This window comes from Sphaerisporangium sp. NPDC049003 (assembly GCF_043197795.1).
Lineage (GTDB): Bacteria > Actinomycetota > Actinomycetes > Streptosporangiales > Streptosporangiaceae > Sphaerisporangium.
In genome coordinates, this window is sequence record NZ_JBICTU010000048.1 from 1 (window position 1) to 42,423 (window position 42,423).

The 42,423-nt window shown below is 69.9% G+C and carries 42 protein-coding genes and 1 pseudogene; 24 read left to right on the top strand and 19 right to left on the bottom strand.

What is annotated here, in order from left to right; genetic code table 11:
* Positions 1-790: 790 nt before the first annotated feature.
* The 5 genes from ACGFIV_RS33765 to ACGFIV_RS33785 all read right to left on the bottom strand — a co-directional run bounded on the left by ACGFIV_RS33765 (position 791) and on the right by ACGFIV_RS33785 (position 4,789).
* Entirely contained in the window at positions 791-1,087 is a 297-nt protein-coding gene (locus ACGFIV_RS33765; RefSeq protein ID WP_392839075.1) for a hypothetical protein, read from the bottom strand.
* Between the two features lie 563 nt (positions 1,088-1,650).
* A complete protein-coding gene (locus tag ACGFIV_RS33770) occupies positions 1,651-2,391 on the bottom strand; it encodes a sugar nucleotide-binding protein (protein ID WP_392839077.1) in 741 nt (246 codons plus the stop codon).
* On the bottom strand, positions 2,373-2,807 hold the full coding sequence (locus ACGFIV_RS33775; protein WP_358562076.1) for a transposase family protein: 435 nt from the start codon (positions 2,805-2,807) through the stop codon (positions 2,373-2,375). Before ACGFIV_RS33775 ends, ACGFIV_RS33770 begins: the two co-directional genes overlap by 19 nt.
* Positions 2,808-3,038: 231 nt before the next feature.
* Positions 3,039-3,992 (bottom strand): methyltransferase domain-containing protein, encoded by a 954-nt coding sequence (locus ACGFIV_RS33780; protein ID WP_392839080.1) that lies wholly within the window; start codon positions 3,990-3,992, stop codon positions 3,039-3,041.
* A gap of 221 nt (positions 3,993-4,213) precedes the next feature.
* Positions 4,214-4,789 (bottom strand): TetR/AcrR family transcriptional regulator, encoded by a 576-nt coding sequence (locus tag ACGFIV_RS33785; protein ID WP_392839082.1) that lies wholly within the window; start codon positions 4,787-4,789, stop codon positions 4,214-4,216.
* A 107-nt stretch (positions 4,790-4,896) separates the two neighbouring features.
* Here ACGFIV_RS33785 and ACGFIV_RS33790 point away from each other — a divergent pair, with 107 nt between their 5' ends.
* A complete protein-coding gene (locus tag ACGFIV_RS33790) occupies positions 4,897-5,826 on the top strand; it encodes a zinc-binding dehydrogenase (RefSeq protein WP_392839084.1) in 930 nt (309 codons plus the stop codon).
* A 102-nt stretch (positions 5,827-5,928) separates the two neighbouring features.
* Here the strand turns inward: ACGFIV_RS33790 and ACGFIV_RS33795 are convergent, their stop codons facing one another.
* A complete protein-coding gene (locus tag ACGFIV_RS33795; protein ID WP_358561103.1) occupies positions 5,929-6,762 on the bottom strand; it encodes a HAMP domain-containing sensor histidine kinase in 834 nt (277 codons plus the stop codon).
* 153 nt (positions 6,763-6,915) lie between these two features.
* Entirely contained in the window at positions 6,916-7,638 is a 723-nt protein-coding gene (locus ACGFIV_RS33800; RefSeq protein ID WP_392839086.1) for a response regulator, read from the bottom strand.
* Positions 7,639-7,825: 187 nt separating this feature from the next.
* Here ACGFIV_RS33800 and ACGFIV_RS33805 point away from each other — a divergent pair, with 187 nt between their 5' ends.
* The 3 genes from ACGFIV_RS33805 to ACGFIV_RS33815 are packed head-to-tail and all read left to right on the top strand — an operon-like array spanning position 7,826 to position 10,701.
* Positions 7,826-8,131, top strand: coding sequence for a circadian clock KaiB family protein (locus tag ACGFIV_RS33805; RefSeq protein ID WP_358561097.1), 306 nt, complete (start codon positions 7,826-7,828; stop codon positions 8,129-8,131).
* Positions 8,128-9,642 carry a circadian clock protein KaiC gene (kaiC, locus tag ACGFIV_RS33810; RefSeq protein WP_358561094.1) on the top strand — a complete coding sequence of 505 codons (1,515 nt, stop codon included), beginning with the start codon at positions 8,128-8,130 and terminating at the stop codon, positions 9,640-9,642. The genes ACGFIV_RS33805 and kaiC overlap by 4 nt, the downstream gene beginning before the upstream one ends.
* A gap of 6 nt (positions 9,643-9,648) precedes the next feature.
* Positions 9,649-10,701: an ATP-binding protein gene (locus ACGFIV_RS33815; protein WP_358561091.1), complete on the top strand. Its 1,053-nt coding sequence runs from the start codon at positions 9,649-9,651 to the stop codon at positions 10,699-10,701.
* A 45-nt stretch (positions 10,702-10,746) separates the two neighbouring features.
* On the opposite strand, the gene ACGFIV_RS33820 is transcribed toward ACGFIV_RS33815, so the two are convergent.
* Positions 10,747-11,433 (bottom strand): formylglycine-generating enzyme family protein, encoded by a 687-nt coding sequence (locus tag ACGFIV_RS33820; RefSeq protein ID WP_392839131.1) that lies wholly within the window; start codon positions 11,431-11,433, stop codon positions 10,747-10,749.
* A 554-nt stretch (positions 11,434-11,987) separates the two neighbouring features.
* Here ACGFIV_RS33820 and ACGFIV_RS33825 point away from each other — a divergent pair.
* Together ACGFIV_RS33825 and ACGFIV_RS33830 are read left to right on the top strand one after the other, a co-directional pair.
* Positions 11,988-12,659: a HEAT repeat domain-containing protein gene (locus ACGFIV_RS33825; RefSeq protein WP_392839089.1), complete on the top strand. Its 672-nt coding sequence runs from the start codon at positions 11,988-11,990 to the stop codon at positions 12,657-12,659.
* Positions 12,660-12,662: 3 nt separating this feature from the next.
* Positions 12,663-13,667 carry a HEAT repeat domain-containing protein gene (locus ACGFIV_RS33830; RefSeq protein WP_392839091.1) on the top strand — a complete coding sequence of 335 codons (1,005 nt, stop codon included), beginning with the start codon at positions 12,663-12,665 and terminating at the stop codon, positions 13,665-13,667.
* A 78-nt stretch (positions 13,668-13,745) separates the two neighbouring features.
* On the opposite strand, the gene helR is transcribed toward ACGFIV_RS33830, so the two are convergent.
* From helR to ACGFIV_RS33845, 3 genes are all read right to left on the bottom strand, one after another.
* On the bottom strand, positions 13,746-15,893 hold the full coding sequence (helR, locus tag ACGFIV_RS33835) for an RNA polymerase recycling motor ATPase HelR (RefSeq protein ID WP_392839093.1): 2,148 nt from the start codon (positions 15,891-15,893) through the stop codon (positions 13,746-13,748).
* 59 nt (positions 15,894-15,952) lie between these two features.
* Positions 15,953-17,179 (bottom strand): glycosyltransferase, encoded by a 1,227-nt coding sequence (locus tag ACGFIV_RS33840; protein WP_392839095.1) that lies wholly within the window; start codon positions 17,177-17,179, stop codon positions 15,953-15,955.
* Positions 17,180-17,462: 283 nt separating this feature from the next.
* Positions 17,463-18,524, bottom strand: a complete 1,062-nt coding sequence (locus ACGFIV_RS33845; RefSeq protein ID WP_392839097.1) for a helix-turn-helix transcriptional regulator — start codon at positions 18,522-18,524, stop codon at positions 17,463-17,465.
* 152 nt (positions 18,525-18,676) lie between these two features.
* Here ACGFIV_RS33845 and ACGFIV_RS33850 point away from each other — a divergent pair, with 152 nt between their 5' ends.
* Together ACGFIV_RS33850 and ACGFIV_RS33855 are read left to right on the top strand one after the other, a co-directional pair.
* Positions 18,677-19,810 carry an epoxide hydrolase family protein gene (locus tag ACGFIV_RS33850; protein ID WP_392839100.1) on the top strand — a complete coding sequence of 378 codons (1,134 nt, stop codon included), beginning with the start codon at positions 18,677-18,679 and terminating at the stop codon, positions 19,808-19,810.
* A gap of 248 nt (positions 19,811-20,058) precedes the next feature.
* Positions 20,059-20,868, top strand: a complete 810-nt coding sequence (locus ACGFIV_RS33855; RefSeq protein WP_358558932.1) for an SAM-dependent methyltransferase — start codon at positions 20,059-20,061, stop codon at positions 20,866-20,868.
* Positions 20,869-20,940: 72 nt separating this feature from the next.
* Here the strand turns inward: ACGFIV_RS33855 and ACGFIV_RS33860 are convergent, their stop codons facing one another.
* A complete protein-coding gene (locus ACGFIV_RS33860) occupies positions 20,941-21,144 on the bottom strand; it encodes a hypothetical protein (RefSeq protein ID WP_358558918.1) in 204 nt (67 codons plus the stop codon).
* Between the two features lie 23 nt (positions 21,145-21,167).
* Between ACGFIV_RS33860 and ACGFIV_RS33865 the strand changes: the two genes are divergently transcribed.
* Positions 21,168-21,524: a hypothetical protein gene (locus ACGFIV_RS33865; RefSeq protein ID WP_392839102.1), complete on the top strand. Its 357-nt coding sequence runs from the start codon at positions 21,168-21,170 to the stop codon at positions 21,522-21,524.
* On the opposite strand, the gene ACGFIV_RS33870 is transcribed toward ACGFIV_RS33865, so the two are convergent.
* Together ACGFIV_RS33870 and ACGFIV_RS33875 are read right to left on the bottom strand one after the other, a co-directional pair.
* Entirely contained in the window at positions 21,458-21,808 is a 351-nt protein-coding gene (locus tag ACGFIV_RS33870) for a metalloregulator ArsR/SmtB family transcription factor (protein ID WP_358558914.1), read from the bottom strand. The genes ACGFIV_RS33865 and ACGFIV_RS33870 overlap by 67 nt on opposite strands.
* 135 nt (positions 21,809-21,943) lie before the next feature.
* A complete protein-coding gene (locus ACGFIV_RS33875) occupies positions 21,944-22,369 on the bottom strand; it encodes a VOC family protein (RefSeq protein ID WP_358558912.1) in 426 nt (141 codons plus the stop codon).
* A gap of 260 nt (positions 22,370-22,629) precedes the next feature.
* On the opposite strand from ACGFIV_RS33875, the gene ACGFIV_RS33880 reads away from it, so the two are divergent.
* The 4 genes from ACGFIV_RS33880 to ACGFIV_RS33895 all read left to right on the top strand — a co-directional run bounded on the left by ACGFIV_RS33880 (position 22,630) and on the right by ACGFIV_RS33895 (position 27,347).
* Positions 22,630-23,460 (top strand): MurR/RpiR family transcriptional regulator, encoded by an 831-nt coding sequence (locus ACGFIV_RS33880; RefSeq protein ID WP_358558911.1) that lies wholly within the window; start codon positions 22,630-22,632, stop codon positions 23,458-23,460.
* Positions 23,461-23,469: 9 nt separating this feature from the next.
* Positions 23,470-25,578: a PQQ-binding-like beta-propeller repeat protein gene (locus ACGFIV_RS33885; RefSeq protein ID WP_392839105.1), complete on the top strand. Its 2,109-nt coding sequence runs from the start codon at positions 23,470-23,472 to the stop codon at positions 25,576-25,578.
* A 212-nt stretch (positions 25,579-25,790) separates the two neighbouring features.
* Positions 25,791-26,471, top strand: coding sequence for an HAD family hydrolase (locus ACGFIV_RS33890; protein ID WP_392839107.1), 681 nt, complete (start codon positions 25,791-25,793; stop codon positions 26,469-26,471).
* Positions 26,472-26,504: 33 nt separating this feature from the next.
* Positions 26,505-27,347: an MBL fold metallo-hydrolase gene (locus ACGFIV_RS33895; RefSeq protein ID WP_358558905.1), complete on the top strand. Its 843-nt coding sequence runs from the start codon at positions 26,505-26,507 to the stop codon at positions 27,345-27,347.
* Positions 27,348-27,553: 206 nt separating this feature from the next.
* Here ACGFIV_RS33895 and ACGFIV_RS33900 read toward each other — a convergent pair whose 3' ends face one another.
* Positions 27,554-28,786, bottom strand: coding sequence for a hypothetical protein (locus ACGFIV_RS33900; RefSeq protein ID WP_392839109.1), 1,233 nt, complete (start codon positions 28,784-28,786; stop codon positions 27,554-27,556).
* A 310-nt stretch (positions 28,787-29,096) separates the two neighbouring features.
* Here ACGFIV_RS33900 and ACGFIV_RS33905 point away from each other — a divergent pair, with 310 nt between their 5' ends.
* Positions 29,097-29,858 (top strand): hypothetical protein, encoded by a 762-nt coding sequence (locus ACGFIV_RS33905; protein WP_358556496.1) that lies wholly within the window; start codon positions 29,097-29,099, stop codon positions 29,856-29,858.
* A 219-nt stretch (positions 29,859-30,077) separates the two neighbouring features.
* Here the strand turns inward: ACGFIV_RS33905 and ACGFIV_RS33910 are convergent, their stop codons facing one another.
* A complete protein-coding gene (locus ACGFIV_RS33910; protein WP_358556493.1) occupies positions 30,078-30,542 on the bottom strand; it encodes a hypothetical protein in 465 nt (154 codons plus the stop codon).
* Positions 30,543-30,782: 240 nt separating this feature from the next.
* On the opposite strand from ACGFIV_RS33910, the gene ACGFIV_RS33915 reads away from it, so the two are divergent.
* From ACGFIV_RS33915 to ACGFIV_RS33925, 3 genes and pseudogenes are all read left to right on the top strand, one after another.
* The gene (locus ACGFIV_RS33915) at positions 30,783-31,613 is read left to right on the top strand and encodes a helix-turn-helix domain-containing protein (RefSeq protein WP_392839112.1); all 831 of its coding nucleotides are present in this window, start codon (positions 30,783-30,785) and stop codon (positions 31,611-31,613) included.
* A 643-nt stretch (positions 31,614-32,256) separates the two neighbouring features.
* Positions 32,257-33,030: a tetratricopeptide repeat protein gene (locus ACGFIV_RS33920; RefSeq protein ID WP_392839133.1), complete on the top strand. Its 774-nt coding sequence runs from the start codon at positions 32,257-32,259 to the stop codon at positions 33,028-33,030.
* Between the two features lie 84 nt (positions 33,031-33,114).
* Positions 33,115-33,480, top strand: a pseudogene (locus ACGFIV_RS33925) (VOC family protein); the annotation flags it as partial.
* 114 nt (positions 33,481-33,594) lie between these two features.
* Here ACGFIV_RS33925 and ACGFIV_RS33930 read toward each other — a convergent pair.
* Entirely contained in the window at positions 33,595-34,011 is a 417-nt protein-coding gene (locus ACGFIV_RS33930; protein WP_392839114.1) for a nuclear transport factor 2 family protein, read from the bottom strand.
* 259 nt (positions 34,012-34,270) lie between these two features.
* Complete coding sequence (locus ACGFIV_RS33935) at positions 34,271-35,206, bottom strand: SDR family oxidoreductase (protein ID WP_392839116.1); 936 nt, start codon at positions 35,204-35,206, stop codon at positions 34,271-34,273.
* A 122-nt stretch (positions 35,207-35,328) separates the two neighbouring features.
* Here ACGFIV_RS33935 and ACGFIV_RS33940 point away from each other — a divergent pair, with 122 nt between their 5' ends.
* From ACGFIV_RS33940 to ACGFIV_RS33965, 6 genes are all read left to right on the top strand, one after another.
* Positions 35,329-35,892, top strand: coding sequence for a TetR family transcriptional regulator (locus ACGFIV_RS33940; protein WP_392839118.1), 564 nt, complete (start codon positions 35,329-35,331; stop codon positions 35,890-35,892).
* A 191-nt stretch (positions 35,893-36,083) separates the two neighbouring features.
* Positions 36,084-36,602, top strand: a complete 519-nt coding sequence (locus ACGFIV_RS33945) for a toxin-antitoxin system HicB family antitoxin (RefSeq protein WP_392839120.1) — start codon at positions 36,084-36,086, stop codon at positions 36,600-36,602.
* Positions 36,603-36,685: 83 nt separating this feature from the next.
* Positions 36,686-37,534, top strand: coding sequence for a DUF4097 domain-containing protein (locus ACGFIV_RS33950; RefSeq protein WP_392839122.1), 849 nt, complete (start codon positions 36,686-36,688; stop codon positions 37,532-37,534).
* A gap of 20 nt (positions 37,535-37,554) precedes the next feature.
* A complete protein-coding gene (locus tag ACGFIV_RS33955; RefSeq protein WP_392839124.1) occupies positions 37,555-38,505 on the top strand; it encodes an ATP-binding cassette domain-containing protein in 951 nt (316 codons plus the stop codon).
* On the top strand, positions 38,502-39,293 hold the full coding sequence (locus ACGFIV_RS33960; RefSeq protein WP_358556463.1) for an ABC transporter permease: 792 nt from the start codon (positions 38,502-38,504) through the stop codon (positions 39,291-39,293). The genes ACGFIV_RS33955 and ACGFIV_RS33960 overlap by 4 nt, the downstream gene beginning before the upstream one ends.
* Positions 39,294-39,397: 104 nt before the next feature.
* Positions 39,398-40,600: a cytochrome P450 gene (locus ACGFIV_RS33965; RefSeq protein ID WP_392839126.1), complete on the top strand. Its 1,203-nt coding sequence runs from the start codon at positions 39,398-39,400 to the stop codon at positions 40,598-40,600.
* Between the two features lie 55 nt (positions 40,601-40,655).
* Here ACGFIV_RS33965 and ACGFIV_RS33970 read toward each other — a convergent pair whose 3' ends face one another.
* Positions 40,656-41,594 (bottom strand): LysR family transcriptional regulator, encoded by a 939-nt coding sequence (locus ACGFIV_RS33970; RefSeq protein WP_358556457.1) that lies wholly within the window; start codon positions 41,592-41,594, stop codon positions 40,656-40,658.
* 68 nt (positions 41,595-41,662) lie between these two features.
* Here ACGFIV_RS33970 and ACGFIV_RS33975 point away from each other — a divergent pair.
* Positions 41,663-42,423: MFS transporter (locus ACGFIV_RS33975; protein ID WP_392839129.1), on the top strand; the 761-nt coding region annotated here is incomplete at its 3' end.

Below are 42,423 nucleotides of genomic sequence, written 5' to 3' on the forward strand. Positions count from 1 at the left end.
CCTTTCCATCTGTGGCGGCTTGGCATTTCCTTACCTGCGTAGCCGTATGTTTATGAACGAACCCCATCAAAACCTCAACTCGCCGGGGCCCTGACGTCCGGCACGGTGGTCCCGCCCGCTGACGCCGGGGTCACGGCCACTGAGGTTGTGGCAACACGGCCTGCCGAGTCGTAGGAGTAGGTGGTGGTCCGTAGGGCCGTCCCCGTGTCCTCGGCAATGGTGGAGTTGCTGCCGAAGTAGCCATCTGGAGCTGGTGGAGCAGGCCCTCACCAGCCGGTAAGGAGCGGCTGGTCGACCGCCCGGAGATCTCACCGAGCGGCGCGCCGGCGTTACGCCATCACCGGGGACCGACACTGCCTGCAGGACGTCCCACAACTCCCAGGGGAACCTCACGTCGCCTCATGGGTCTTGAAATGTCACGGCTGTCCGGTGGCGGCCCCCGCTGCCAGTCGCGTGCGACTGGAGGCTGAGTGCCGCGCTGCTGGTCGGCCTACTCAATGCGGGTTCGGTCGTGCTCGGCTTCCGACCGCTGCTGGCCACGCTGGTAGCGATGGGCATCGCGCAGAGTCTCGATCTGCTCGTTCGAACAACGAGCAGATCCTGGTCAGCCGTCCGTTCTTCGTGCGGGTGCGCGACGGTTCCGTTCAGGAGGTCGCGCCGTTTAGCAAAGGCTTGCGGGTAGCGGCGTGTCCGGCACGGCGCTCTTTCGAGGAGGGGCGGAGGGTCTGATATCGCGGCGGTAATGTTCCCTGCACCAGTGGGCAATCCGCGTGGAGCGCCCTCAAATCCATCAGATCACAAGAGTTAGGACGGAGTATGCCGTGACGGTCAGATCTAGCACTAAAGCCGTTATTGCGGCCAGGATTAATGCCGCGTTCCGGTTTTTCGTCCTCCGGTAGATGATGCACCCGGAAAATACGCTAACTGCGACCGGGGTAACGGCGACCGCTAGCACAAGAATACCTCGGCCAAGGTTTGCTTCTCCAGCCAGATATGCGCCGCAAAACAAAGGAAGGATCATTGCGACAGGCGTCGCGAGGACGGCAATTCCGAGAAGCAGGAAAACGCCGGCGTCTCTGAGCTTCATTCTTTCTCCGATCGGCATTGCGCCTGGTGATGTGACCAGGGGGCCGCAGGCGCCTGCGGCCCCCTGGTCACTCATCTACGACGGTTCGTGGATATCGAGGTAGGCTGACAGATTTGAGGCCAACAGGGTCCACAGGCCGTAGGCTGCGACATTGTTGGCTCGCGAGCAGGCCCAGTTCTTATTACACCATGTATTATCGGTCCCCCATGCCCTCACGTTGAGATACATCACATTCCCTCGCTTGCTCAGCGAGAACACGATGTGCTTATTGGGGCCTTCTGCGTGGCCGGGAAGTGACAGGACCCCGAACCAGGTAGAGCTAACGGATTCGACGACGCGCAATGCCGGGCCACCTCCGGGACCTGGCTGGTTGAGGGCTGCTGGTATCTCACCGAGTTCGTCCCAGGCCACGTCAGCCACCCCAACTTCCTCGCCCCGAGCGACCCGAATATTACGAAGCCGCAGTCCAACGGCTTCAGGACCTGCAGAACCGGTTCGTCAGCGGACGATCGCCCTACCTGGCCCGCTATACCTGGCCGGACCTATGAACCCCCTGGTGAACCTCACCCCAGAAACTGCCGCGCGCCACGCAGCCTGGTCCGAAGCCGCCGCTGAGTCATGCCGCACTCCAAGCGCACATCTATCGGGCCGGGCACGTTGGTGTCTGCTCGCCGGCCTGAAGGCAATTGGTCCGCGTCGAGTCCATCACGTCGGGCGATGAGCAGCCCCGGCTCGTATCGGCTTACCGCATCGGCTCCAGCGACATGGTGGACGCCGTGATACTCGGATGCGGCAAGTTCGAGGAGCGCCGCAGCGAGATCGACGACATGCACGGGACATCGCACGTCGTCGGTGAACAGCATTCCTCTCGCCCTGGCGGTGGCCAGTGAATGCACCAGCGCCTCGTGCGGCGAATCACCGTCACCGATGATCAGGGATGTCCGGGCTATCACCGCGGTTGCCGCGATCGCGTTCACTGCTGTCTCGGCAGCGGCTTTGGCCGCACCATACGGGGTGATCGGGTCAGGGACGCACGTCTCGTCATAGCGAATCGCGGCACCCGAGAAGACCGCGTCGCTGGACACATGTACCAGGCGCCCACCCGCCGCAGAGACAGCGAGAGCCACGTTCACGGCTCCCATCGCCGTGCTCGCCCAATCTGTCTGCCGGAACGCAGCGTTAATGACCGCCTCTGGCCGAAATACGCCGATCAGCGCGTCAACGTCCTCTCGTCGGCGCACATCGAGCGGCAACCACTCAACACCTGCGGTCTCTCCTGATCGGGTCAGGTAGGTCGCAGCCACATCATGCTTGGCCCGGCCGCCAGACGGTGGGTGAGCCGGGCACCGGCCCTGCCACCCAGTGCCAGGGCAATCGTCTGCAGCATCTGGCGAAGTTGGACGCTGTGACGTCCGTAGCGGATGGTCAGCCCGGGCACCTGCTCGGCGAAGGTCTTCTTGCCGCAGTGGTCGTTATCACACCAAAACCGCAGCACTCGCAGGTGAAGCACCGTCTCCTGACCGCTGACCGCGGTGTCGCCCACTCGCCGCTCATAGCTGCTGTGCACGCGGCGGGAAACCCGCCCACACTGCGAGCATGCTGCTTGTGACGTGCGGGTTCTGGCGCGAATCCTTACCGATCTCCCCGACCGGCCCACCTGATCGATCTGCAGGCAGGCCAGGTGAGGGAAGAGAACCGCCAGCAACTCCGGGATCGTCACCCAGCATGATCAGCAAGTCAGACAGCCGACCACCGGAAGATCACGAAATTAGTGCCAGAGCCACAGTTCGACCGGTGTTGACACCCGACCGGTGTGTCGGCACCGGGGTTGCGGGACGTTCCGAGACGATGATCGGCATGACGACCGCCCCCGCAAGGGGCTACTCCTGCGGCCCGAAAATCTCCTCGACGAACTGCGCTGTGGGCAGTCGGACAACGCCTGGATCCGCACCTAACCGAGTGCCGGCGGGTACTCGGCTGGACGGCGTCCCCAGGCCGAGATCAGCGGCGCGAGTGTCAGGTCGAGTTCGCCCGCGTGGATGGCGGCCAAGTGCGCGTTGATCTCGGCGTCGTCGGCCAGGCCGGCCGCGAGCAGCTCGCCGCGCACGTGCCGGATGGTCGCCGCCTCCAGCCGGTCGCAGGCTAGCCCGCCGACCGGGAAAGAGCCCGCCGCGGCGACATCTACCAAGCCGGCCTCACGCAATGCCCGCGGCAGCGTCCGGCCGTAGCGCAGGTCCGCGCCGCGGCGCGTCAGCAGCTCCCGGACCGCGTCGCGCAGCCGGTTGGCCCGCCGCTGCGCCGGGCCGCTGTCGTCCAGGCATGCCAGTGGCTGCAGAGCGGTATCGGCGTCCTCGATCAGCAGCCAGCCGCCGGGCCGCAGCGCCGCCGCCATCGTGGCCAACGCCCGAGCCCGGTCGGGTACATGGACCAGCACGAGCCGGGCGTGCACCAGATCGAACGTCCCCGGCTCCGGGGGCGGATCAGCGGCGACGTCGTGCCGGCGCACCTCGTACCCGCCGCCTGCCTTCAGCCACGACGGGTCGATGTCCGTGGCCAGCACGTGCCCGGTCGGACCGACGGCCGCCGCGAGCGCCTCCGGGATACTGCGGCCACCGGCCCCCACCTCCCAGCAGCGCGAGCCAACCCTGACCCCTAGTCGATCGAAGTGCCTCCGCGTCACACCGTCGAACAGCTCGGCCAGCCAAACGAATCGCTCGCCCGCCTCGGCGCGCGCGTTGTCCAGTAGGTACCCGCGGGCGGGAGCGGGCTCTCCACCGAGCGCGGTAGTCCCGCCTATCGGATCCGGTCGGCCACCGACGTGCGGCGGGCGGGGCGAGGAGGTCATCACCACATGGTCACCTCCCCAGACCACCAGCGCCACGACGACGGGAGAGTGATATCTCACACAGCCAGCGAACCCCCGCACGTCCTACAGCACGGTTCTGCACCGTGACGCAGCGACTCGCCCTTGTGAGGCGCTCTTCGAGCGATGGCCGGCCGGCAGGCGCCGCGAGGCGAAGCTGGAGTGGCTGTGGGGCGCCGCGCCACGGACCGAATCCCTCACCGAGGCCATGCGGGAGCCGAGCCCCTCGGGGGCATGAGGGCCCGCGGCTCAGGAGACCGGAGTCAGTCACGGTCGAGCAGCGCCGTCGCCATCCGCTGGACGGAACGGGTGAAGCGGCGGGGGTCGCCGGGCGGTGTCAGGTGGCGGATCAGTCCGCCGTCGAAGACCGCGAGCAGGCCGTGGGCCAGGAACTCGGCGTCGAGGTCGGGACGCTCGCCGGCGATCAGGCCGCTCAGGTGGCGGTGCCAGAACCGGTAGCTCGGGTCGGCGTACTTGTCGTCGGCGCAGGCCTGCTCGTGCGCGGAGAACAGGACGGCGTTGCGCTCGGCGATCAGGCCGAGCCCGTCGAGGAAGGCCAGCAGCCGCTGCCGGGTGGGCGCGCCGGGGCCGAGCGGCGGGGGGCCGTTCGTGACCGCCTCGCGCAGGTCGGCGGACCGCTCCTCCAGAAGGGCCCGCAGCAGCCCGGCGCGGTTGCCGAAGCGGCGGAACACGGTGCCCTTCCCGACGTCGGCGAGGGCGGCGACGCGGTCGAGCGACACGTGGTCGCCGCCTCCCTCGGCCAGGAGCTGCTCGGTGGCGCGCAGCACCGCGCGGCGGTTGCGCGCCGCGTCGGCGCGTTCCGCGCGCTGTTCGGCCATCGTGGAAGCCTTTCCTTGCAAACGGTCTGCCGGTCCGGTTATGTTACCCGTGAATCAAACGGACCGTTGGTCCGGAATGGGTCTGTCCCTGACCGGAGGAGACTTCCATGGACATGCGCGCGCTCATCGTCGACCCCGGCGTGCCCGGGGCACTGCGTCTCGGCGGGGCCCCGGAGCCCCGGCCGGCGCCGCACCAGCTCGTGCTCGACGTGCGGCACATCTCGCTCAACCGCGGCGAGGTGGCGTTCGCGGGCGGGCGGCCGCCGGGGACCGTGCACGGGTACGACGCCGCCGGTGTCGTCGTGCGCGCGGCGGCGGACGGCACCGGGCCGTCCGAGGGCACCAGGGTCGCGGCGTTCGGCGCAGGCGCGTGGGCGCAGCGGATGGCTGTGGACACCACCGCGGTCGCCGAGGTCCCCGGCCAGGTCGACCTCGCCCACGCCGCGGCGCTGCCGATGGCCGGCATCACCGCGCTGCGCACGTTGCGCTCCCGTCCCATCCTGGGCCGGCGGGTGCTGATCACCGGCGCCGCCGGCGGCGTCGGCCGTTACGCGGTGCAGCTCGCGGCGCTGGGCGGCGCCCATGTCATCGCGTCGGTGGGGTCGGCGGGCCGTACGGGCGGCCTGGCCGAGCTGGGCGCCCACGAGGTGGTGGTCGGCCTGGACGGCGTCGACCGGCCGGTCGACCTCATCCTGGACACCGTGGGCGGGAGGCAGCTGGCCGCCGCCTGGGCGCTCCTGGCCCCCGGCGGGGACGTGCAGTGCGTCGGCTGGGCGTCGGACGAGCCGGCGGTGTTCGCGCCGCACTCGCTGTTCTCCCTCGGCCCCTCCAGGACGATGAGCACGTTCGGCGACGTCACCGAGGTCGGGCCGGACCTCGCCACCCTGCTGGAGTTCCTCGCGGCGGGCCGCCTCTCACCGGAGGTCGGCTGGCGGGGACCCTGGGACCGCGTCACCGAGGCCGCCGGGGCCCTGCTCGGCCGTCGCGTCGCCGGCAAGGCGGTCCTGGACGTCGACCGGACCCCCGCTCTGGCGTGAGGGCGGACCACCTGCCCTGGGCGGTGAGGGGCAGCCGAGGTCTCGCGCCCTCACGCGAGGCTCGACCGCGGGTGACGGGCGGTTCCCGAGGTGGGATCACATTCACGGCGCTGGGGCCGGGTCGGTGAGAGGAAGGCGTAGCGCGAAGCACGCACCGCCGTCAGGTGAGCCGGCGGCGACGAGCACGCCGTGGTGGGCCTGGACGATCTCACGAGCGATCGCCAGGCCGAGCCCGGTGCCGCTGTGGTCGCGGGCGCGGGCCGCCGCCAGGCGGGTGAACCGCTGGAAGATCCGTTCCCGGTCGCTCTCGGCGATCCCCTCGCCGTCGTCGGAGACGATCACGTCCCCGGTGCGCGCGCTGCGGACGACGTCGACTCGCACAATCCGCTCGGCGTGACGCTGGGCGTTGTCCAGCAGGTTGGTGAGCACCCGGCTGATCTGGACCGGGACGACGTCGACGCAGACGCCCTCGTCGAGCCGCATCCGCACCCCGATCGGATCCGCGCGCCGCGTCACCTCAGCCCGGACCAGCGCCGCCAGGTCCACTCGCTCCCACGCGGATCGCGCCTTCGCCTCGAACCGGGACAGCAGGAGCAGGTCCCCGACGATCGCCTCCAGACGGTCGATATCGGCCAGGGCACGCCGGATCACCTCCGGAAGATCGTCTTCGCCGGGATGAAGCCGGGCCTCCTCCAGTTGCGCCCGCAACCCGGCGATGGGGCCGCGCAGCTCGTGTGAGGCGTCGGAGGCGAACTGCCGCTGCCGCTGTAGCGCCCGGTCCAGCTTGCCGAGCGCCCGGGAGGCCGTCCTTTTGGCCTGGGCGATCTCATCCTCGTTGGAGGGCTCGGGAGGCGCGTGGCACGCACTGCCGAAATCCGGCGGAAGGTCGAGCCCGTCTATGTACTCCCACAGGTAGGTCAAGCGCGACCTGTCCATCTGAGTCCTCTCTCCCTCACGAGCCGTCGGCCGTGTCCGGTGCGATGCGTGGACGTGCGACCGCGATGACGAGGCGGGAGTTTGGGGCCGGAACGCGGAATGGCGTTCCTCATGCTCAAGACGCTAGATGGGCCTCACCGGCGTTCGCGACCCTCAGGTGGGCCGATGAACACCCCCATATGGGCTGTTTCGGGGTTTTTGGCCAGGAATTTGGGGGCCGGAGAGGAGCCCCGACCGCGTGGCCACGATGACCGCCTCCAACTGGCTGTGGGCGCCCAGCTTCGTCATGATGTTCTTGACGTGGCCGCGGGCGGTGTGCGGGCTCACGATCAGGTGTTCGGCGATCGCCCGGGGGTCGAGCCCCTCGCCCATCAGTCCCAGGACCTCCAGTTCGCGCACGGTGAGCCTCGGCCGGATAGCGCCGCCGGGAAGCCGGTTCCCTCCGGCGGAGACCGGGACGGGCCGGAAGGCCGCGAAGAGCACCTTGAGGGTTTCGCCCTCGACGATCACCTTGTCATCCATGGGGGATCGGATCGCGTCGAGGATGTCGGGGAACGAACTGTCCTTGGCGAGGAACCCCGCCGCGCCCGCGCCGGAGGCGGCGGCGAGGAAATCGGGGGTCGCGTCCCCGGTCAGGATGAGGACGCGGGCGTCGGGCCGAAGGGCCTTCACGCGCCGGGTTCCCTCGATCCCGTCGGCGCCGGGCAGGTGGATGTCCATGAGCACGACGTCGGGGCGGTGAGCCTCCGCCATCGGGATGGCGGCCTCGACCGTCCCCACGGCTCCCACGCAGTCCAGGTCCGGCTGTGCGCCGATCGCGATCTCCAGCGCGTCGGCGAGCGCCTGCTGATCCTCGACCACGAGTACGCGGATCATCGGAGGTCCCGGTTCCGGTACGGGCGTGAACGGTGTCCGCTGCGTCATAGCTGTCTCGACCTGCACTTTTCGGCCATTGGCTCCTGATTGTGACGTTACTCGTGGGGAACAGTCAGGAACAAAACGGGGGCCGGAACGGACCTGGCGTCCATGACGGGACGCTGTCGCCGAAAGGACGGGAGCCGGCGTGACCACCTACACGTTCAGGCTCTACGTGACCGGACATACGGAACGGTCCAAAGCCGCAGAGGTGAACCTGCGGTTCTTGTGCGACTCCTTCGTCTCCGGCGCGTACGAGATCGAGATCGTCGACGTCGCCGAACGGCCCTGCCTGGCCGAGGAGGGCCGGGTTCTGGCCACTCCGACCGTGGACAGGCTCGCGCCGCTCCCGCCGCGGCGGGTGATCGGGGATCTGTCCGATCACGACCGCGCCGCCTTCGCGCTCGGCTTCCCCGGCACGGACGAGGTTTCGCCGGAAAGGTGGGGACGATGACCGGGAGCGACGCGATCGAGCGGATGCCCACGGGGATCAACGGCTTCGACCAGGTCGCCCTGGGCGGCCTTCCCGCGCGCAGGTCCACGCTCGTGAGCGGCACGACCGGTAGCGGCAAGACGCTTTTCGCCGTCGAGTTCCTCGCGCACGGGATCATGCTCTTCGACCAGCCCGGGGTGTTCGTCACCTTCGAGGAGACCTCTGCCCACATCCGCCGCAACTCGGCCTCGCTGGGGTTCTCCATCGAGCAGTGGGAGAGCCAGGGGAAATGGGCCTTCGTCGACGCGTCGGCGGGGACGGGCGAGGACGCCCCGGCCGTCGGGTCCTACGACTTCGGCGGGCTGGTGTCGCGGATCAAGCACGCCGTCCGCCAGACCGGGGCCCGCCGTGTCGCCCTCGACTCGCTCGGCGCGATCTTCACCCGCTTCTCCGACTTCCGTACCATCCGCCACGAGCTCTTCCAGATCGCCTTCGCCCTGGAGACCCTGGGCGTCACCTCGGTGCTCACCGCCGAGCGGCCCGAGGAGTACGACGGCGTGACCCGCTACGGCGTCGAGGAGTTCGTGTTCGACAACGTCATCATCCTTCGCAACGTCCTGCGGCAGGAGCGGCGCAGCCGGACCGTCGAGATCGTCAAGTTCCGCGGTGCCGCGCACCGCACCGGGGAATGGCTCTTCACCATCGCCCCGGAGGAGGGGATCGTGGTCGTCCCCATGGCGTTCCTCCTGTCCCCGGCGGGCGCGTCACTGGTCCGCGTCTCCTCGGGCAGCGCCGAGCTGGACACGATGTGCGGGGGCGGCTTCTACCAGGACGCGACCGTGCTGATCACTGGGCCCACCGGCACGGGCAAGACGCTGGCGGGCCTACGGTTCGTGGCCTCCGGGGTCGAGGCGGGGGAGCGCTGCGTGCTCCGCACCTTCGACGAGAGCCGCGAGCAGCTCTTCCGCGACGCCGCCGGCTGGGGCATGGACCTGCGGGCCATGGAAGGCTCGGGCCTGCTCCGGATCATGTCCGACTACCCGGAGGTCGCGTCGCTGGAGGACCACTTCCTCCAGCTCAGGCGGACCATCGACGAGTTCGCCCCCGGGCGGCTTGTCGTCGACACGCTGTCCGCGCTCGAACGCGTCGTCTCTCCCAGGTCGCTGCTGGACTTCGTCCTCGCGCTGGGAGCGATCGTCCGCCGCAAGGAGATCACGACGCTCTTCACCTCGACACCCACCGGGCGGCTCACACCGTCGGGCGCGCAGGCGATCGTCATGGAGATCGCCGACTTCGCCGACGTCTCGATCCTGCTCCAGTACCTGGAACACGAGGGCGAGATCCAGCGGGCCATCGCGGTCCTCCGGGCACGGGGCTCCACCCACGACCACAGCATCCGCCGGGTCACCGTCGACGGCACCGGAATGCACATCGGCGAGCGGTTGCGCGGCAGCACCCACATCCTGACGGCGCGTCCCACACCGGTGAGCATGTGGGGGCCGGTCGAGTCCGAGGAAGGGACGCAGGGGTGAGGGACGATGAGGAATCCTCACCACGAAAAGGACTCCACGGCCGACGTACGGGCGCGGAGCACCATTGATGCCGGCTCCAGCAACGACATCACCGACGCGATCGTGTCGGCGTCGGCGGACGGGATCGTCGCGGTCGACGAGAGCGGCATCATCCGCCTGTGCAACCCGGCGGCCGCGGACCTTTTCGCCCGCGACGCGGGGGAGCTCATCGAAACCCCGTTCGGCTTCCCGATCGTCGCGGGCGAGGCGGCCGAGATCGACCTGATGCTGCCCGGCGGAGGAAGACGGGTGGTCGAGATGCGGGTCACGGCCACGACCCTGGAAGGTGAGAACCTGTACGTGGCGGCGCTCCGCGACATCACGCGCCAGCGCCACCTCGAAAGGGAGCTCGAAGCGGCACTGGAGCGTCAGAACGTCGTGGTCGCCATCGCGGCCCACGAGCTGCACAACCCGCTGGCCGCGATCAGCGTGCTGGTCGACGTGCTGCGCGACCGCCTGGCCGCGCTTGCCGAGGAACAGCGGGCCGACATCATCGACCGCATCGCCGAACGCACGGCCCGGCTGCAGGTGCTCGTCCGCAAGCTCCTCACCGCGTCCACGATCGACGCGCAGGGCGCGTCCGCCGCGCTGGAACGCGTCCCGGTGCTCGAATTCCTCCTGGAGCGGCTCGGCGAGCTGGACACAAGGGCCCGGGACGTGCGCCTGTCGTGCCGCCCCGACCTGGTGGCCCTGGTCGACCGCAAGGAGTTCGCCGCGATGATGGAGAACTATCTGGACAACGCCTTCGCCTACGGGCGCCCGCCGGTCGAGGTGCCCGTCTCGGGGGACGCCGTCTCGATCGAGATCCGCGTGTGCGACCACGGGGCAGGTGTGCCGGAGCCGTTCATCCCCCGGTTGTTCGAGCGGTTCAGCCGTGGGCCGAGCGCCGAGCCGGAGACGGAGGGGACGGGTCTCGGGCTGTGGATCGTCCGCAGCCTCGCGCGGGCGAACGGCGGCGACGCCTGGTACGACCGCGAGGCCGGCTGCTTCTGCCTTCGCCTGCGACGGGCCCCTCGCTGACGGCGCCGCCTCCCCGCTCCGGCCTCAGTGAGGGGGCGCTCACGCTCACAGCGAGCGGGCGAGCCGGAATCCGAGGTCGTCGATGCGGAAGGCCGGGTGACTCTTACGGCGGCACGACGCCCGGCATCCCCGGGGGCGGTCATGACTCCCGCCGCCCCGGAACACGCGGTAAGGGCCGTAGACCGTGGGGTCATAGAGATCCCAGCACCACTCCCACACGTTGCCGATCATGTCGTACAGGCCCCAGGCGTTCGGCGCCCTGGTCGCGACGTCGTGAACCTCGCCGCCGGAGTTCCCGCGGTGCCAGGCGATCTCGTCCAGCTCTCCGTAGCGGACGCCGGAGGTGCCGGCCCTGCACGCGTACTCCCACTCGGCCTCGGACGGGAGGCGAAAGCCGCCGGCCTCCCGATCGCGTACCACGTCCAGCCCGTCGGGGTCCTCGCCCATCGAGTAACAGGGGAGGAGCCCCGTCGCCCGCGACAGCCGGTTGCAGAACCGGACGGCCTCCAGCCAGGACACCTCGGTCACCGGCGCCCGCGCGGAGGTCACGGGCGCCTCCCCTCGGACGGCGTCATACAGCTCGCGGGTCACGGGATACGGCGCCAGCCGGAAGGCCCCGATCTCGACCTTCCAGCTCGTCTCGCTGCCCTCGTCCCGCAGGACGATCTCCCCGGCGGGGATCGTGATCGTATGCTCGGCGATCACCTGGAGCGGTGTGGGTTCAGAACTCATCATGGAGCCGGGAATTCCGTGCTCGTACGACGAATTCGGTGTACAGAGAAGGGGCTTTCTGGCGTGATTTCAGACATGGCCGATTTACTCTTTCGGAAAGTGAGCGAAAGCGATGGTGATGCGCGGAGCTCACATGGTGGCGTCGAGAGGAATCGCCTGGAGAGCGGTATCGCGAGAAGAGTCGCGCGTCAGTCGCGACAACAGGACGAAGCAGCCGGATCACAGGCGGAGCGGACCCTCGTGGTCGCCTTCCTGTCCATTGCCCGGCTCCTGACCGCCTCGTCTTCAGGCGGTCGTTGAATTCCCGCCTGATCATCGATTTCCGCGATGACGGTAACAGTGGATATCTGTGACGTCAATCGAGGGGTTCGGTGATCGGACCGGGATCCGGCGCATGTCCGGCCGTCGCCCGGAACGTGGGATCCAGCGGGGCGTCGACGACCTTGGCCATGTGCTCGCGCTCGGCGGCGATGGAGGCGTCATGCCGACGCCTGCGCCCCGCTTGACCTTGACACAGTGACAAGGGCTTCACTGTAGCCAAGGAGGTGGTCCCGATGACCATGTCGGAACAGGACACGGATCCGATTCCAGCTCTCCGGGGGCTGGAGGACGGCCGTTCGTCAGTGCGGCTGCGGGCGGCGCTAGCGGTCGGCACGACCCCTGACCCGCTGCTCATCGGCAAGCTCATCGAACGGTGCGCTGTCGAACCCGACTTCTACGTGCGCGACATGCTCACGTGGGCACTCACCCGCCACTCGGCGTCGATGACGGTCCCGGTACTACTCGACGAAGTCCGCTCGGAGCGTGCGCAGGCACGTAGCCAGGCGTTGCACACCCTGTCCAAGATCGGGGATCGGCGGGCGTGGCCGGCGATCACACGGGAACTGCTGTCCGACGCCGACGATGAGGTGGCGCGGAGCGCTTGGCGGGCAGCGGTCGTGCTCGTGCCCGAAGGTGAGGAGCCCGAGTTGGCCGCGGTGTTGTCGACACAGTTCGGGCGCGGCGAACGTGAGACGCACCTGAGCCTCAGCCGGGCGCTGATCGCGCTCGGTGAGGTGATCTTGCCAAATCTGCGCGCCGCGATGACGGATCTCGACCCTGGCGTGCGCGCGCACGCGATCGCCACGGAACGGCTGTTGCGCGACCCGGATGCCGGATTCGAGTTCGCGATCGAGGAGGCGAAGCGCGTCGTGGCCCTCGGCGGGACCGGCCAGGAGGGGGGATAGGCGGTGTTGATCGGTGAGGTGGCACGGCGGTCCGGGGTCAGCGCCCGCATGCTCAGGCATTACGACTCGCTCGGCCTGGTGCGGCCGACGGGTCGTAGCGACGCCGGCTATCGGGAGTACTCCAGCGAGGACATCCGGCGGATCTTCCATATCGAGAGCCTGCGGTCATTGGGGCTGTCGCTGCGTGAGGTCGGGCGGGCGCTCGATGATCCGGGCTTCACGCCCTCAGAGCTCGTCGACGACCTCATCCGCCAGACGCGAGAACGCATCGCCAGTGAGACGGAGCTGCTCACGCGACTCCGACGGATCGGTGCCGCGAAACCCGCCGGCTGGGAGGACGTCCTCCAGACCGTCGCACTCCTCCAGGCGTTGGGGTCGAAGAGCGCCGGGAAACGCCAGCGCGCGGCCCTGTCCTCGGTCGAGGAGGTTCCGGTGCCGGCGGAAGCACTGGTCGAGGCGGTGCTGAGCGAGAAGGACCCGAACGTCGCCGGAGCCCTTCGATGGGCCTTGGCGCAATCGGGTGATGCCGGATTGGCGCTGCTGGCGGAGGGCCTCGGCTCACCGGTGGCCGAGGTGCGCAAACGTGCCGTCCAGTCCATCGCTGAGATTCCGGACGGTGAGGCGACCGCACTGCTGCGGGACGCCCTCGCGAACCCCGACGTCGTGGTCCGCAGGTATGCGGCTCTGGCACTCGGGGCACATGGGGTGGCCGACGCGGTCCCGACGCTCATCGACATGGTCGTCGAGGGGACGAACGACGTCGACGCGGCCGATGCGCTGAGCGCGCTGGCGAGTCGTCCCGCGTTGGCGGATCAGATCGCTGACGGGCTCGTTGATCGTCTCGCCCCCGGCACCGTGGAATCGTCCGCGCGTCGACGGCTGGCACAGGCGCTCGCGGATATCCCGGGAACCACGGCGTCACGTGCCCTCGCAGATCTGTCACAGGACGAAGACCGTGCCGTCGCGCTTACCGCGGCATACATTCTCGGGATCCGCGACACGCGATGACGGGTCCTTCCTGTAGTGCTGTGTGCGTGGCCCGGTTGCTGCTGGTCACCGCCGGCAGGGCCACGCACTCGGCCGGAGTCAGGAGCTCGTGAGGATGACGAGCCGGTGGGTCGCTCGGGTCATCGCGACATAGCGGTCGACCGCTCCTTCGACGCCCCTGCCGAACGTCTCTGGGTCGACGAGCACGGCCAGGTCGAACTCAAGCCCCTTCGACAGCTCCGGGGTCAGCGACCGGACGCGGGACGTCGCCTGGAACGTGGGATCGCCGATGACGCAGGCGACCCCGTCGGCATGCGTGGCGAGCCAGGTGTCGAGGACCGAGCCCAGGTCCGAAACAGAGCCGTGTACGACGGGGACGCCGCCGCTGCGGATGGAGGCCGGCACGTTGGCGTCCGGGAGCACGGCCCGGATGACCGGCTCGGCCTCCGCCATGATCTCTTGCGGTGTCCGGTAGTTGACGCTCAGGGAGGCCAGGTTGATCCGGTCGAGCCCGATCCGCTCAAGCCGTTCCTGCCACGACTCCGTGAACCCGCGCCTTGCCTGGGCACGGTCCCCGACGATGGTGAAGCTCCGGGACGGGCAGCGGAGCAGCAACATCTGCCACTCCGCGTCGGTCAGTTCCTGGGCCTCGTCCACGACGATGTGCGCGAACGGTCCGGCGAGCAGGTCCGGTTCGGTGCCGGGAGGCGCGGTCTCGTCGACCAGGGCGTCCTTCAGGTCCTGTCCGCGCAGCATCGTCACCGCGCCTTCCCCGTCGTCATCGGCCTCCAGCAGGGCGTCGACGACCTTGGCCATGTGCTCGCGCTCGGCAGCGACGGAGGCGTCATGCCGACGCCTGCGCCGTGACGTCTCCGGGTCGCCGAGCCGCTGCCGTGCCGCGTCCAGGAGCGGCAGGTCGGACACCGTCCAGGCCTGGGCGTCCCCGCGTCGCAGCTTTCGAACGTCATCGGGGCTGAGCCAGGGGGCGCACATCCGCAGGTAGGCCGGTACCGACCACAGGTCTCCGACGAGGTCGGCCGCTTCGAGCAGCGGCCACGCGCGGTTGAAGGTCGTGAGCAGCTCCCTGTTCCGCAGCAGCGACCTGCGGAGCAGGTCAGCCGGGGCCTCGCCGTCGTGCTTGTCCACCAGGATCGTGAGCAGCTCCTCCCAGATCTGGTCGCGCGCCTCGTTGTGCGGAGTCCCGGGTTCTGGTGCTTCGAACGCCTCGGCCCAGTCGTCGGGGCTCAACCAGATGTCGGACCAGTGGGTCGTGACCGTCATCCCCTTGGTGGGCGGGTTCTCGTAGAACCTCACGGCCGCCTCGATCGCCTTCACCAGGTCCGCGGACGACTTCAGGCGGGCCACCTCCGGGTCGGTCTCCACCGCCGCCGCGGCTCCCTCGGCGACGAGGTCCCGCAGGGTGCAGGTCTGCACGCCCTCCTCTCCGAGGCTCGGGAGGACGTCGGCGACGTAGGCCAGGTAGGGCTGGTGCGGACCGACGAACAGCACGCCGCCCCGGTGGTGACCGAGGCGAGGGTCCGCGTAGAGGAGGTAGGCGGAGCGGTGCAGAGCGACGACGGTCTTCCCCGTACCCGGCCCGCCGTCGACGACGAGAGCGCCGCGGGAGCCCGCGCGGATGATGGCGTCCTGGTCGGCCTGGATGGTGCCGAGCACGTCTCGCATCCGGTCCGACCGGTTGCCGCCCAGGCTGGCGATGAAGGCGGACTGGTCGTCCAGCGCGGCGTGCCCTTCGAACCCGTCGGAGGTGAAGACCTCGTCCCAGTAGTCGCTGATCCGCCCGGCGGTCCAGCGATACCTGCGGCGGCTCGTCAGCCCCATCGGGTTGGCGTGGGTCGCTCCGAAGAACGGCTCGGCCGCGGGGGAGCGCCAGTCGAGCAGCAGCCGACGACCCGCGCTGTCCGTGAGGCCAAGTCGTCCGATGTACACGGGTTCGGGGTCGTCCGCGCTGACGATGTGCCCGAGGCACAGGTCCAGACCGAAGCGACGCAGCGCGCGCAGGCGAGCGGTCAGCCGGTGGATCTCCAGGTCCCGGTCCATCGCCTGCCGCCCTACGCCGCCGGGAGCCTTGCGTTCGGCGTCGAGGCGGTCGGACAGGTCGGCGATCGACCGCTCAAGGCTCGCCGCGATGGCCGCGAAGTGCCGCTCGTCGCCGGCGATCAGCGTCGGGTCGGCCTTGGGCGTGAGATGGCCGGGAAGGTCGAACGCGCTGGTGGTCAGGGAGTTCACGTCATCGGCTCCGATCTGAGGTGGACGAGGCGCTTTCCGGGCTCGGCGATCCGGGCGGTTCACGCGGGCACCGGCGGCCTTTCCCGGCTGACCGCGTCGAGCAGCATCGCCGCGGCCACCGTCGCCCCGTCGGTGCGGATCGTGCCGGCCACGGCCCTGGCTCGTGCTCGGACCTCGGGGGTCAGGGCCGTTCTGAGCGCTGCCGACAGGGACGCGGTGGTCGGAGCCGGACCGTCGTGTGCCGCGCCGATGCCCAGCTCGGCCATCCGGCCGGCCCAGTACGGCTGGTCCCCCGCCTGGGGCACCACCACCTGGGGCGCCCCGGCCCGGGCGGCCGTCGTCGTGGTGCCCGCGCCGCCGTGGTGCACGACGACGGCCACCCGGCCGAACAGTGCCTGCTGGTTGACCTCGCCGACGGCGAAACAGTCGTCCCGGTCGTCGATCAGGGCCAGGTCGGCCCAGCCGCGGCCCACCAGTACGCGGCGGCCCTGCGCGCGGATCGTCTCGATGGCCACCCGGGCGATGTCCTCCGAGACGCCGCGCATGCTGCCGAAGCCCGCGTACACCGGTGGCGACCCGGCGTCCAGGAACGCCTCCAACTCGGCCGGGAGCGGGCGCTCGTCCGGAAGGATCCACGCACCGGTGCGCACGACGTCGAGGTCAGGGGTCTCCCGCCACGGGCTCAGGGTCGGGTCCGCCGCCAGCCACGGGCGGCCGGTGAAGATGAAGTCGCGGACGTCGTCCACCGGCGGCAGCCCGATCGAGGCCCGGTGGGTGTTGAGCGCCTCGCCGTGCAACGCGTTGAAGCTCCGGGCGTTCAGCTCCCACAGCACCCGGTTGTCGGTCACCTCCGGTGGGGAGGACTCGCCGGGCAGCACCGGCGGCGGCGGCGCGTGGTGCGGCGACGGCAGCAGGAACGGGCAGAAGGTCGCGTACACGTAGGGGACGCCCAGCTTCTCGGCCACCGACCGCGAGGCGAAATGCGCCAACCCGGTCGCCAAGAGCGCGTCGCATCCCTCGGCCGCCGCGGCGACCGTGTCGAACAGCGCGGCCAGCTCGGACACGCGCCGGGACGCGCCGGCCGGCGACGACGGCCGCACCATCGACCCCATCGGCGAGCCGACCGGCACCAGCGGTACGCCGACACCGGCCAGCAGCTCGGCGAACTCCTTGTCAGGCGGCGCGCACACCCGCACGTCCGCACCGAGTTCCCGCAACCGCACGGCGAGTCCCGCCAGCGGTTCGACGTCCCCGCGCGACCCATACGTCGACAACAACACACGCATTCCGCATTCCCCGTTTCCGCAGGTTCCGGCCTCGGCCGACAATCCTGAGGCACGACCCGGGTCTTGCCGCAAGCCCCCCGGTGCGCTATACGTTGAGAGTGGCAAGGAGGGGGATCTCCTTGCCATCGCCTTTTGTCGTCCGCTGTGCTCGGACCCCTCTCGGCCCAGGTGAGGCACTTCAGGGCAGGTTCCACTCGTCGGGAGTCCAGCAGATAGCAGAGATCGTCGCGTCCGTCTGCTCTGTACCTTTTGGTTTACTTTGTAAAGAACGCCGCTATTGGCGCTAACCAGATTTCACCCCCTCAAACCCCCCACCAGCAGGGGGACCCGGTAGCGGAAGGCCCGGACGGGACCGGTCGTCTGCCGGTAGACGGCCGGTCCCGTCGGGGCCCTCTGTGGCGCGGACGGCGCGGGCGCCCGCCGCACGCAGGTACGCCAGCAGTTCGGGCGGCTCGTGCACCTGGAACTCGCAGCCGAGCATGAGCAGCCGGGAGGCCAGCCACTCCAGGGTGTCGGCGCGTCCGTGCAGGCGGCAGCTGTGCTCGTCGATCGGCTGGACCTCGCCCGGGGCGGTGCCGAGCCGCTGCGCTACCTGGCCGGCCGGAAGACGAATGGTCGCCAGCACCTCGTAGATGGGTGCCGACGAGTACAGCCTGTCGGTGATGAAGGCGGCCGCGTCCCGCTCGGTCGGCTCGCGGGGAGGGACCCGCACGCCGGTCGGCCGCGGATCACTGATTCGGTCGACGCGGAAGGACCGCCAATCGTCGCGATCGTTGTCGTACGCCAGGAGGTACCAGCGGTGTGCGACCGCCACCAGACGGTACGGCTCGACCAGGCGTCGGGTCTCGCTCCCGTCACCCGTCTGATAGGCGAACCGCAGGCGTTCGCGGTTGGCGGCGGCGCCGGCGAGCACCGTAAGGTTCCGCGGATCAACACCCGGCCCGTTCCCGGTCAGCATCGAGACCAGGACCGCGGCCAGCGCGGCGACCCGGTGCCGCAGCCGGGACGGCAGCACCTGCTCCAGCTTGGCCAGGGCCCGCACCGACGCCTCCTCCATGCCGTTCACCGGAGTCCCGGCCGCCATGCGCAGGCCGACCGCGATGGCCACCGCCTCCTCATCGTCCAGCAGCAACGGTGGCATGGCCTTACCTGCGGCGAGCCGGTAGCCGCCCACCGCCCCCATCGTCGCCCGCACCGGATAACCCAGCTCCCGCAGGCGATCGACATCCCGGCGGATCGTACGGGGGCTGACCCCCAGGCGCTCGGCCAGCTCGCTGCCGGGCCATTCGCGCGGGGTCTGCAACAAGGACAGCAGTTTGAGCAGTCGTGCGGGGGTGTCGCTCATGGGGTCCATCATGCCCGGCCATATCGGACAGGAACTGACCTACATGGTTCCTATTCTCGATCATGTCACCGCGACGCGCCACCCGGGCCTGCGGGAACGACGTGGCAGGACGCCGCCCGCCGCTGCGGCGGGCGTACCCGCTGAGGAGAGTCATGAGCACCGAGGTCCGCCCCTTCCGCATCGACATTCCCCAGGCAGACCTGGACGAGCTGCGCCACCGGCTGGCCCGCACCCGGTGGCCCCGGCAGCTGCCCGGCGAGGAGTGGAGGCGGGGCGTCCCCGCCGACTATCTCAAAGACCTGGCCGAATACTGGCGCAGTGGATACGACTGGCGCCGGCGTGAGGCGCGGCTGAACGAGTTTCCCCAGTTCATGACCGAGATCGACGGCCAGGACATCCACTTCCTGCATGTGCGCTCCCCCGAGCCGGACGCCCTGCCGCTCATTCTCACCCACGGCTGGCCGAACTCGTTCGTGGAGTTCACCGACCTCATCGGCCCCCTCACCGATCCTCGCGCGCACGGCGGCGACCCGTCTCAGGCGTTCCACGCCGTCGTGCCGTCGGTGCCCGGATTCGGGTTCTCCGCCCCGCCGCGCGAGACCGGCTGGAACGCCACGCGCGTGGCACGGATCTGGGCGGAGCTGATGCACCGCCTCGGATACGACCGCTACGGCACCCAGGGCGGGGACTTCGGCGCGTACGTCGCCCCGGAAGTCGCCAAGGTGGCCCCGGATCACGTGATCGGCGTCTATGTCATCAGCGGGCTTGGCTTCCCCACCGAAGACGATGTTCCCGAGATGACCGGCGACGAGCGGGCGGCCTACGCGCAGCTCCAGACGCAGGACTGGATGAGCGGCGTGGACCATCATGGGCTGCTGCGCGCGGCACCGCAGACCTTCGCCTACGGATGGCATGACTCCCCGGTCGCCGCGCTGGCATGGATGACGCAGAAGTTCAAGGAGTTCACCGCCGCCGCGAAACCGCCGAAGCAGGTGATCGATCGTGACCTGATCCTCACCAACGTGAGCCTCTACTGGCTCACCGGGACGTTGGGAACCTCATCCTGGCCCTACTACGACAGCACGGGCTTCGGCTGGCCGGAGGGTCAGACGGCGGCGCCGACCGGTGTGTACAGCGGACCGCCCGGAATCCGCCGGCTCGCCGAACGACACAACATCATCGTTCACTGGCCGGAAGGCAATGCAGGCGGCCACCACTTCGTCGCCATGGAGCAGCCCGATCACGTCGCCGCCGACATGCGCGAGTTCTTCGGCAAGGTCCGCTGACCTTCGTCCGCGGCCGCGTCTCTCACGCCCGGTGACGCGGCCGGCCCTGCCCCCTTTCGTCTGGGGACATGTCCGGAAGCGGAGGGCCGGGTTGCGCGGGTCGGCCTCGCGGGGGCTTCCGTGTCGTGCGCCGGCTCTCGCGGACAGGCGTAATCTCCCTGCAGAGACAACGCAAGATAGGGAGCTCCCTGATGGCCGATGACCCCACCGCTCCGAATCCCTTATCCGGGTCCGATGATCCGGCGTACATGTCGGAGGGTGCCGGCAGGTTGAGCGCGGCGCGCATCAACACCACCGTGCCGCACTCGGCGCGGATCTGGAACTACTTACTGGGTGGGAAGGACAATTACCCCGTCGACCGTCTGGCGGGTGACAAGGTGGGGGAGGTCTTCCCGGGCATGGTCGACATCGCCCGGCATTCGCGGTACATGCTTGCTCGGGCCGTGCGTTTCCTTGCCGGTGAGGCGGGCATCCGCCAGTTCCTGGACATCGGTACCGGGTTGCCGACCGTGGACAACACCCACGAGGTGGCCCAGCGGGTGGCGCCGGAGTCGCGCATCGTCTACGTCGACAACGACCCCTTGGTGCTGGTGCACGCCCAGGCGTTGCTCACCAGTACGCCTGAGGGGGCCACCGACTATATCGAGGCGGATGTGCGCGACCCTGAGTTCATTCTCGGCGCCGCCGCGAAGACGCTGGACTTCACCCAGCCGACCGCGCTGATGCTGATGGGCATCCTGGGTCTTGTCCGTGACCATGACGAGACGCGTTCGATTGTGAACCGGTTGATGGCCGCTCTGCCCTCGGGTAGTTATCTGGCGCTGTACGACGGCTCCGACACCGACCCGGCGTACGTCCAGGCGATGCGGCGCCACAATTCGGGGAACGGCGTGGTCGCGTACACGCCCCGGAGCCCGGAGAAGATCGCCGCTTACTTCGAGGGGCTGGAGTTGCTGGAGCCTGGTGTCGTGCCGGTGACGCGGTGGCGTCCGGAGCCGAGCCCTTGGGGAGAGGCTCCCGAGGTCGCCTGTGCGGGCGGGGTCGCCCGTAAGCCGTAGGCTCAGGGGGAGCACATCCTCCTTGGGTGGCGTTGTACATCATGGCCGCGTGAGCGGTGGGAGCCTGCCGGCTCAGTGGACTCGGTCGTAGACCATGGCGATCTCGCCCAGTTCGCCGGTCTCCTGGTGGGTGAGCGTCCACTTCGAAGCCGGCAGGCTGTCGTCGAACAGTCGCCGCCCACCCCCGGCGATCTCGGGGAAGATCATGAGGTACAGCCGGTCGAGTAGGTCTGAGCCGTCCGAGCAGGTCACCCTGCGGCCGGTCGAGTTGGTCATTTCGTGCTCCTTGTGCCGGTGTCGTGCCCGGCGTCGTCGGTGCTGTCGGAGTCCGCGGCGAGGGTGGCCGCGAGCTTGTCGAGGCTCTGACCGAAGCCGATCTCGATGCCTGCGATGAAGTCCGCGGAGCCGGCTGTGCTGTCGGTGATCCGGAAGTGGACGTCGAGGTCTGTGCCGGTGTCGGTGGGCTGGGGCCCGAGGTCGAGGTGAGCGGTGAAGGCGATGCCGCCGTCGGGAAGCAGCGGGGAGAGCCGGTAGGCGAGGCGCTCACCGGGGCGTACGTCGTCGACGACTCCCTGCGCGCGCCCGGCGATCAGGTCGGAGCCGTCGGCGTCCTCGGCATCGCGGTACTCATGGACGATCCGCGCACCCGGTCGTAGGTCTCGCGAGGGCCATCGGCCTGGTCCGCGGTGTCGGCGAGCCGGCTGAGCGCGGTCGCCAGCTCCCGCAGGGGAGCGGGACGGAGCGCGTAGACGCGGCGCTGTCCGGTGCGCTGGGAGGTGACGACGCCGGCGCGCTCAAGGGCCTGCAGGTGCTTGGTCGTCTGCGGCTGGCGCGCCTCGGCGAGCTTGGCGAGGACACCGACCGGCCGGGGCCGCTCGGCCAGCAGGCTCACGAGCCGCCAGCGGGCCGGGTCGGCCAGTGCGGTGAGGAGTGCGTCCATGAGAAAAGTATTCACCATGGAGAATATTCGTGTCAGGGAATATCTAGGGGATGGTCAGGCGGTGAGCCCCCTGGTGACGCCGGCCCGGTGGGGTCTTCCCACCGGGCCGGGTCGGGAAAGCCGGGCGTGTCCACGCTAGGCAGGTCTGGTGGACGCGAGGACTTCGAGGTAGTGCGGGTTGTACATGACGCCCAGCACGTTGCCGAACGGGTCGAGCACCGCGGCGGTGACGAACCCGGTGTCCCCGCGCGGCGTGATCGGCTGGTACTCCTTGGCGCCCATCGACAGCAGTCGCTCCACGGTCGCGTCGAGGTCGTCGACGTGCCAGTACATGACGGCGCCGCCGGGCTCGGCCGCCGCGCCGGGCGGCGCGTAGGCGCGGTCGATGATGCCGAGCTCGTCCTCGTGGTCGCCGAGGCGGAACTCGGCGTAGGCCGGGCGTCCGTCGGGGCCCGACCGCAGGAAGTAGGCCTCCACGCCCAGGAACTCCGTGTACCAGGTCACGGCCGCCGCCACGTCGTCCGCCCAGAAGCTGATCGTGCTGAATCCTCGCAGGCTCACGCTGGGTCCTTCCTCGTCGTCGCTTCCTGCTTCACGCTAGTGGGCATTGAGGAACCCCTGATTCCTCAATGCGGGGCGGGTCCAGAGAGTTTCAGGCGACCTGGGGCACGCCCCGGCGGGGCAAGCGGCGGATGGAGTGATGTTCCAACTGGCCGCTGGGTTTGGATTATCTTTCCGTTCTTCGCGTTGTGTTCATCGCCGGTTCGTTTGGGCGGCCTAACGTCCCCTGCGTGGTCGAAACAGCTTCTACCAGTGTGAACGTGCTTGAACTGATCCGCTCGTCGGTGCCGGACCTGTCGCCGTCGGAGCAGCGGGTCGCACGGACGGTGCTCGCCGCGCCACTTGAGGTGATCCATCGCTCGGTGACCCAGATGGCTCAGGAGTCGGGCAGCTCGGTGGGGAGCGTCATGCGCTTCTGCCAGAGCCTCGGGCTGCGGGGTTTCCAGGACCTCAAACTGCGGCTGGCCCGCGAGTCCATCCCGGCCGAGCGACAGCTGCTGGCGGAGGTGGCCTCGGATGACGGGCCGGCCGAGGTCGCGCAGAAGGTACTCGCCGGTTCGGCGGTCGCCCTTCAAGACGCGGCGCAGACCGTCGACACCGACCGGCTGGGCGCGGTCGCGGAGCTTCTCACGAGGGCGCCGCGGATCCTGTTCATCGCGGTCGGCACCTCCGCCCCGCTGGCCGCCGATGTGGCCTACCGGCTCACCACGATCGGCCTGCCCGCGTCGTTTCCGGCCGACGTGCATGTTCAGCACGTGACGTCACGCATGCTACGCCCAGGCGACGTCTGCTTCGGGATCTCCCACACCGGGTCGACCACCGAGACGCTCGCTTCCGTGCGCGCCGCCCGGCAGAGCGGGGCCACGACCGTCGCGCTCACCAGCTTCGCCAGCTCCCCGTTGACCGAGCTCGTCGACCACCTGCTGGTCGCGGGGAGTAGAGAGACCGCGTACCGCATCGAGTCGATGACCAGCAGGGTCGTCCACCTGGTCGTACTGGACGCGATCTTCACCCTGATAGCGCTGCGAAGCCGCACCGGCAATGAGGCTCTGGCAGCCACCGCCGATGCCCTCACCGACCATCGGATCTGAAGGAACACCATGATCGGATATGTCGTCGATCATCTGGGCCGTCCGCGTGCGGGAGTGACCCTGAGCGACGGGATCACCCTCACCACCACCTCCGCCGACGGAAGGTTCCAGATCGTCCCCCAAGGTCCGTTCGTCTTCCTCACCCGTCCGGCAGGCTGGACCTGCGCGCCCTGGTTCGTGCCCGCCGCGACCGCCGAGGCGACCTTCACGCTGACACCCGACGACCAGCCCGACGTCTACCGGTTTGTCCATATCTCTGATACGCACATCAGCACAGACAACGGTGCGAAGCTCTACCAGGAACCAGTCGAGATGGGCAGCCGCGACGGGCTGGCCGAGTTCCTGAGGAGCCTGCCCGAGCGAGTGCCGGGAGTGCACTCGGTGATCGCCACCGGCGACCTGACCGATTCGGGAGTGGACGCCGAGTACGAGGCGCTCCGCCTCGCCGTACACGACAGCCCCGTTCCCGTGCATCTGCTGCCCGGAAACCACGACCACATGGCGGGAAGGCAAGGGTTCGCGACCTCCCGCAACAACTACTTGATCAACACCGGAGACCCCTCGGGCTATGAGCGCAACGTAGGTCCGCGTTGGTACTCCTTCGACCTGCCGGGCCTGCACGTGGCGGCGCTCGACTGGCACACCCACGAACTGGGCCTGGATCATGAACTCCAGGACGCCTGGCTGCGCGCCGACCTGGAGTCGCTCGCCGCGGGGACGCCGTGGATCCTGCTCAGCCACGACCAGCCCGGCCTGTCGATCCTGGAAGGCCTGCCGCACCAGCCGCTGGCCACCTTCTCCGGCCACTGGCACACCTCAAGGGTCGTTGAGGTCGGCGGAACGCTGCACGTCAACACGCCCACGCCGCTCTTCGCGGGCCTGGACTACAGCCCGCCGTCCTACCGGGTGGTGACCTGGGACGGCGAGCGGATCACGCTGGAGACCCGAGCGGTCGCCCCCGCCGGTCTTGAACGCTCCACCTTCTCCGCGCCGATCCACGCCGTGGCGGTGCCCCGCGCGGCTCGGTGGCGGCACCAGCTTCCCGGTTCCGGACAGCGGGCCGCCGTCCGCGTCGCCGAAGACCTGGTCCTGTCCGCTGTCGTCGACGAGGACAGAGCCGCGGGCGGGGTCGACGCGATCGATCTGGCCGACGGATCGCTGCGGTGGCGTACGGCACTGCGTTCGGCGGTCAAGGGGACGCCCGCGGTCCACGCGGACGTGGTCATCGCGGTCGAGGTGTCAGGCGACGTCGTCGGCCTGGATCTTGCCGACGGGACGGAGCGGTGGCGTACCACCTCACCCGATCCGCTGCGGAGGTTCGCTTTCACCCCGCCCGTCGTGGCCGGCGACCTGGTCATCGTGGGTGACCTGGCGCACCTGCGCGCACTCGACGCCCGTACGGGCGAGCCGCGCTGGGAGCGCACGGACCTGGCCCCGCACATCAACCTGGTCGGCAACGCGGCCCCGGTCGTGTCCGGAGACCTCGTCCATGTAGGCAGCCTGGGCGTCCCGCCCACCATGATCTGCCTGGAGGTCACCACCGGCGCCACCGTCTGGCCGACCGGCTACTCGACCGTCTCGCTCGCCGATCGGCTGCGGCAAGACGCCTCCCCGGTCGGCACGCCGCTCCTCGACGAGGGCGACCTGTACATCCCGACCAGCAAAGGCGTCGTCAAGGTGGACGGCGGAAGCGGTGAGGTCCTGTGGCAGGTGCGCAACCGCAGGGGGTTCGTGCCGACGACTCCAGTGGCGGTGCCGCACGGCATCGCGGTCGTGGACGGGGGCACCGACCTGGTGCTGTTGAACAGGAGGGATGGCGCGGAGATCTGGCGGACCACCTTCCAGGCCGCCGGCCCCTTCTCCATGACCAGCTACGGGGTCACACCGCACCCGGTCTTCGCCTCTCCCTCACCGGTGACCGTGGATGGTACGGAGCTCCTGCTGGTGCCCGGCCTCGACGGGCGGATCCACGTGGCCATCGCGCGGACCGGAGAGCGTCGCGACGACATCGAATTGGATGTTCCGATCGCCGCGTCCCTGGCGGTGGCGGGCGATACGTTGCTGGCCGTCGGCGTCGACGGCGGCGTGCTCGCGATCGATCGGCGGGTACTGGGATGACCTCCGATGCGTCGGCGCCGCCGCCGCGCGACCTCTGTGACGTCGTCCGTACCGATCTCGGCCTTGCCGGGCGCGTGGCCGGGGCGCGGGCACCGTCTGCGGGCCGGCAGGTCACGATCTCCTGCGACCCCTGGCGCTCCGCATCTCTTCGGCGACCGCTTCCTTGGCTCCGCCGCCGGACTTCCCCTCCTCGAAAGCAGCTTCTCCACCTCATGACCCACCTCAGCGACATGCTCGTGCTGTTCGACGTGAACGGCACCCTCATGGACGACACCCACCGCGCGCACGCCGCCACCAACGATGTCCTGTCCAGCAGGCGCATCGCCCTTCTGTCCTTGGAGGAGTTCCTCGACCGGTTCCGCCTGCCGCTGCTGGATTTCCTCACCGACCTGGGCGTCTCCGACACCGGCCTCGCGCTCGAGGAATGGAACCGTGGCCTCGCCGACCGCGAGGCACCCGCTCGCGCCGGGGCCGAGCGGCTCCTTCGGGGCCTGCGCGCCGCCGGCGCCCGTGTGGGCGTCGTCTCCGCCGCGGCCGCCTCAGCCGTCCATGGCGACCTTGACCGCACCGGACTCGCCCCTTACCTGGACGTCATCGTCACCGACGCCGACGACAAGATCGCACACCTGGACGCCCACCGCGCGAATCACGCGAGGCTCGTCTATGTCGGGGACACCGAGTACGACATAGCCTGCGCCCGCACCGCCGGCTACATGGCCATCGCCGTCACCGGTGGTTACCGTTCGGAATCCCTCCTCCAGGCCGCCCGCCCCGACGCGATCATCAACGGTCTGGGCGAGCTGCCGCGCGTCCTTGGGCACGAGGCCACGGACGTCACCCCATACGGCTCGGCACCAGGCACCGGGACCGGCGGCAACGGCTTCCGGTTCTGAGCACATCCTCTATCGGCAGGAGATTCAAGACACATGCGCGTACACCACCTCAACTGCGGCACCCTGAATATCCAGGGCATCCCACTCGTGACCCACATCCTGGCCGTCGAGACCGACCAGGGCTTGGTGCTCGTGGACACCGGCTTCGGCACCGCCGACGTCGCCGACCCCGCCGGGAGGCTCGGGCCGCTCCGCCTCCTGTTGAACCCGGCGTGCTCACCCGCCGAAACCGCGATCACCCAGATCCGTTCGCTCGGATACACCTCCGATGACGTCAGGCACATCGTGCTGACCCATCTGGACCTGGACCACATCGGCGGACTGGCCGACTTCCCGGACGCTGTCGTGCACACCACCGCCGCTGAACAGCAGGCCGCCATGATCACCCCGGACGAGGTGGAGAAGCAACGCTACCGGCCGGTCCAATGGGCCCATCGTCCCAGCATTTCGGCCTACGAAGGCCCAGGGGAGCCGTGGCGTGGCTTCATCGGCGCCTATCAGGTCAACGGGCTCGACGACCGATTCGCGCTCATTCCCATGCCCGGCCACACCCGGGGCCACGCCGCCGTCGCCATCGACCTCGGAGATGGCAGGCTGCTCCTGCACGCAGGCGACGCGATCTTCGACGGCAGCAGCGCGAACCTCACAGACCACGCCGGACGCCCGTTGGAACTCCGGCCGGAGCTCCGGCAGTTCGAACAGCAGGCCGCCATCGACCCCGGTGCCATCGCCGCCAACCACCGCCGGCTCTCCGAGCTCAACACCGAGCCCGGCGTCGAGATCGTCTGCTCTCATGACCCCCGCGTCCTCGCCGCGGCGACAGCTCTGCGCTCCGGCCTGTCCGCCGAAGCTGGCGCCCCTCTGATGAGGCCATAGCGGAGTCCTCTTCGTCACGGAGGAGAGCATCGGCAGCGTAACGGGGGTCATCTCGCCGGTTGACCCCGGTGCGTCGCCGCATCGGGGTCACCGGGACCGCCGCATCACCGTGGGCCCAGTGGCCGCCTCTTGGGCGATCGACCGCGCCCGCCATGAGGCCACCGGCTTCTCCGAGTAGTCCCGGCGTGCGGGAACCGCCAACGGACCTACGAAGGTGGGCCCTGCTGGGCGGCGGCGTGGAGTTCCGCGGTGACCGCGCGCTCGCGTAGCTGGGCGGATTCGGCGCGAAGGGTCTCGGTCTGCGCCCGCAGGTCCGCGACGCGGGCCCGTTCCACCTCAAGGAGCGCGGCCAGCCGGTCGCGCTCGGCGGTCGCGGCGCGCTCACGTTCCCGCGCTTCGGACGTCTCGGCCGCCGCTTTCCGCTCGGCGGCCTGGACGTGGGCCGCCGCCTGGCGTTCGGCGTCCACGGCCCGCGCGCCGGCCTGGGCGGCGCCGGCCGCGGACCGGGCGGCCTCGCCCATCGCCTCCGCGCGGGCCTGTTCGGCGGCCTCGGCTCGGGCCTGCGCCCGGCCGCGTTCGGCGTCGGCGGCCTGTGCGCGCGCGATCGCTCCGGCGGCGGCCTGCTCGGCCTCCACCCGGGCGCGGCGGGCCAGCTCGGCCTCGGTTCGCGCCGCGTCCCGCTCGGCTGACGCCTGCTCGGCGGCCTGCCGGGCCTGCTGGGCCTCGGCGCGCGCGTTCTTCGCCTCTGCGCCGGCGGCCTCGACCTTCTCGGTCATCTCGCGTACGGCCTGGTCGCGGGCGGCTTCGGCTGTGATGGCGCGCCGGTTGGCCTCCTCGGCCGCCTGCTTGGCGTGTCGCTCGGTGGTGGCCGCCTCCCGGAGGGCCGCCAGTGCCTGCTCGCGTGCGTTCTCGGCGTCCGACAGGGCGGTGTCGCGCTCGGCGAGTGCCTCGCGTACCTGCTCGCGCATGCTCTCGCGTTGCCTGCGCGCGTGCTCGGTGGCCTCGCGTGCCAGCCGTACCTGCTCGAAGGCCTGCTCTCGCTCGGTGCGGGCGATGGCCACGCGGGTGTGCGCCTCGGCCTGGACCGCGCTGAGCTTGGCCTCGACCCCGGCCGGGCTGAGCTCGTCGGCCAGCACCTGCGCCAGCGGGGCGATGGCCGCCGCCAGGCCCTTTTCCATCCGGTCGTACAGGTCTTCGGCGCGGGCGAGGGTGCCTTCGAGGCCGGGGGTGGCGCGGCGCAGCTCGCGTGCCCGTTTGGCCGCCGCCTGGCAGTCGTTCTGCGGGCAGTACTCCTTGGGCCGGCCGCGGCCGGCCCGCCGCTCGATCGCCGCGCCGCAGTGCTTGCACGGCGTCACTCCCGCCGCCCCGGCTTCCTCGGTCGCGTCCTCCAGGGCATCGCCGCGCGAGCCTTGCCCGCCACTTCTCGCCTTCACCGCCACAGCCGGACTCTAACAGATTTTAATTTTCAGAAATTAAAAATCAGAAAAGATGATCCGTTGCGTGTCGATCGTCTTGCGAAACTCACGAGAAGAAGACTTCCCACAAGTTACTTCGAGCCCGGCCGTCCCCTTGCCGTGCGAGTACAGCTACACGGCGATCTTGAACGTCACGCCGGCGGGCGGGCGAGTTTGGCGGCCACGGCGTCCAGGACCCAGTCCAGGCCGGTCGCGAAGGACGCCTCGGCGTCCACCTCCGTGCCGTCGTACACGGCCTTGGCTCGGCCCCCTCGACGTTCAGTGGGGGCGGGGCGTGACGGTGGTAGTGCCGGGGACCCGGGACGGCGTGCTGGTACGTTTCGCGGACGGGCGACAGGAGACGTTCGACCTCGTGATCGGCGCGGACGGCGCCTGGTCCCGGGTACGCCCGGCGATCTCGTCCGCGACGCCGCACTACACCGGCGTCACCTCGGTCGAGACCTCCCTGGACGACGTCGACACCCGCCACCCCGACCTCGCCCGGATGATCGGCGACGGTTCCATGGCTGTGTACGGTGTGAACCGCGCCCTCGTCGCCCAGCGCAACAGCGGCGGCCACATCAAGGTGTACGCCCAGTTCCGCGCGCCGCTGGACTGGCACACGAACCTGAACCGGCGCGCGGCCCTGGACCTGGCCGACGCCGAGGCCGTGCGATCAAGCCTGCTGGCTCTGTTCGACGGCTGGGCCGCTCCCGTCCTCGACCTCCTCCGCCACGGAACCGCTTTCGTCCACCGCCCCCTCCACGTCCTGCCCGTGTCCCACACCTGGGCCCAGGTCCCCGGGGTGACGCTACTGGGCGACGCCGCCCACCTGATGCCCCCATTGGGGGTGGGCGCGAACCTCGCGATGCTGGAAGGCGCCGAGTCCGTCGCCGCCGCCCCCGGCGATCTGGACGAGGCCGTCCGCGCCTTCGAGGTACAGATGTGGGCACGGGCAGGCAGGTGGGCGAAGATCACGACGGCCGGTCTGGAACGCCTCGTGAGCCCAGACCCCACCCAAGCCCTCGCCTTCTTCGACGAAGTTCAGCCGTCCTGACCGCCAAAGCGCGAGACCACCAGCGGTTCGCCACGGTTTCACGGGTCGGAATAGGGGATGCCCTGTGATCCGCCGCCTTGATCGCGTACGGCGGCCGGTATCCCCGGCTTGTGCGGTGTCCGGCCGCCGTACGCGTTTCTGTTCACGAGTCCGCAGTTCGGGTACGCGCTGTGTTCGGCCGGCTTGGGGCGAGCCGAGGCCGGCCGGTTCCCCCTGAGGTCAGCAGCTGCTCTGGCTCTGGTGTGTCACCACGGCTCGCTGATTGTTGGAGACCTTGATCCATAGGCCGCCAAGTCCCCGGCGGTCGTAGATGCGGTCCCCCTGGCTCGGGCCGGGGAAGGTGAACATCGACACGGCGTAGCACCAGCCGGCATCCACGCGGAAGGTGTCCCAGTCCTGCCCGGACGGGCTGTTGTCGCCCGCGTAGATCCACATGAACCCTTGGTCGACGTTGTCAGACTTGCAGTTCCAGATGGCGTTGTCGGCCTTGGGCGCGCTGTCGCCCCAGCACCAGTTACGCGCGATGTACACACTGGTCTGCGATTGGTTCCACGTTTCGGAACAGCCGAAATTGCACTGACCGAGAGTGGTGACCGCGTCGGACTCCGCGCCGGCGACCCCGGGCGAGGCGGTGGAGATCGCCAGCAACAGCGTCAGGACCGTCGTGAGTCGTCGTGTTCGCATTGGAGTTTCCCCTCGTTCGCGGTGGCCAGGACGGTTGCCGGCACTCAGTGCTTCACCGGGGCAGCCGCGACCCAGATGTCGAGCATGGTTCTGCCGGGATGTGGCAGGACCGGTGAGGCCCCTCCAGCGAACCAGCCGCGGCGGTCCGAGCGGCAGGCGCTCGACCGGCGGTTGAGCGGCGGTTAAGCTGCGGGCGGCGCGGACAAGATCAGGTACCGTGGCCCGGCGGGAAGGGGATCGATGTTCGGCGAGGTGCTGCGTGACTTCCGGGTTCGGGCACTGCTCACGCAGGAGGAGCTGGCCGCGTTGTCCGGCGTCAGCGAGCGGCAGATCCGCGAGATCGAGTCCGGCCGCGTCGCGGTGCCCCGGTCCAGCACCGTCCGGGTACTCGCCGAAACGCTGAAACTGTCCCCGTCGGACCGGGCCGCCTTCCAGCTCGCCGCGCAACCGGACGCCGGACGGTCGCCGGTCCCCGCGCGGCCGGACACGGGACTCGCGCCGGTGCCCTCGCAGTTACCCGCCGGCGTCGACGGATTCACCGGCCGGACCGAGGCGCTGCGCGCGCTCGACTCGGCCACGGCCGCGGTGGTCACGGTCTCCGGCCCCGCAGGCGTGGGCAAGACCTCACTGGCCGTGCACTGGTCCCGCCAGGTCGCGCCGCGCTTCCCGGACGGCCGGCTGTATGTGGACCTGCGCGGTTTCTCCCGCCACGCCGCGGCCGATCCGGCCGAGGTGATCCGCGGATTCCTGGACGCTCTCGGGCTGCCGCCCGACCGCATCCCACCCGGCTTCGAGGCGCAGGTGGCGCTCTACCGCAGCCGGTCCGCAGGCCGCCGCCTGCTGGTCGTGCTCGACAACGCCCGCGACGCCGACCAGGTCCGGGCCGCTGCTGCCCGCCGGCCCGGACGCCCGTACGGTCGTGACCAGCCGCCGGCAGCTCACCGCCCTGGTCGCCGAGACCGGTGCCGACGCGCTGACGCTGGACGTCCCGGGCATCGAGGAGGCGGTAGAGCTGCTCGGCCACCGGCTCGGCACCGGCGGCCGATCGCACCCGGGGGCCGGGGACGGTGACGGTGAGGCCGTGGCCGCGATCGCGACCGCCTGCGGACGGCTCCCGCTGGCGTTGGCGCTGGTCGGTGCGCGGGCGCGGCTCACCGGGTTCCCGCCCGCGATGATCGCCGCGGAGCTGCGTCACCCGGGCGGCCGGCTCGCGGCCCTCGACATCGGCGCCGTGTTCTCCTGGTCCTACGACGCGCTGGGCCCGGAGGCCGCGCGGCTGTTCCGGCTGCTCGGGCTCGTCGCGGGCGCCGACCTCGCGGTGACGGCCGCGGCCGCGCTGGCCGGCCGGGCGCTGCCGGAGGTCCGGCGGACACTGGCCGAGCTGGCCCACGCCAGCCTGGTCACCGAGTACGCGCCCGGCCGCTACCGGATGCACGACCTGCTGCACGTCTACGCCGGCGAGCGCGCCCGGGCCGATGAGTCCGAGACCGAGCGGCAGGCGGCGCTGACCCGGCTGCTCGACCACTACACCCACACCGCCTACCACGCCGAGCTGGTGCTGAATCCGGTGCGGGCGCCCATCCCGATGTCCCTCGGCACGCCCGCCGACGGGGCCGAGCCGAAACGCGTGTTCGACGTCCCGGCCGCCCTGGAATGGCTGGAGACCGAGCACGCGGTGCTGCTGACCGCGCTGCGGCAGGCGGAGGCCGAGGGCATGCACCGGCACGCCTGGCAGCTGAGCTGGGCGCTGGACACAGTCCTGAACGACCGGCGGCGCTGGCATGACGAGGGGGCTGCGTGGGCGGTGGCGCTGCGCGCGGCGACCGCTCTGACCGACCAGCCGGCGGCGGCGCACGCGCACCGCTTCCTTAGCGCGGTGAACGGCCGGCTCGACCGGTTCGACGACGCGCACGCCCACATGCGGCAGGCGCTCGAACTGAGCCTCGCCGCCGGAGACCGGGCGGGCGAGGCCGAGAGCCGCTTCGTGCTGTCGTATGTGCACTGGCTCCAAGGCGACGGCGAGCGTGCGCTCGACCAGGCCGAGCAGGCGTTGTCGCTCTTCGACGAGCTCGACGACCCGCTCTGGGCGGGCAAGGCCAGCCTCGCGGTGGGCTGGTACCACTCCGAGCTCGGCGCCTACCAGGAGGCGCTGCCGTTCCACGTGCGAGCGCTGGAGTTGCAGCAACGGGCGGGCGACCGGGCCAACGAGGTGGTCACCCTGGACACGCTGGGCCTGCTCCACCAGCGGCTGGGCGACCCGGAGACCGCGATCCGGCACTACGAGCGAGGACTCCGGCTGGCCGGCATGATGAACAGCGCCGGGTTGCGGGCCCAGCTTCTCGGGCATCTCGGCGACGCGAGCGAGGCGACCGGCGACCCGCGCACGGCCCGCGAGCGCTGGCTGGAGGCGTACGAGATCTTCCGCGACCTCGGCCATCCACAGGCCGCCGACCTGCGCCGCAAACTCCAGTCCCCAGACCCGGCGTAGCCGGTCGTGGTCGGAGTCCGGCCGCCCGGCCGGAGTCGGCGGTCTCGACTGTCAGTTCATCCCTTCGTCTATAGGGTTGGCGGCATGGCGCTGCGACTTGTCCAGGTGAACGTCAAAGCCCGGGATGACTCGGCGCTCGGCCGGTTCTGGGCGGAGGCGCTCGGCTGGGGTGTTTTCAGCGGAGAACCCGGTGCGACCAGCGTTAGGCCCCTGGGTTCCGCCTGGCCGGCCCCCGACGCCGTCTGCGTCGACGTCATCGCCGTCCCGGACCCCGAAACAGTGAAAGACCGCGTGCACATCGAACTCGCCACCACTTCTGCGACCCATCACGCGGAGTTGGTCGCGCGCCTGAAGGAGCTCGGCGCGACGCCCGCCGATGTGGGCCAAGGCGACCTCCCGTGGACGGTTCTGGCCGACCCGGAAGGCAACGCGTTCTGCGTCCTCGGCCCGGCCTGACGCGGAGCCTCCCCGCTCCGCCACGCTCATGCCACCGGACTCATCAACGCCGGCGTCTCCATGGAAATGCGGCGCCGTCCGGTCGATGTCGCTCATCGACCCGACAGCTCAATCGGCTTGTTGGTCGCGGACCGGAATCGGCTCAGCTAGCGCGGCGCGCCCGGGAGGCGCGGGGAATGGGTCGGCGAAGTACTGGGTCTCGTGCGTTACGCGGCCATCGGTGATCTCCATGACGCTGAGCGAGTAGGTGGGCACGCCGTCATAGGTGATCACGCACTCGCTCACCCAAAGGTCGCCGCCGCCCAGGATCCGGCGGATGGTGAAGTGGCGTTCGGCCGGGTGTCCGCCGCGTTGCGCTTGGATCCTTGACCGGCCTCTGAAGCGTTCGCCCGACTGCGGGTAGTCCAGGATCGCGTCTGCGGCGTAGATCTCGTGCTCAGCGTCGACGTCCCCGCGTTCGGAGGCCTCCCAGTGCCGCTGGAGCCGATCCCGGATATCGGCTTGAGGATCACTTGCGCTGTTCACCGTCAGCCCCTCAGACCAGAAGGAATGTCACTGGCTCGCATGACAGATATTACCCGGGGGTTCTCGTGCGGCTTGGGACCGCGCTGGTCAAAGCCACATGGCCGCGCAGCGGTTCAGCCGTGGGTCAAGATCCTGGAGGCCGACGACCGGGTACAGGAAGCGTTTCGTCGGTGCGGCGTACGGCGACGTGGTGGGTGTCCCACAGCGCCGAGAGCTCCTCGCTGCGGGTGCGGAGCCGGCCCCGATTCCGGTGCGGCGGTCACGTGGAGGGGTGGTGGAAGTAGTGGCCCTTGCCGAGGTCGTCGAGGAGCCCCGGACGCGCCGGCTGCCACCCGACCAGCTCGCGGGTCAGCGCGCTGGAGGCCGGGACGTCGGCCGCGAGGAAGCCGGCCAGCCAGGCGAAGTGCTCGGCTGCGTCGGTGGGAGAGATGGAGACCACCGGCAGGTTCAGATGGCGGCCGATGACCTCGGCGATGTCGCGGATGGGCACGCCCTCGTCCGCGACGCCGTGCAGCGTCGATCCCGCGGGGGCCTTGTCCAGCGCGAGGCGGAACAGGTGCGCGGAATCGAGTCGGTGCACGGCGGGCCAGCGGTTGGTCCCGTCGCCGATGTAGCCGGAGACGCCCTTGTCGCGGGCGATGCCGACCAGGGTCGCCATGAAGCCGTGATCTCCTTCGCCGTAATTGGTCGGGGGTAGTCGCACGATCGACGAGCGCACGCCGCGGGAAGCGAAGGAGAGCGCCAGCTCGGCGGTGGCCGACCGGGTCCCCGGGCCGCCGCCCTGAGCGGCCACAGCCGGGCCGGGGCCGTGCCCGTCGCGTTCGGTCGCCACACGCCCGGGTGCGACCCCGCCCGTCCCGGAGGCGATGACGAGCGGTCGGTCAGAACCCACGAGCGCCTCGCCGAACGTCTCGACGGCGCGGCGATCCGCATCGGCGGCGCCCTGGAAGTCCCCCGAGAAGGCGATGTCGTGCTTGAACGCGAGGTGGATCACGCCATCGGACGCGGCAGCCGCGCTCCGCAGGCTGCCGAGATCGTCAAGGGTGCCGCGATGCACCTCGGCCCCGGCCGCGGTCAGGGCCGCTGCCGAGGCATCTGAGCGAGCGAGCCCGACGACCTGATGGCCCGCGCCGATGAGCTCGGGAACGAGCGCGGAGCCGATCCAGCCGGACGCGCCGGTAACGAAAACACGCATGGGAAACCTCCGGGTAAGTCGGCCGTCGCCGGTGCGGGGCTCGCGCGAGGACCAGCCGATGTCAGTTCCTGTCATCAACCTAGCACCCGATGTCAGCCCCTGCCATCACGTATGATCGCGGCATGCGATGGGAGCCGAACGCGCGCGGGCGCCTCGAACAGGCGGCGCTGGAGCTCTACAGCGAGCGCGGGTTCGAACAGACCACCGTGGCGGAGATCGCCAAGCGGGCGGGGCTCACGGAGCGAACGTTCTTCCGGCACTTCGCCGACAAGCGCGAGGTCCTGTTCCCTGGCGCGAGCCCGCTGGAGGAGTTCTTCGTGAACACCCTCGCCGGCACTCCTGAATCCGCGGCGCCGATCGACGCGATGGCCACGGTCCTCGAAGCCGTCGCCGCGCTGTTCCAGGACCGCCGTGAACTGGCCCGGCGCCGCCAGGCCGTCATCGCCGCCAACGCCGAGCTGCAGGAACGCGAGCTGATCAAGCTCGCGTCCTTGTCCGCGGCACTCGCCGACACGTTGCGCCTGCGCGGCGTCACAGAACCGGCCGCGAGCCTGACCGCCGAGGCGGGGGTCGCCGTCTTCAAGATCGCGTTCGAACGCTGGATCAGCGAATCCAACACGCATGACCTCTGCCGGCTCATCCGGGAGTCTCTCGACGAACTGAAGGCCGTGACCGCGGGCAAGTGATCGTCGGCGGCGGCCGGTGCGCTGGAAGGCCCACGCGCGGGTTCGGCGCGACGAGCGCACCCCTCCGACGTGCGAGTTCCGGAGTCGGACCGTCGTGTCCGGGTCGCCCGAGCATCCACCCTGAGCCAGAGTGGTGCCAATCCGAGCCAATATGGCTTGATGATGGCATCACCGTGTGCCATAGTGATGCCATGGACCTGACCCCGTATGTGGCCTCCCTCGGTCGCGAGCTGCTGACCGCCGTCGAGACCGGCGATGGTGACGCCAGTGCGCTGATCGAGCGGTTGACCGTGTCGATGGAGTCGGCGATCCGGCTCACCCTGCTTGAGGCGTTGTCGGCCGCCGCCGACGAGATCACCCGAGACCTGGCTCCCGGTTCGGTCCAGGTGCACCTGCGAGGACGTGACCCGGACTTCGTCGTGACGCTTCGGCAGCCGGAGCAGCCATTCGAGGGCACCCCGGATCTGGGCGCGGTGCCGGCTGACGACGCCGCGGCGAGCTTCGAGGACGGCCCATTGGCACGGATCAACGTCCGCCTCCCGGAACAGCTCAAGGCCGCGATCGAGGAGGCGGCGGGCAAGGAAGGCCGCTCGCTCAACGCCTGGCTGGTGCGGGCCGCCTCGACCGCGTTGCGTGCCCCGCAGGGCGACCAGGGCTCCGACCGCCGCGGCAAGCGTGGCGCGCAGCGTTTCACCGGCTGGGCTCGCTAGCCCGCACCGACACCCACAACCACGTCCTCCGCACATCTCCCACCAGCGGAGATGCTCTTCTGACTCATTCTGAGGGGATAGCCATGCCTGTTTTCGCCACGCCCGAACCGATTTCCGCCACGATCGAGCTCTCCGTCGGCGACGTGCGGATCATCGCGAGCGACCGGACCGACACCATCGTGGAGGTACGGCCGAGCGACGAGTCGGACGAGTCCGATGTGGACGCCGCGCAGAAGACGCGCGTCGAGTACGCCGACGGCACGTTGACGGTCCGTGGGCCGAAGGCCCGCATGCTCGACTTCTCCAAGAAGACCAGGTCGGTCGACGTGCTGATCGAACTTCCCACCGGCTCGCACGTGCACGCGGACCTGTCGGTCGCGGACCTGCGCGGCGCCGGCACGCTGGGGGAGTGCCGGCTCAAGGCGTCGGTCGGGCACTTCCGCCTCGACCGGACCGGACCGCTTCGACTGGGCACCTCCGGTGGCGACATCACCGTCGAAACGGTCGCGGGCGACGCCGACGTCTCCACCGGCACCGGGCGCGTGCGCATCGGCGAGATCGGCGGCACCGCCGTCATCAAGAACTCCAACGGCAACACCGACATCGGCACCATCGCCGGCGAACTGCGGGTGCGCTCGGCCAACGGCGACATCTCCGTCGACCGGGCCGACGCCATGGTGGAAGCCAAGACCTCCAACGGAACCATTCGCGTCGGCCAGGTCACGCGCGACACCGTCACGCTGCACACCGCGACCGGCAACCTCGAAGTCGGTGTCGCCGCCGGCACCGCCGCATGGCTCGACCTGAACACCTCGCATGGGCGGGTGGAGAACGCGCTGGACGGTCTCAGCGGAGCACCGGAGAAGGCCGAGCGGACCGTCGAAGTCCGCGCGCACACCTCGTTCGGCGACATCACCGTCCGCCGTTCCTGACCAGATCCCGAAGGGTTCTCATGACCATGCCATCCCCATCCGCGATCACGGCGACCGGACTGCGCCGCTCGTACGGTGACCACGTCGTGCTCGACGGCGTCGACCTGAACGTCCCGCGTGGCACCGTCTTCTCGTTGCTCGGCGCCAACGGCGCCGGCAAGACCACCACAGTCAAGATCTTGTCCACCCTGATCCGCGCCGACGGGGGCAGCGCGCGGATCGCGGGTCACGACCTGTCCACCGAGCCGGACGCGGTGCGTGCCGCGATCGGCGTCACCGGTCAGTTCTCGGCGGTCGACAACCTGCTGACCGGCCAGGAGAACCTGACCCTGATGGCGGATCTGCACCACCTCGGCCGTAAGGCGGGCACACGCAGGACCGCCCAGCTGCTCGAACAGTTCGACCTCGCCGACGCGGCCAAGAAGACGGCGGGGACCTACTCCGGCGGGATGCGGCGGCGGCTCGACCTCGCGATGACGCTGGTCGGCTCACCGCAGGTGATCTTCCTCGACGAGCCGACAACCGGGCTGGACCCGCGCAGCCGCCGCGCCATGTGGCAGATCGTACGGGAGCTCGTGGCGGGCGGCGTCACCATCTTCCTCACCACCCAGTACCTGGAGGAGGCCGACGAGCTCGCCGACCGGATCGCGGTGCTCGACCACGGGAAGATCGTCGCCGAGGGCACCGCGGACGAGCTCAAGCGGCGCGTTCCCGGCGGCCACGTCCTGCTGCGGTTCGCCGACGAGCGCGACCTCGAATCCGCCGCGCGCGCCGTGGGCCAGGTCTCCCGCGACAGCGACACACTCGCCCTGCGCGTACCGCACGACGGCAGCCTCAGTTCGCTGAAGGCGCTGCTCGACCGGCTTGACCAGAACGCGGTCGAGGTCGGCTCGCTGAGCGTGCACACCCCCGACCTCGACGACGTCTTCCTCGCTCTCACCGGCGACAAGGAGAAGGTGACCGCACGATGAGCACTGTGTCGTACGCCCTGACCGACTCGGCGACGATGCTTCGCCGCAACCTCAAGCGCATGGTGCGCTACCCGTCCATGACCGTGCAGCTCATCGGCATGCCGATCGTCTTCCTGCTGCTGTTCGTCTACGTCTTCGGCGGCACACTCGGCGCCGGGCTCGGCGGCGTCTCCGGCGGACGTGCGGAGTACGTCAACTACGTCACCCCCGCGATCATCCTGATGGCGATCACCGCCGCGGTCCAGGGCACCACCATCTCGATCGCCATGGACATGACCGAGGGCATCGTCGACCGGTTCCGCACCATGGCCATCGCCCGCGTGTCCGTCCTCACCGGGCACGTCATCGGCAGCCTCATCCAGACGATGCTCAGCATCGCGGCGGTCATCGGCGTCGCGCTGCTCATCGGCTTCAGGCCGTCGGCGGGGCCCGGCGACTGGCTCGCCCTCATCGGTGTCCTGGTGATGATGACCTTCGCCTTCATCTGGCTCTCGGTCGCGTTCGGCCTGGCCAGCAAGACCGTCGAGTCGTCGAGCAACGTCGGTCTGCCGCTGGTGCTGCTCCCGTTCCTGGGCAGCGGGTTCGTCCCGACCGACTCGATGCCCACCGTGCTGCGCTGGTTCGCCGAGTACCAGCCGTTCACGCCGCTCATCGAGACCCTGCGCGGTCTGCTGATGGGCACGCCGATCGGGAACAACGCCGTCATCGCGGTCGGCTGGTGCGTCGTCATCGCGCTCGGCGGCTACCTCTGGTCGAAGAAGCTGTTCAACCGCGAGTCCACCCGCTGAGCCGCGCCTGAGCCCAGGCGAAGGCTCTGAATTCGACATCGCTTTCGAGCCGGGGAAGACACGTACTATCGCGAGTAGAGCCTAGGTCAACGAGAGGAACGACCATGGAGCACATCGTCACAACGCTGCCGACCGCGCGTCAGCCCGGCTGCCCCTTTGACCCGCCCAAGGAACTGATCCAGGCCCGCGAGCACGGCCCGATCAGCCGCTACACCTTCCCCAGCGGAAGACCCGGCTGGCTGATCACCGGATACGACCTGGTCAGGTCGGTCCTGGCCGACTCGCGGTTCAGCTCGCGCAAGGAGCTCATGCTCCACCCGTTGATCGACATCACCGGCATGGAGATCCCTCCGGCGCCGCCCGGCGAGTTCATCCTCATGGACGAGCCACAGCACGGGCGCTATCGGAAACCGCTGGTGGGCAAGTTCACCGTACGGCGGATGCGACTGCTCACCGAGCGCGTCGAGCAGATCACCGCCGACCACCTGGACGCCATGGAGAAGGCCGGGCCGCCGGCGGACCTGGTGACCGCCTTCGCCAAGCCCATCCCCGCCATCGTGATCTGCGAGCTGCTGGGCGTGCCGTACCAGGACCGGGGCTCCTTCCAGGAGCAGGTCGAGTCGTTCCTCAGCGGGGAGAAGAGCGACGAGGACCAGCTGGCGGCCTACATCGCGACCCAGGATTACCTCGCGGAGCTGGTGGCCGCCAAGCGCGCGAACCCCACCGACGACGTGCTCAGCGACCTCACCGACAGCGACCTGACGGACGAGGAGCTGCGAGGTGTCGCCCTGATCCTGCTGGCGGCCGGGCTCGACACCACCGCGAACATGCTGGCCCTGGGCACCTTCGCCCTGCTGTGCAACCCGGCGCAGCCGGCCGCGCTGCGCGCCGATCCCGCGCTCGCCGACCGGGCCGTGGAGGAGCTGCTGCGGTATCTGAGCGTCGCCAAGACGTTCATGAGAACGGCGCTTGAGGACGTCGAGTTAGGCGGCCGGACCATCGAGGCCGGTACGGCGGTCATCCTGTCGTACAACACCGCCAACCGTGACCCCGAGCGCTTCGCCGATCCTCACGTGCTCGACCTCCGGAGGCAGGACGGCGGGCACCTGGCCTTCGGCCACGGCATCCACCAGTGCCTGGGCCAGCAGCTGGCCCGCGTCGAGATGCGGGTCGCCTTCCCCGCGCTGCTCACCCGCTTCCCCACCCTGCGCCTCGCCGTACCTGCCGATGAGGTCGGCCTGCGCCCGGAGACCGCGGACATCTACGGGGTCAAGAGCCTCCCGGTCACCTGGGACGCCGCGTCATGACCGCCGGGGCGACCGCGATCTGAGCCGAATCGGTGGTTCACAGCCTCGATCATCGTCAGGGCGGCGGAATCACCCAGCCCGGCGCCCAGGTCCCGCCGGCGTCGTGGCCGGTCGCTGTGGCGGTGAGGTGGGCGCGGAGGGTGGTCAGCGCCGGGTGGGGGTTGTCGCGGTGCCACAGGAGCGAGTGCGGGTAGACGGGCGTCGGGTCGGTCACCGGGATGCGGCGCAGGCCGTGGCCGGCGGGCCAGACCAGGCGGGTCTGCTCACCCATGAAAGTGGCCAGGGCGGGGGTGTCGGCGATGGTGTCGAGGAGCGCGTCTGAGCCGAAGTTGGGGCCGGTCGCCTCGATGGTGAGGCCGAACTCGGCGACCAGGTCGTCGTAGTAGGCGGCCCACTCGGTACCGGGGACGATGCCGGGCATCCAGATCCGGTGCCCGGCGAGCTGAGCGACGGTCACCGACCGGGCGCCCGCCAGCGCGTGGGCGGGCCCGGTGAGGAGCTGGAGCGACTCGTCGAGCACCCGGACGGACTCGATGTCCCCGGGAAGGGGCCGGCCGGGCACGGCGACGGCGCGGAAGGACGCGTCGATCGCACCGGACCGGATGGCGGCGACGGCCGTCTCGACGTCGAACAGCATCACCACGCCGAGCTCGATCCCGGGGTGCGCGCGGTGGAAGTCGCGCATCAGGCCCGACGCCGCGCCGCGCGAGCTGATCACGTCGACGCGCAGCGGACGGCTGCCGGCGCGCACGGACGCGACCGCGCGCTCGGCGACGCGCAGCAGATCGCGCGCGTGGGGCAGGAACGCCTGCCCATCGATGGTGAGCTCGGCGCCGCGCGCGGTGCGGGTGAACAGCCGTACCCCAAGGCCCTTCTCCAACACCGCGATGCGCTTGGAGACGGCCTGCTGGGTGATCGACAGGTCGGCGGCGGCCTCCTGGAACTGCCCCGCGTCAGCGGCGGCGACGAAGGTCCGGACGGTGTCGAGATCCATGCCGATCCACCTTAGTGCACAACGTTTGGTTGTGGCTCGCACGCAGATTGGTTGTTTGACCTGCTGTCGTGCTGCTTGCTTTGCTCTCCCTGATCAACGCCGGTTTGTTCGGGTGGGACATCAAGGGGGCGCTGAGCATGGTGGGCAGGAGACCGCTGGGCCGGCGGTTCGGGTGGCTGTGGGCGGCGTACGCGGTCAGCACGTTCGGCACGCGGCTCGCGTTCGACGCGTTCGCCCTGGTCGCGATCCTTGTGCTGCACGCCGGGCCGGCCGAGGTGTCGATGATGGCGGCAGCGGGGCTGGCGGTGGGGGCCGCGGTGGCGGTGCCGCTCGGGCCGTGGGTGGAGTTCCGCCTCAAGAGGCCGGTGATGGTCGCGATGGACCTGACCCGTTTCACGGCGCTGATGACCGTCCCTGCCGCGTACGCACTCGGTCTGCTCAGTTTCGTCCAGCTCCTGGTGGTGTCCGTCGTCGTCGGTGCGGCCGACATCGCCTTCAACGCGGCCAGTGGCGCGTATCTGAAGGCGCTCGTACGGCCGGAGGACCTGCTCGTCGCGAACGGGCGATTCGAGTCCACGGCCTGGACTGCCGCCGTGCTCGGACCGCCGGTCGGCACGGCCGCGATCGGGCTGTTCGGACCGGTGATGACGGTGGTGACCGATGCGGTCAGTTATCTGCTCTCAGCCGCAGGGATCCGTGCGATCGGCGGCAGCGAGCCGCGGCCCGGGGGCCCCCCGGGCCCCGGGGGGCCGGGCCCGCCCCGCCGCCCGCGCGAAAGGGGGGGGGGCAGACAGACCCCCCCCCCCCCCCCGCACCATGTCTTAAACAC

What these genes read in the sequence shown, in the direction of transcription:
- ACGFIV_RS33765 (WP_392839075.1), bottom strand. Translation starts at nt 1,087, where the DNA reads ATGAAGCTCAGAGACGCCGGCGTTTTCCTGCTTCTCGGAATTGCCGTC.
- ACGFIV_RS33785 (WP_392839082.1), bottom strand. Translation starts at nt 4,789, where the DNA reads ATGGCCGAACAGCGCGCGGAACGCGCCGACGCGGCGCGCAACCGCCGC.
- ACGFIV_RS33790 (WP_392839084.1), top strand. Translation starts at nt 4,897, where the DNA reads ATGGACATGCGCGCGCTCATCGTCGACCCCGGCGTGCCCGGGGCACTG.
- ACGFIV_RS33795 (WP_358561103.1), bottom strand. Translation starts at nt 6,762, where the DNA reads ATGGACAGGTCGCGCTTGACCTACCTGTGGGAGTACATAGACGGGCTC.
- ACGFIV_RS33800 (WP_392839086.1), bottom strand. Translation starts at nt 7,638, where the DNA reads ATGATCCGCGTACTCGTGGTCGAGGATCAGCAGGCGCTCGCCGACGCG.
- kaiC (WP_358561094.1), top strand. Translation starts at nt 8,128, where the DNA reads ATGACCGGGAGCGACGCGATCGAGCGGATGCCCACGGGGATCAACGGC.
- ACGFIV_RS33815 (WP_358561091.1), top strand. Translation starts at nt 9,649, where the DNA reads ATGAGGAATCCTCACCACGAAAAGGACTCCACGGCCGACGTACGGGCG.
- ACGFIV_RS33820 (WP_392839131.1), bottom strand. Translation starts at nt 11,433, where the DNA reads ATGAGTTCTGAACCCACACCGCTCCAGGTGATCGCCGAGCATACGATC.
- ACGFIV_RS33825 (WP_392839089.1), top strand. Translation starts at nt 11,988, where the DNA reads ATGACCATGTCGGAACAGGACACGGATCCGATTCCAGCTCTCCGGGGG.
- ACGFIV_RS33840 (WP_392839095.1), bottom strand. Translation starts at nt 17,179, where the DNA reads ATGCGTGTGTTGTTGTCGACGTATGGGTCGCGCGGGGACGTCGAACCG.
- ACGFIV_RS33845 (WP_392839097.1), bottom strand. Translation starts at nt 18,524, where the DNA reads ATGAGCGACACCCCCGCACGACTGCTCAAACTGCTGTCCTTGTTGCAG.
- ACGFIV_RS33850 (WP_392839100.1), top strand. Translation starts at nt 18,677, where the DNA reads ATGAGCACCGAGGTCCGCCCCTTCCGCATCGACATTCCCCAGGCAGAC.
- ACGFIV_RS33855 (WP_358558932.1), top strand. Translation starts at nt 20,059, where the DNA reads ATGTCGGAGGGTGCCGGCAGGTTGAGCGCGGCGCGCATCAACACCACC.
- ACGFIV_RS33860 (WP_358558918.1), bottom strand. Translation starts at nt 21,144, where the DNA reads ATGACCAACTCGACCGGCCGCAGGGTGACCTGCTCGGACGGCTCAGAC.
- ACGFIV_RS33870 (WP_358558914.1), bottom strand. Translation starts at nt 21,808, where the DNA reads ATGGACGCACTCCTCACCGCACTGGCCGACCCGGCCCGCTGGCGGCTC.
- ACGFIV_RS33885 (WP_392839105.1), top strand. Translation starts at nt 23,470, where the DNA reads ATGATCGGATATGTCGTCGATCATCTGGGCCGTCCGCGTGCGGGAGTG.
- ACGFIV_RS33890 (WP_392839107.1), top strand. Translation starts at nt 25,791, where the DNA reads ATGACCCACCTCAGCGACATGCTCGTGCTGTTCGACGTGAACGGCACC.
- ACGFIV_RS33895 (WP_358558905.1), top strand. Translation starts at nt 26,505, where the DNA reads ATGCGCGTACACCACCTCAACTGCGGCACCCTGAATATCCAGGGCATC.
- ACGFIV_RS33910 (WP_358556493.1), bottom strand. Translation starts at nt 30,542, where the DNA reads ATGCGAACACGACGACTCACGACGGTCCTGACGCTGTTGCTGGCGATC.
- ACGFIV_RS33915 (WP_392839112.1), top strand. Translation starts at nt 30,783, where the DNA reads ATGTTCGGCGAGGTGCTGCGTGACTTCCGGGTTCGGGCACTGCTCACG.
- ACGFIV_RS33920 (WP_392839133.1), top strand. Translation starts at nt 32,257, where the DNA reads ATGCACCGGCACGCCTGGCAGCTGAGCTGGGCGCTGGACACAGTCCTG.
- ACGFIV_RS33935 (WP_392839116.1), bottom strand. Translation starts at nt 35,206, where the DNA reads ATGCGTGTTTTCGTTACCGGCGCGTCCGGCTGGATCGGCTCCGCGCTC.
- ACGFIV_RS33940 (WP_392839118.1), top strand. Translation starts at nt 35,329, where the DNA reads ATGCGATGGGAGCCGAACGCGCGCGGGCGCCTCGAACAGGCGGCGCTG.
- ACGFIV_RS33945 (WP_392839120.1), top strand. Translation starts at nt 36,084, where the DNA reads ATGGACCTGACCCCGTATGTGGCCTCCCTCGGTCGCGAGCTGCTGACC.
- ACGFIV_RS33950 (WP_392839122.1), top strand. Translation starts at nt 36,686, where the DNA reads ATGCCTGTTTTCGCCACGCCCGAACCGATTTCCGCCACGATCGAGCTC.
- ACGFIV_RS33955 (WP_392839124.1), top strand. Translation starts at nt 37,555, where the DNA reads ATGACCATGCCATCCCCATCCGCGATCACGGCGACCGGACTGCGCCGC.
- ACGFIV_RS33960 (WP_358556463.1), top strand. Translation starts at nt 38,502, where the DNA reads ATGAGCACTGTGTCGTACGCCCTGACCGACTCGGCGACGATGCTTCGC.
- ACGFIV_RS33965 (WP_392839126.1), top strand. Translation starts at nt 39,398, where the DNA reads ATGGAGCACATCGTCACAACGCTGCCGACCGCGCGTCAGCCCGGCTGC.
- ACGFIV_RS33970 (WP_358556457.1), bottom strand. Translation starts at nt 41,594, where the DNA reads ATGGATCTCGACACCGTCCGGACCTTCGTCGCCGCCGCTGACGCGGGG.